Below are 57,671 nucleotides of genomic sequence, written 5' to 3' on the forward strand. Positions count from 1 at the left end.
CGGGTACGAGAGCCCGCCTGCCTCCCAGCCTCTGGCGTAGACGGAACGAGCGGTGAAGCCGGGCATCGTGTTGATCTCCAGTACGTACAGGCGGCCCGTGTGCTCCTCGTAGAGGAAGTCGACCCGTGCCAGGCCGTAACCGCCGATCGCCCGGTAGGCGTGCAGGGACAGCGCCCGCACCTCGTCGGCGATCGCTTCGGGCAGCGGGGCGGGCACGGTGGCGAGCTCGTGGTCGCTGAGGTATTTGCCCTCGTAGTCGAGCCAGTCGCCGCGGACGTTGAGCTCGACGGCGACCGAGGCAGCCGGGGTGTCGTGGTCGCCGAGCACTCCGCAGGTCAGCTCGCGGGCGATGACGCCCTGCTCGACGACGACCACCCGGTCGTGGCGGAAGGCCGTCTCGACGCCCGTGTGCAGTTCCGCCATGGAGGTGACGCGGGAGATGCCGATGGAGGAGCCCATGTTGGCCGGTTTGACGTACAGCGGCCAGTCGAGGGACTTCACGAGGCCCGCGCGGTCGGTCGTGGTGTGCCAGTCGTGCTCGGTGAACCAGACGTGCGGGGTCATCGGGATGCCTTCTGCCCGGAACGCCCGCCGCATCGCGGTCTTGTCCATCGCCACGGCCGAGGCCAGGACGCCGCAACCCACGTACGGCAGGCCCAGCGCCTCCAGGTGTCCCTGAACGACACCGTCCTCGCCGAACGGGCCGTGCAGCACGGGGAAGACGATGTCGATCTCGCTGTCCACCACGCCTCTGCGCAGCTCCAGCGACCACCTGCCCTGCCGGTCGATGACGACGAGGACGGGGTCGTACCGCTCCCTCGGCAGTGCGTCGAGCACCGCCTGCGCGGACTGGAGCGACACCTCGTGCTCGGCAGATGGCCCGCCTGCCAGCACGGCCACGCGCAGGCGTTCAGTCATGATCACCCGGGAAGTGTCGGCGGTCCGGCTGATCGGTTGCCAGCGCATTCACTGCTCAATTTCTGGTCATTCCACGAGCAGTACTCGGGCAGTTTTTGGTCTGCGAAACGAACAGCGTCCCCGCCTAACCTGCCGGCCATGCGCACTATCGGGCTCATCGGCGGGTTGAGCTGGGAATCGACGGTCATCTACTACCAGATCATCAACCAGCGGGTGCGTGAGCGCCTCGGCGGCAGCCATTCCGCCAACAGCCTGATCTGGTCGGTCGACTACACGACCGTCGAGGACCTCATCTTCGCGGGCCGGTGGGGCGAGGTGGGCGAGCTGCTCGCGGGCGCTGGCGCCCGGCTGGAGGCCATGGGCGCCGAACTGCTCCTCGTCTGCAGCAACACCTTCAGCCGGGTGAACGACGAGGTGGAGCGGGCGGCGAGCGTGCCGGTGCTGCACATCGCCGACGCCGTGGGCGCCGAGGTCAGCGCCAGGGGGATGCGCAAGGTGGGTCTGCTGGGCACCCGCTTCACCATGGAGGAGTCCTTCTACTCCGACCGGCTGGCCGGGCACGGCTTCGAGGTGGTGGTCCCCGGGCGCGACGAGCGCGAGCTGGTCCACCGGGTGATCTTCGACGAGCTGGTGCGCGGGGTGCTGTCGCCATCGTCCAGGGACGCGTTCGTGCGGACGATCGCGGGCCTGGCCGCCCGGGGCGCCGAGGCCGTCATACTCGGCTGCACGGAGATCGAGCTGCTGATCACCGACAAGGACACCGCCATCCCGTTGCTGCCGAGCGCGCGGCTGCACGCGGAAGCGGCAGCCGCCTTCGCCCTGGTCCGCTGACCGCCTCAGGTCGACCCGTGCACCTCGCGGCGCCACAGGTCGTCGGCTATGCGTTCGACGCCGGCGATCAGGTGACGGCGGTAGGTGCTGAAGGACAGACCGAGACGCTCGGCGGCGGCCTCCTGGGTGGGGGCGCCGCGCAGGTAGGTGACGTCGAGGGCGCGATGCGGCTTGCCGGCCCGCGGATCCCGGCCCAGGTCGCGGATGCCGTCCTCGAGCAGCTCGCGCAGGGCGTCGGCGGGGTCGGCCCGGCCGGCGAGCAGCCTGCTGCGGGTGAGGGGGTTGGCGGCCAGCTCCCCGGATTTCGACAGGTGACGCAGCGCCTTGCGGACGGCGTCGGTGAACTCCTCCTGCGACAGCACCACCAGCTCCGGTTCGTGCCTCTCCGGGGCCTCCTGCGCGCCTGCCGACAACAGCCGGTCGAGCCAGACCCGCGCAGGCACCGTCCGCCAGTCGTGGGCGGGCAGGAACCGACCGCCTGCGGGGTCGTCACCGCGGCCGGCCATGAACGACCAGGCCAGGCGTTCCGAGCGCAGGATCCAGCCCACGGCCCGCCACCGGATCAGGGTCATCACCGGCGACCTGCCGAACTGGTGCTCGCGCACCCAGGTCCGGTAGACGGCCAGGTGTTCGCCGCGCCGCAGCGGAGCGCCGGCGCGGGCGTCGGCCCAGGCCGAGGCGACGACCGGGTCCGCATGCGCCTCCGTCTCCGACTCCAGGCGGAGCCAGGCGCCCGCGCCCGCCAGTTCGCCGTTCGCGGTGTACCGGTAGAGGCGGAACGCCTGCGGCTGCCTGGTCATCCAGTGGGAGACGGTGGCCACCTCGTCCCACTCGGTGGCCAGGCGCAGCAGGTCCTCGGCGTCCTCGGGGCGGAAGACGTCCTCGACGATCTCACCCGCACCGCGCCAGGCGTGCGGCGCCGGTGCCCGGCTTTCGTCGCGGTGCAGGTAGAACAGCGAGCCGACGGCCCAGAGCACGTCCGCGTCGGCCGCGGCGTGGATCTGCTGTGTGAGGTGGGCCTTGACGCGCCGGTGCAGGTCGGCGTACCCCCGCGGGTCGCGCCAGCGCAGGTCGGCTTCGACGATCTCGCGCACGACGTCGTGCGGGTACAACCCGAGCGGGCTCGACTCGACGAACGGCAGCCGCCGCAGCCAGGAGAACAGCGCCGCCGCGTCCTCGTCGGGCAGCACCGCCCGCAGCACCTCCTGCGTGGACCGGTACGTGTGCGCGCAGACCTCCAGTGCGTGCCGGTGCGCCGGGCTGGGCACGTCACCGACGAGCTGGTCGAGCAGGGTGGCGACCACGTCGTGGGTGGGCGCCCAGCGGGCGCCCGCGGCGCTGTCGCCGGTCGCCGCCGCGGCCCCGAGCGACAGGGCGAGCGGGTGCCCGCCTGCGAAGGCGAGCAGCGGATCACGCATTTCACCGGCCACGCCGCGGGAGTCCAGCAGTGCGCCGGCGTCCATGGGTTCCAGGTCGCCCAGCCCGATGACCTGCACCATGCCGGCCCAGCCCGGGTCGGCCCGCCACGTCATGTCCGGGGGTGTGCGCCCGGCCACCACGACCAGCGCACCGACCGGCAGCGCCGGCAGGAACCGCTCGCGAAGCCAGCTCTCCAGGTGGTGGATGCGCTCGAAGCTGTCGATCAGCAGCACCGCGCGTTCGCCGGCGAGCACCGACCCGGTCGCGGCGATGACGGCCGCCGGGGACGGGTCGAGCACCCGCGCGTCCAGCGTCAGCACGGTGCGACCGGCCTCCGCGGCCCGCTGGGCGACGCAGCTCAGCAGCGCCGACTTGCCGACGCCGCCGGGGCCGTGCACGAACAGCACCCTGCCGCCGCCACCGCACAGCGCCTCGTCGAAGGCAGCGAGCTCCTCCTTCCGTCCGACGAAGGCACGCAGCCGCGCGGCCTGGAGACGTCCTTCCCAGCGTCCCTCTTCACCTCGCGTGCAGGCCACTGCGGATCTCCGAGGTCGTCACCACGGCCGGCAGGAGCACGGCGAGCACCGGCGCGACCTCGGCGAACAGCCGGTCACGGGGCCGGAGCGGGATGGCGCGTGGTCCGTTCATGACGACCACGATCGGCGCTGAATGTGCGTGCGCCGTCCGCCGTGTGTAACGGTTTCTCGACAGAGGCGGTTGCCCTGTCAGCCAGAGGTGCGGCCGGTCGACGCGGTGGCGGACCGGCTTCGCGACGCGCGCTCACCTACGGGGATGTCGGCGCCGCGGTCCATGACCCGGGAACTCCTGCCCGAAGGAGGGTGCGCCGCCGTCGCGAGCGTCGTCAGGGTCGCGCGGCAGACCTTTCCCGTGGGGCCCAAGGGAAGTTCGGGGAGGAGCAGGAGGCGTTCCGGTAGTTTGGCCGGTTCCAGGTCGCGGCGGTAGGTGTTCTCGAGCAGCTTGGCGAGCTCGGCCTCCCGCGTGCCCCGCGCGACCACCACGGTGTCGACGAACCGGCCGTAGAAAGCGGCGCAGTACTTGGCGCACAACGGGGTGTGCCCGCCGACGACCTTCGGGGTGTTGCCCAGGCCGAACCGCTCGTTGCCCGGGTCGATCCGTTCGGGCGCGAACGCGAGGTAGAAGTCCTCGCCCGCCCGCAGCCCGCTCTCCCGTTCGAGGATCGGCAGCACGACCTCCTCGGTCGTGCCGGGGTGGCTGGTCGACTCCACCACGACGAGCGTGCCGGTTCGCAGGTGCGCACCGACGGTTCTGCTCGCCGCCCGGAGCGGACCGAGGTCAGGGGTCCGATCGGCGGTGAGCCCGGTGGGTACGCAGATCACCACGGTCTCGGCGGACGCGATCACCGACGGGGCTGTGCCCGCGGCGAACCCGAGGAGGCGCAGTTCGGCGATGTCTTCGTCGGACACGCCCGCCACGTGGGAACGCGCGGCGGCGAGCGTGTCGACGACCGAGGGGTCGACGTCCAGTCCCGCGGTGCGCAGGCCCGCCCGGCACGCCCGGAGGGCGAGCGGGATGCCCACGTACCCGAGGCCGACCACGAGCAGTTCGTGCTCGGCCGTCACCTGACGACCGAGAACGAACCGGAGCCCGGGGCGACGTGCGAGCCGAACCCCGGGGCCACGGTCAACCCGGGCGTGAGGCAGAACGGGTCACCGTAGATCAAGACGTCCTTGTCGGTCTGGTTGATGAGCACGTGCGCGTCGATGGGCAATTTCACGCAGCCATCCGGATCTTCCCATACGGCCACTTCTGTGACTTCCGTCGAGAAGACGATGACTCTCCCCGGTTCGGATTCCGCGGCGGCCGGCACAGCGGTTGCCAAACTGATTGTGGCGGCGATAACCGCGGCCCCGGCGAGGAATTTGTGTTCATGACTCCTCCTCGATTTGTCGGCGCTTCCCGATGTGAATTTAGCAACGCGGTAGCGAGGCGGCAGGAATTCTGCGTCGACTTGCCCGGAAAGTGTGGACTGTGCGGGATTCACTAGTTGTCCGCCGAGAGTGTGGCCACCCTGTGTCGTCGGCACCCGCCGTCCCCCGCACGGTCCCTAACCCAGAGTGCGACTCAAGTAGCGGAGGGTCACCGCACTCGTCGGGCCGCGGACGACAGCCCACCGAGGCTGACCGTCATCACGAGCACACCGAGCACCGCGATGACCGCGGGGGTGAGAGGCGACCGCAGCGGGCCCCCGTCGGCGAGTTCGTGCTCCGGTACCGATGCTGGTGCCGGAACCCGTGCTGGTGCCGGTGTCGCGGGTTCAGGTGCCCGGGACGCGATGTCCGGCAACGGGTTTCCCGGTGCCACCGCCACGGTCGTGGTGCGGTGGACGGCGGCCACCGCACCGGTTGGCCTGCCCGGCAACGCCGGGGTGCCCGACACGACGAGCGCGACGGTCACCGGCCCGTCCACCACCAGCCGGCACGTGTAAACGGTGGCCGCCCCTGGCGCGAGGTCGGGCAGTGGCCGACCGCACTCGGCGGGTTCGCCGGTCACGACGAGGTCGGTGAGCGTGACGTCGCCGGTGTTGCGCACGCGCACGGTCAGTGTCACCACGTCGCCCGGCGCGATCGGGCCCGGCGGTACCGTCACGTCGATGTCCAGGTCGGCGCGCACGATCCGGTACGGCACACCGGTGGTCGCGGTGACCGGGGCGCCGAGCTCGTCGAGTGCGGTGGCCGTCACGGGTGCGGTGGTCGCGGGCGTCAAGCAGTCGGTCGTGGCCGAGGAGCCCGGAATCAGGGTGGCCGCCACCTCGCCCGCGCAGCCGAGACCCGCCAGCCGCACCGAGGACAGTGCCGCGTCGCCGGAGTTGGTGACGACGACCCGGTGGGTCACGACCTCACCGGCCAGCACGACGTCGTGCGGTGTGCCGATCCGCAACGCGAGCGCCGGCCTGATGACGCGGGTGGTCGTGGTGGCCGTCGCCGTGAGCGCACCGCCTGCCGGATCCGTCGCGGCGGCGGACGCCGTCAGCGCGCCGGTGACCGCGGGGCCGGTGCAGGCGACCTCGGCGTGCTCGCCGGGGCCCAGCGGGCCGACGTCCTTCGCGCAGGCCGGGTCGAGCCCGAACGTCACCGAGGTGCCGTGCAGCGGCACGCCGCCGGTGTTGGTGACGACCGCCCGTTGGGTGATCGCCTCGCCCGCGTGGGCGACCGGGCGGTCCACGTCGGTCACCAGCGCGATGCCGGGCAGCGGGACCGACAGTGCGAGCACGTGCAGCAGGTAGTGGTCGGGTCCTGCTGTCGCGACGACGTCGACGCTCGTCACCCCTGGTCGCACGCCGGTCAGTTCGACGGTCTTCGCGTCCACGCTCATGTTGTTGCGGTGCGCGGGAGCGCGGGCGCCGGTCGCGCCGGCCACGAAGAAGTTGTCCTGGCTGCCGGTGCCCGTCGGCTCCGGCCGCGGACTCCCGTTCACCACGAGCGCGTCGCCGCCGATGCCCTGGTCGCCTTCCAGCGCGACCACGCCGAGCCTGGGCGTCCCGCCCGCGATCCGCAGGCCGGGCGGGTGCAGCAGGACGTGCGCGGGCCCGCTGCCCACACTGGCGTGTCCGGTGTGGACGACCACGCGGTGGCGGGGTGCGCCATCGTGCGACCACACCGCGGACATCGACCAGCCGCCCGCGCAGTCGTGGCCCCGGCCGGTCCACACGCCGCCGACGGTCAGCGCGACCGGTCCCGTCGTGGCCGCGAACCGGTCGGTCACGTCCGCGTGCGCGCTGTACCAGCGGTCCGACCTTGGTGGCGCCGCGCCCGCCGTGACCGGGGCGGACAGCGGAGCGGCGGCGCCGGCCACCGACAACACGACCGACGCGGGTGACCCCGGCGGCCAGGTCCCCGTGCGCGCGCACGGACCGGAGCCGTCGGGCAGCGTGCCTGCCCACGACAGCGTCGCGTGCACGATCCGCGCCCCGGCGGGGATGTCGAGCGCCGCCGAGGACGAGGTGACCGTGCGCGGGTCGTCGTCGGTATCCACCCACACCATCGGGTGGTCGTTGTTCAGCGCGCCGCTCCCGGTGTCCTCCGCGGCCCGGCACGCCGTCGCGGCCGCGGGACACGCCGTGACGGTGTTGCCAACGAGCACGAGGTCGCCCGGTACGTCGTCGTCGAACGCGACGGTCCATTCCGGAGCTTCGGGTGCGGCCGGTATCGGCGGGGCGACCAGCGTGAGCAGCGCCGCCACCGCGAGCACCCCGATCGGTCTGCGCACGGAACCTTATCCTTTCGTCGTAAGGACTTCGTACCCTCTCCGGAGCGGACTTCGCGGCACGGTCACCCGATGGAGTCAACTCGTCATCGGCCGCCTTGATGTGGCGACGAGGTGCACTAGCGTCGTTCGTGAACCGGCAGACCCGCTGACCCGAATGTGAACCGTGGCCTTCGACATCGCCGTCTTCTTCGTCCTCCCGCTCCTCCTCGTCATCGTGGTGACCGTCCTGGCCGGACGGCGCGCGCGGGCGCGGAGCGAGGAGTACGACAGCGACTCCGTCTCGTTCGTCGGCGGCGTCCTCTGCGCGATGTTCACCGTCGTGCTGGCGTTCTTCGTCGTGTTCGCGTGGCAGAACGGCGCGGACCTCGACAGCCACGCGACCGCCGAGTCCGATGCCGTGCTCGACACCTACTGGCAGATGGCGGTCGTCCCGCAGCCGGACGCCGACGCCGTCCGGACCCTGCTGAGCCAGTACGCGAGGCAGGTCGCCGACCGCGAATGGCCCGCGCTCACCGACGGACGCGACGAGCCTGAGGTCGCCGACACGATCGTCGCGCTGCGCGCCGCGGTGACCGCCCTGCCGATCGACGCGGAAGTCGTCGCGGAAGCACGGAAACAGGCGCTGCAGAACCTGCGCACGATCGACGAGCACCACCGGGCCCGCGTGGCCATGGCGACCTCCACCGACGCGTTCACGATCGCGCTGCTGGTCGGCACCGCTTTCGGCGCCGTGCTGATGATCGCCTTCCCACTGATCTTCGGGTTGAGCAGGCGCCCGGCCAACCTCGTCCTGATGGTGCTGCTGACCGTGACGCTCAGCGCCACGATGTACGTCTCGTGGCAGCTGATGCACCCCCTGGAGGGCTTCTTCGGCGCGACACCGGACGTCTTCCGCGCGGCACTGGACGAGATGACGGCGCAGTCGGGCACCTGACCGCACGACGGGATGGCGAGACCATCCCGGCAAGGCGTGTCCGCGCCGGTCACCGCCACCTGGACGGTCTTGGCGCCGCATGACACGACCGCGTTTGAGGCGCCCGTTCCGTGTAACCCGAAGTGTGTCCAAGCCCCCAGTGGCCCACGCACATCCGGTTACCGGAGGTACAGCACATGACCACCACTCTCCCTCAGCCCGCGGCGGACAGACGTGACGGACCGGAGCCGATGCTCGCCGGCGAGAAGTCCGACGGGCAGCTGGCGCTGGTGAAGCTGTTCGCGATCGTGCCGCTCCTCGCCCTGGTCGCGGCCGTGCCGTTCGCCTGGGGATGGGGCCTTGGCTGGGTGGATGTCGGCCTCGCCCTGTTCTTCTACACGTTCACCTGCCTCGGCGTGACCGTCGGCTTCCACCGGTACTTCACGCACGGCTCGTTCAAGGCCAAGAGGGGTTTGCGGGTGGCGCTGGCCGTCGTGGGCAGCATGGCGATGCAGGGACCGGTCGTGGGCTGGGTCGCCGACCACCGCCGCCACCACGCCTACGCCGACAAGGAGGGCGACCCGCACTCGCCGTGGTTGTTCGGCACCGGCCCGGTCGCGCTCGCGAAGGGTTTCTGGCACGCGCACATGGGCTGGATGTTCGAACGCGAGCAGACCAACGCCGTCCGTTTCGCGCCCGACCTGCTCGCCGACCGCGACATCCGGCGGGTCGACCGGCTCTTCCCGGTGCTCACCGTCGCCACCCTCGTCGTGCCCGCCGTGCTGGGCGGACTGATCACGATGTCCTGGTGGGGTGCGGTCACCGCGTTCTTCTGGGCCAGCCTGGTCCGGGTTGCGCTGCTGCACCACGTCACCTGGTCGGTCAACTCCATCTGCCACATGATCGGTGACCGGCCCTACGAGGCACGCGACAAGTCGGCCAACTTCTGGCCGCTGGCCATCGCCTCCATGGGCGAGTCCTGGCACAACTCCCACCACGCCGACCCGACCTGCGCCCGGCACGGCGTGCGGCGCGGCCAGCTCGACATCTCGGCACGGCTGATCTGGGTGTTCGAGAAGCTCGGCTGGGTCTACCGGGTCCGCTGGCCCAAACCCGAACGCCTCGCGGCCAAGCTCAAGGCGCCGGCACGCGACCACGCCTGACGGCCTGGGCTCCGTCCCGGCCCCGCGGCGCGTCAGTGCAGTTCGCCGGCGGTGAGGAGGCGGGTCTCGGCGCGTAGCCACGTGACTGGGTCGGCCGGGTTCGTGGACCAGGCGTCGACGGCCTCGGCACAGCGGGTCAGCCCGGTGCGCCTCAGTGCGTCGGCGATCGGGGTGGCCCGGGTGGCGATGGTGGGTGGCAGGCGGGTGAGGCCGCGGTGGGCCGCTTCGGCGAGGAGTGCCATGGCGTTCTCGATCGCGGCGGCCAGCGGGTCGGGATTCGCTTGGCCGGTGGGAGGTGGGACCGCGCCGGTCGGGGTGGCGAGGTCGGGTACGACCACCCCGTCGGCGGTGTGCACGGCATACGGCTCGATGACCAGGCCGCCGTGTGCCCGGCGGATCGCGCCACTCACCTCGACCGGGTCGCGGGCCAGCGCGTCCGCCAGCGCGTCGAGGGCGCCGGGTGCGGCCGCTCGGTGGGTCAGGCTGACCGTCGCGGCGGCGCCGTCGGAGTCCGCCACGACGGCATCGAGTCGTTGCGCGCCCGCGTCGTAGCGGACCTGGCGCACCTCCGTCACCGGCATGACGCGGACCAGTTCGGCCGCGACCCTCGGTCGCACCACCCTCGGCGGCAGGCCGGTCAACTGTGCCAGTGCCTCGGTCACCGAGGGCCGCAGCGCACGCGGCAGCTCTGTCCACGACCCGCCCAGCGGGCTGATGGTCGTGCGGGCCAGTCTGCCCGCACCGAACCGCACCACCCGGCCCGCGCTGCGCACCGCCGCCTCGCTGACCACGTTGCCCGCGGCGAGCGACTCGAGTGTCGTGCCCGCGATCCTGCGGGACGCGATCGCGCCCGTGCGCCCTGCCCAGCGGTGCCGCACGGCCAGCACCGTCTCGGTGCCGGGGTGGGCGAGGAACACCTCGGCGGTGTCCGCGTCCTCGGTGTCGTCCTCGCCGGTGGCGCGACCGACACGGCAGCCCAGCGCCACCAGGCGCACCTGCCGCAGCGGCGTCTCCGCCGGCTCGTCGGTGCCCAGCACCCGCGACGGCGCCCGCCCGGCCGCGTGGTGGCGGGCGTGCAGTTCCGCGATCAGCTCGGCGACCCGCACCGGGTCGTGCTGGGCGGACCGCGTGCCGTAGGCCGTGAGCTGTTCGACCAGTTCCGCGAGCGCCGCGGCCGGCCAGCGCAGGTTCGCGCGCTCGCACGCCGCGTGTTCCCTGCGCAGAGCCGCGACCAGGACCTCGTCGGCGGACACGACGCCGGTGCGCAGCAGCTCACCGGCCGTCGCCGCCACCCCCGCCATCGCCGCCGGGACCGGCTGCCGATCCGCCTGTCCGGTGAGGTCGACGGTCACGTCGTGGTCGTCCGGCTCGTGCGCGTCGGCGTGGCGGCACGCCCACACGGCGACGACGACCAGCGCGTCCCGGGACTCCGCGCGGGCGTCGCAGTCGACGAAACCCAGCTCGCCGGGCACCAGGAAGCGCACCGTTGCCGACGGCGTCTCCACGGTCATGGCCTGCCTGCGCACCCGGGCGGTGAGCCCACCACCCACCATGCGCCGGGCCGCTGTCATGGTGCGGGTACCGAACCGGTCGGTCAGTTCCTCGTCGGTCACCGACCCCGGCCAGCCCGCCGGGACCGCGGCGTCCGGAGTGCCCGGAGTGCCCGCGGTGTCCGGAATGGACGCGTGGTCGCGCTGGTAGGCGAGCACGGCACCGATGCGGTGCCTGCAGATCCCGGGCGCGCCGCACGTGCAGTCCGCCGTGTCCAGGCCGTGGCCGGGTGGCAGCGTCACCTTCGCGCCGTCGGCGAAACTCGCCTCGACCGTGCCGTCGCCGGCCGACGTCACCGGTGGGACGCCGTCGAGGTCGCGGGTGGCGCGTTTGACCAGGCCGCGGTTCGCGAGGCCCGCGAGGGCGTCGGTCGTGAGCGCGAGCAGGTCGGTCCTCACCGGCCGATCCTCTCCGCCACGAACTCGGCCAGGTGGCCCGGCGTCATCGCGCCGACGTGGGCGCCGACGTCGGCGAGCCGTTGCCCGAGAACGCGGTCGTAGTCGGGGTTCGCGGTGTCGTCCAGTGCGGCGAGGCACAGCACGTGGGTGCCCTGCCCGACCAGCCCGGCCACGGTGCGCACCAGCGCGCCGTCGTCCCCGCCCTCGTAGAAGTCGGACACGATGGCGACGATCGCCCGCCTCGGCGCGTCCACGAGGTCCGCGCCGTAGCGGACTGCCCGCGCGATGTCGGTGCCGCCGCCGAGCTGCACCTTCATCAGCAGCTCCACCGGGTCGGTCACGTCTGAGGTCAGGTCGACGACGTTCGTGTCGAACGCGACGAGGTGGGTGCGCAACCCCGGCACGCCCCACAGGCAGGCCGCGGTCACCGCCGAGTGGATCACCGAGTCCACCATCGAGCCCGACTGGTCGACCAGCAGCACCAGCTGCCACGGCTGGGTGTGCCGCCGCCCGCGCGAGGTGAACCGCGGCCGCTCGATCAGCAACCGTTTCTGTTCCGGCTGGTAGTGCGCGAGGTTGGCGCGCACGGTGCCGCGGAAGTCGAAGTCGCGTGCCTGCCGGAAGTTGCTCGGCGTGCGCAGCCGCGTGCCGGTCAGCCCGCGCCGCACCTCGGTCGCCAGGCGGGCCATCAGCTCCCGCACGACCTCGGCGACGATCCGGCGCGCGAGCGCCAGCACGTCGGGGTTCATCAGGTGCTTGGTGCGCAGCACCGCCCGCAGCAGGGCGGGGTTCGGTTCGACCCGCGCCAGCACGTCCGGGTCGGTGACGATCTCGTGGATGTCGTAGCGCTCGACCGCGTCCCGTTCCAGCCGTTCGACGGTTTCCGTGGGGAACAGGCGGTGCACGTCGTCGAGCCAGTCGACCGGCGTGACGGACGAGTCCTCGCTGCCACCTGCGCGCACCCCGCGGCCGGCCAGTTCGGGATCGCGGCCGTACAGCCAGGACAGGGCCGCGTCCATGTCCGCCGCGTCGCCGTCGAGCCCGGTCATGCCCGCCGCGGGTGCGCCGAGCACCAGCCGCCAGCGCTCCAGGTCCGTCATGGGTGCGCTGTCCCCGGTTCCACTGTTCACAGGTCCGCCAACCCCGCCCGCGTGAGCATCTCGTCGATCGCCTCCTCGATGGCCGCGCCGCCGGCCACCAGCACCGGGTCGGTCCGCACCCGCAGCAGTGCGCGCCCGGACCCCTCGCCGCCGCGGCGTGCCACCAGCGCGGTCGCGAACCGCTCCCGTTCGGCGGGCGGGAAGAACTCGAACGCCTGCCGCAGCGCGGGCAGCGCCACCAGGAAGTCGTGCGCGGACAACGCGCTGACCAGCTCGTCGAGCACCGACGTGAGGCCGTCGTCGGCCAGCACCTCTTCGCGGGCCACCGCGAACAGCCCGGCGAGCCAGTCACCGAGCACCGATGGCGACCGTGGCACGGCGTCGGCTGCGGCCACCGGCTCGCCGAGCGCCCAGCACAGGCCGAGCCCGGCGCCACGCAGGTCCGGTGGCACGTCCTGGTTCGCGAACAGCCGGCCGCCGACACCGACAGCCGTCGCCCTGTCGAGGTCGAGCGCGGCACCACCGTCGCGGACCGCGTCGCGGACCGCGGCGAGCGCACGCAGCCGCGCCGGTTCTGCGGGGACGTCACCGCCGCGTACGCCTTCGGCCAGCCACAGCGCGCGCGTGGTCGCGGTGGTGACGACCGCGCCCAGCAGCGGGCTGCCCGCGGTGCCGAGCAGCCGGTCGTGCCGCCACAGCCCGAGAGCGACCCGCAGCGCCGCACCGAGCGGTCCCAGCTCCCGCGCCGACCGCACCCCGGCGGCGACCCGTGTGGTCAGGTCACCGGCGAGGTCCGCGAGCCCGCACAGCGCCGCGTCGTAGAGCAGTCCGGCGAGTGCGCCCACGTCGTCGCGGCCATCGGCCAGGGCGGCGAGCGTGGCCGCGGCCGCGTCCGGCAGGGTGCCGCCGCGGGCGGCCGCCTCGATGAGCGCGGCCTCGCGGTGATCGGAGCCGGTGAGCTGCCAGCGCTCGGCCGCGGACGCGTCCCGGCCGGCCGACGGCCCGGACTTCCGTGCCACACCGGGGATGCCGAGCACCCGCAGCCGGTGCAGGACGCGGCTGCGGTACAGGTCGGTGCCGTCGGTGAGGTCGAGCCGGACGTCCCGGTCGCCGTCGAGGCCGAGCGCGGCCAGCTCCGCGGCGACCGCGCCGACCAGGGGCGGCGCCGGGGTGTCCGGGTGCAGGCGGCCCGTGCGGTCACCGGTCAGCGCGGCGACCATCTCCACCACGACCGGGTGCGCGCCCGCTGTGAGCGGGCCACGTGCCGACCACGGCAGCGGCTGCTCCAGCGCGTCCGACACGAGCGCGCTGACCAGCCCGTCCAGCACGTCGGTGCGGGCCGGGTGCGGGTGCCCGCGCAACGCGGCGAGCCCCACGCCGAGCGCCTTCGCCGAGATCAGGTCCGCTGTGGACACCGGCTGGCGGCGGGCCCGCAGCCGCGTCACCACGTCGGCGACGAGCCCGGTCGCCGCGTCCTCCTGGCCGGACTCCCAGAGCCTCTGGTAGTAGCCGGGGGAGGGCATCCCGGAGGCGTAGCCGGTGAACGCGTCGAGTCTGCGGTTGGAGTAGGGCACCAGGTAGCTGCCGACCTCGGTGTCCGCAGGCACGTCCGGCACCTCGGGCCATGCCGGGTCCGGGGCGGCGGTCGCGAGCCTGGCCAGCAGGGCGGGGCGGTGGAAACCGCCGACCACCGCGACGACCGGTCCGTCGTCCCGCGCGGCCGCCGCCGCGATCCACCGCGCCATGTACTCCTCGCGGGCGGTGTCCTCGCGTCCGGCGTCCGCTTCGCCACGCACCAGGTCGAAGTACGTGGCGAGCCGCTCCGCGAGCCCGTCGTGCGGGTGTGCCTCGACCAGGTGGTCCCACAGCACGTCGACGTTGTCCACCGCGAACGCGCGGCACAGCCGCTCCGACGCCTCGGCGTAGCGGCGTTCCGCGTCGGCGTAGACGTTCTCGGACTTCGCCCCGGTCTCGCTCGCACGCCAGCAGGGCAGGTCGATGAACCGCACGTCGGCGCCCGCCGCGTGCCCGTCGGTGAGCGCGATCCACTCGGGGGAGTAGTCGCAGAACGGGGCCCACGACAGCCGGTTGCGGGTGGCGTCGCGCACGTAGCTGAAGATCGCCACTGGCGGGGTGTGCCCGAGCAGCAGCTCGCCGATCCGGCCGGAGAAGTCGGCGGGACCCTCGATCAGCACGTGCGCTGGCCGGTGCGCGGCGATCGTCTCGCGCACCAGCCGCGCACACGCCGGGCTGTGGTGCCGGACCCCGATGACGTGGACCGGAGCCGCGTGTACCGGTGCCGCCATCAGCCGGGCAGCCGCAGCCGGGCGCCGTGCAGGTCGGCCCACGCCTGCGTGTGCTTGCGGCGGGCCGCGTCGTGCTCCAGGTAGCGGCGCAGCTTCGCGAGGTCGTCCGGGCTGTCCTTCGCGGCCGTCCCGGCGAGGCACTCGACGATGTCCTCGGCCGACCCCGCCTCGCCGCGCAGGTACCAGCCACGCAACCCGACGGCGTGCGCGACCGACACCGCCTCCGCCGTGCTGAGCACAGTGGACAGTCGTTCGCCGCCGCCGCGTCCGGTGCCCCCACGCAGCTCGCGGAACGTGGTGACCAGGACCTCGAGCACGTCCCTGCGTTGCGCGACCGGCACCCCGGAGCGGCGCAACAGCTCCGCCGACTCCGTCTCCACCAGCGCGAGCTCGGTGTCCAGGTCGGGAATCGGGAACACGGTCTCGAAGTTGAAGCGGCGCTTGAGCGCGGCGCTCATCTCGTTGACGCCCCGGTCGCGGGTGTTGGCGGTAGCGATGACGTTGAACCCGTCCTTGGCGAACACCATCGCGTCCGGCCCGGTCAGCTCCGGGATCGCCAGCACCCGGTCGGACAGCGGCGACAGCAGCGAGTCCTGCACTTCGAGCGGGCAGCGGGTGATCTCCTCGAACCGGATCACCTTGCCCTCGGACATGCCGCGCAGCAGCGGCGCGGGCACCAGTGACCGGGTCGACGGCCCTTCCGCGACGAGCATCGCGTAGTTCCACGAGTAGCGGATCTGGTCCTCGGTGGTGGCCGCGCCGCCCTGGATGGTCAGCGTCGACACCCCGCTCACCGCGGTCGCGATCAGCTCCGACAGCAGCGACTTCGCCGTGCCCGGCTCACCGACGAGCAGCAGGCCGCGGCTGGTGGCGAGGGTGACCAGCGCACGGTCCACAAGGGACGGGTCGCCGACGAACTTGTTGCGCACGCCCAGCTTGGCGTCGCCGACCACGAACCGGCGGGCCGCGTCGAGGCTCAGCGCCCAGCCGGGCGGCCGGGGCGCGGTGTCCTGTTCCCGCAGCCGGGTCAGGTCGTCGGCGAACCGGACCTCAGCGGGCGGGCGCTGCAGGTCGTCCTTCGCGGTCACTTGGCGCTCACCAGTTCGGTCAGGTCGGCCAGCAGCTCGCTCGCCGACACCGGGTCGAGCGTGCTGAACGGGGTGCGTTCCGTGCCCCACCAGCCGTCGTGGTCGGTGGACAGGAACACGCGCCGGATCTCCTGGTTCTCGCCGAGCATGGTGGGCTCGCCCGCGACGATGCCCTCCTCCAGCTCGATGACCCCGAACCAGCCGTCCGCGAGTGGCTTGACCACACCGGCCTCGACGCCACCGTCCTGTGGCGCGGTGCGTTCCCAGCCGCGTTTGGTGAGACCGAGGACGCGGCCGACGCTGACCGTGGTCTTGTCGAACCGCGCCAGCGTCAGCGCGGTGCGCTCCTCGTCGGTCAGCGCCAGGACGGGCCTGCCGAGCTGCGGGAACGGTTGCAGGATCTCGTAGTCGGCGAACACCTCCGCCCACGTGGCCAGCGCGTCGCCGAGGTGGATCGGGTGTGCGACGCCGACAGTCGTGCCCTCTGGCGGGGTGTAGGTGTCGTCGCCTGCGTCGGCGAGGGTGCGGTCCTCGGCCAGCCGGAACGCGCCGACGAGCGTGCCGTCGGTGTCGTAGACGCCCCACACGAGCCTGCGCACGACGTGCCAGAGCAGCGGGTGCCCGGAGAAGTAGGTGGCGAAGTCCTCGTGGCTCCACCGGCGCCCCGACACCATGGCCCGCTCCAGTCGCGTGATCTGGTCGCTCGCGAGGGTGCGGACGTCCTTCTTCAGCCCGGCGAAGCGCTGGTAGGCGGCGGTCGCGAGGTCCTGGTCGTCCTTCGCGCCCGGCTTGGGCAGCGCCTTGCGGCGGGTGCCGTCCTCGTCGGACACGGTCGGCCGCAGCGCCTCGTCGAAGCCGACGACGAACTTCCTCGGGCCGTAGTCGAGGACCAGCGTGCCGTCCGCTGCCAGCCCGAGGTCGGGCACGAGCCGGTCGGCGAGCTGCTCCGCTGTCAGGCCGAGGTTGGCCGCGACCAGCTCGATCTTCTCCTTGGCGCGTTGCTTGAGCCCGGCGAACTTGACCTTCTGCGCGATGCCGTTGAGGTGCATGAGGGCCACGTCGGTGCCGATCTCGGCGAGGACGTCCAGGCCGGTGACCGCGCGGGCGTGCCCGCCCTCACCCGGCCAGGCGCGGATGATCGGCGAGAGCCGCCGCACGGTCTCGTCGTCGCCCACCGCGGCCAGCGCGACGAGTGCCCAGCCGTCCTTGGACGGCATGCCCGCCTTGCGCCACGCCTCGAACACCGTCCACCCGAACTCGGCGAGCGACGCCGGATCGCACGCCTCGGCGACCTGTGCGACCCCACCGTAGGGCTCGTCGGGTTTGCCGAGCGCGAACATGGTCAGCACGTCGGCGGTCGAGGCGCGGGGGAGCGCGACCTCCTCGTCCCGCAGGCGGATCTGCGGGAGGGCGGCCGGGTCGGCCCAGGCGCCGGGGACCGGCAGTTTCCTCGGCAGCAGTTCGAGCGGGTCCGTGGCGAGGATCCGGGCCACCCCGTCCTCGGCCTCCTCACCGGCGAGCCGCTTCGTCTCGGCGACCACGTCGTCGGTGCCCTCGTGCGCGGCGAGCGCGCGCAGTGCCGTCTCCGCCACGTCGCGGGTCTTGCCCGCCTTGCCGAGCGCGGCGGGCAGCAGGTAGGGCAGTGTCGCGAGGCCGTGCCGCAGCAGCCAGGACCGCACGATCGGCCGGGCCGCCCGCCGCCGCACCAGCGCCGTCGCCATGATCGTCGCCACCTCGATGTCCAGCACCGGTACGAGCGCCTTGATGGCGTCCTGCCCGTTGCTCGTGGTCACCGCCGAGATGACCGAGGGGACGGCTTCGGCGTCGAACCGGGCCAGCAGGGCGGTACCCCACCCCTCGGCGTCGTAGATCAGCTTGGGTTGCCAGGTCTTGAGCACCGGCAGGGCCAGTTCGACCGGTGCGTGCAGCAGCACCGAGCGCATCACCCAGTCGTTCCGCGTGTACCGCTCCAGCTCGTCCACCCAGTCCGTGCCCGGCTCCGTGTGGCGGTCGAACGCGATCCGCGCCCGCAGCGCGAGGCCGTGTGCCTGTTCTCCGTCCGCCCACACGACGCGGGTCGGCGCGGGCACGGTCAGGCCGTTCAGCACCACCGGTGGCGCCGCCGTGCGCTCGCGGGTCCACGGCGGACTGGCCAGTACGGGAGGCAGCAGGTCAGCGGGTGCTTCGGGCAGCAGGACCACGCCCTCCTGGGTGGCGAGCGCGGCGTCCCTGGCCGCCTCGGGCAGCGACGGCACGATGTCGTCGAGCAGCTCGGGCCGTGCCAGCAGGTGGGCGCGCAGCAGTTCGACCGCCACCTGGTCGCCCTCGGCAGCGGCCTCGGCCAGCAGCCGGGTGGCGCGCACCGGGTAGCGCGGCACGGCCTCCTGCAGCGCGGCCCGGTACGGCGCCTTGCCGGCATGGGCGACCAGCGACCGGAACGCGTCGTCGGTCGGCATCGCGACGATCGCCGCGAGCAGGCGCTTGCGCACGTCGTTCTCGGCGTTCTCGGACCACCGCGCGAGGATCGGCGCGATCGGCGGGCCGATGGTGCGCACGAGCGTCGGCAGCGTCCTGGACTGGAACTGGATCGCGTGGCCTGCGAACGGGAGGTCGTCGAGCTGGTCCACGCGGTACACGGCGGACAGGTACAGCGAGGTCAGCACGCGGTCGAGGTGGTCGGCGTCGGCGGGCAGCTCGTCCACCCACGCGGTCTCGGTCGGTGCCAGGAACGCCGCGACGAGCCGGGTGTTGGCGTCCGTGCGGAGCGCACCGATCGTGGCGACGGCGCGCGCGTACTCGTCGTCGGCCGCCGCCGCGAGCGCCGTGCGCATCTCGCCGAGCACGTCCGGCCCTGCCCAGCGCCACGGCAGGTGCTCGCTGTCGGTCGTGTGGCGCAGGTTGATGGCGCCCGACCTGGAGTTGGTGCTCCCGAAGGTGAACGTCGCCGTCCGCATCGACGCCTCGACCGCGAACAGCAGGCCGTGGTCGGCCAGCCACTGTTGCCCGATCCGGACGACCTTGTCCCTGTCGTAGTAGCTGGTGTGCATGCCGACCATGAACAGCACGGCCGCGGCGCCCAGCGGGTCCGGCGTGCCGCCGAGGTGCGCGCGTGCGGCGGCGGCGATCCGCTCATCGGTGCCCGCCGCGTCGAGCACGAGGTCGATCCTGCTCCGGTACCTGTGCACCAGCTGGCCGGCCTCAGCATGGGCGTCCTCGGCCGGACGGTAGCGGGGTTTGCCCTGGTCACGTCGGGCGTACGCCATCCGGACCAGACCCGAGGGCGGGTCGAAGGTGTCCTCGTCGGGCCCCGTCCCCCCTGGTGCCGGTGCCGGTTTCCCCGCCGCCGGTGCCTCCGCCGCCGGTTCCCGGGCCGGGACAGCGGGCGCCGTGGCCGTGCCCGCGTCGGCGTAGCCCTTCTTGATCTTGTCGTCGGCCTGCTTGGCGAGGAACGCCGCCGCGGCCGCCGCGGACCCGAACTCCTTGCGCTTGGACTGCCCGTCGGTGCCTATCCGCCCCCAGGAAACGACCACGTCGTTGCCCTGCACCACCCCCTCCCAGAACTTCGCCGAGCCACCGCCGATGTACTCCAGACGCCGCACGTTCCACTCTCTCCTGCCGTACTTCCTCCGACCGCGGGCACACGGTAGCGGGGCGCACCGACAGATCCGGGGTGAATCGCGCCGCCCGTGAAGGTTCCGTGACCGTGTCCGGGCGTTTCGTGCTGTGGCGCGAAACGACTGTGTCGCAGGACATCGCGGCTGTTCGCGATGAGGGGCGTTCGGCCGACACGGCAGCATGGTGGTCGGCTCTATGATCGCGCGCGCGACTCGACCGGGTTCGTCGGTCGCTTACGGGGGGAGTCGGGGTGTCCATCATGGACGGCGTGGGGCGCAGGTCGTCGTCGGTGGTCCGCCTGCCATCCCGTCGACTCACCACGTGCTGTCCCACCGGCTCGAAGGGGCCCCGGTGTGGCACTGTTGCCGGCTTCGGTCTTTTGGGGCCCCTGAACCGGTGTGTGATCGGGCTTCGCCCGGTCGACGGGATGGCAGGCGGCATTCAGTGTTTAACGGTCGTCGCCTCGGAGGGTTTCGCGTGCGTCCTTCACCGCGCCGGCTGCCTTGTCCCGCAGGTCGTGTCCGGCTTCCTTGGCCTCGCCGCTGAGCTGGTCGCGCTTGCCCGCGTCTTCCATCTCCTGGTTGTCCGTCTCGCGGCCGACCCGCTCCTTGCCCTTGCCGACGAGTTGCTCGGCCTTGTCCTTCGCCTTGTCGAACGCGCCCATGGTGGGCTCCTCTCGTCCAGAACTCTGGTGGGAGGTGAATGCCCAGCCGGTGGCGACCGAAACTGAGCGCACCGTCATCTCGCGTCGCGGGTGTGGGCGGACGCGTTCGGCTCTTGAACTGGAGCGCGCTCCAGGGCCTAGCGTCGTCGCCATGGACTATCGATTTCTCGGCAGGTCGGGCCTTCAGGTGAGCGAGTTGTGCCTCGGCACGATGATGTTCGGCGAGCGGACCGACGAGGAGACGAGCCACCGGATCCTGGACACCTTCGCCGAGGCGGGCGGCAACTTCATCGACACCGCCGACGTCTACGGGCAGGGTCGTTCGGAGGAGATCCTGGGTGGTTGGCTGAAGACGCGCCGTCGCGACGACTACGTCATCGCGACGAAGACGTTCGGTGAGATGGGGCCGGGACCCAACGAGCGTGGCCTGTCACGCAAGCACATCCTCGACGCGGTGCTGGCCAGCCTCCGCAGGCTCGGCACGGACCACATCGACCTGTACCAGTTGCATGTCTGGGACGACGGCACGCCGCTCGAAGAGTCGCTTTCCACCCTCGACGGGCTGGTGCGGGCCGGCACGGTCCGCTACCTCGGGGTCAGCAACTTCACCGGTTGGCAGCTGCAGAAAGCCGTCGACGTCTCGATGCTGCGTGGCTGGGAGCCGTTGGTGTGCCTGCAGCCGCTGTACAACCTGCTCGACCGGGAGGCCGAGTGGGAGCTGTTCCCCGTCTGCCGCGCGGAAGGCCTCGGCGTCATCCCGTGGTCGCCGCTGCGGGCCGGCTGGCTGTCCGGCGCACACCGGCGTGGCGCGACCGCCCCGGCGGAGGGCACGCGCGTCAAGGCGGCGGCCGAAGCCGGGTCGATCCCGTGGAGCGGCTACGCCACCGAACGCACCTGGCGCGTGATCGACGAGGTGTCCGCGATCGCCACCGAGACCGGACGCTCCGCGGCTCAGGTGTCGTTGCGCTGGCTGCTGCAACGCGCGCCGGTCACCGCGCCGATCGTCGGCCCGCGCACCCTCGACCACGCCAGGGACAACCTCGCCATCGTCGACTGGGCCCTGACACCAGAACAGGCGGACCGCCTCACCGCGGCGAGCGAGACCGAAACGCTGCCCTACCCGTACGGTCTGCTGTCCCGCTTCGTTCGACGCTGAGCACCAGACCGCATCGGACCGTGCCCGCGGTGGCCACGTACACCCGACGGGTTCGCAATTCGGGTGAATACCTTCTCGTGCGCTGAGAGATGCGGATCGCCGTTGGAAGATCGCCTGGTGCCCGAGAAGATCGCGATAGTTGGTGTTGGTTGCCGCCTCCCCGGTGGGGTCGACGACCTCGACGGCCTGTGGTCGTTGCTTTCCGAAGGTCGCGAGGCCGTCGGCGCACCACCACCGGACAGGTTCGACGTCGAGCGGTACTGGGACGCCAACCAGATGCGGCCAGGCAAGTCCTACACCTTCCACGGTGGCTACCTGGACGACGTCGCCGGCTTCGACGCCGAGTTCTTCGGCATCAGCCCGCGCGAGGCCGTCAGCATCGATCCACAGCAGCGGCTGGTGCTGGAACTCGGCGTCGAGGCGCTCGACGACGCGGGCATCGACCCGGATTCGCTGGCGGGCACGGACGCCGCGGTGTTCGTCGGCGTGTCCGCGCCCGACTACGGCGGCCAGCACTTCGCGACGCCCGGCACGATCGGCCCGTACACCAACTCCGGCGCCGCGTTGTCCAACACCGCCAACCGGTTGTCCTACCACCTCGACGTGCACGGGCCGAGCCTGAAGGTGGACACCGCGTGCGCCTCCGCGTCGAACGCGGTGCACCTCGCGTGTGAACACCTTCGCGCGGGGCACGGGCGGATCGCGTTCGCCGCGGGGGTGAACGTGCTGCTCAACCCGCTGACCACGGTCGGGTTCGCCAAGGCGGGCTTCCTGTCCCCGACGGGGCGATGCCGTCCCTTCTCCGCCGCGGCGGACGGTTACGTGCGTGGCGAGGGCGCCGGGGTGGTGGTGCTCAAGCGGCTGGCCGACGCCATCGCCGACGGCGACCGGGTGCACGCGGTGATCGCAGGCTCGGGAACGAACAGCGACGGGCACACCACCGGGCTCGTGCTGCCGAGCGGTGACGCGCAGGAAGCGTTGCTGCGCCAGGTTTACGGCCGGTTCGAGCTCGCTCCCGACGACCTGGCCTACATCGAGGCGCACGGCACCGGGACACCCATCGGTGACCCGATCGAGTGCCAGGCGATCGGCCGGGCCCTTGGCGTACCGCGCACCGGCGAGCCGCTGCCGGTCGGATCCGTGAAAGCGAACGTGGGCCACCTCGAACCGGCGTCGGGCATGGCCGGGCTGTTCAAGGCGATTCTGGTGCTGCGCCACGGCATGGTGCCACCGACGCCGAGCGCGTCACCGCGCAGCACCGACATCGACTTCGACGGGCTCGCCATCACCCCGGTGCCCGAGGCACGCGCCACGTCGGGGCGGCTGGTGGGGGTCAACTCGTTCGGCTTCGGCGGGACGAACGTCCACATCGTGCTCGAGACACCCCCGGCCGCCGGGGCCGGAACGACGGTGGGCGGCGAGGTGCCCCTGGTGGTGTCCGCGCGAACCGAGAGCGCACTCGCCGAGGCCGTGTCCCGGATGGACGAACGGTTGACCGGCTGCACGGACTTCGCCGACGTCGCCTACTCGTCCTGGCACCGGCGCGCCCGGCACCCGTACCGGCGGGTGGTGCTCGCGTCCGACGCGGAGCAGGCCCGCGAACGGCTGGCCGAGCAGGTGCCCGCCCGTCGTGCGGCGGCACGCGGCCGGGTCGCGTTCGTCTACTCCGGGCACGGCGCGCAGTGGGCGGGTATGTCCGCCGACCTGCTGGGCACCGATCCGGTGTTCACGCGCGTCGTCACCGAGATCGACGCCCTGCTGCGGCCGAGGGTCGGGTGGACGGTCAGCGACGAACTGCTGGCGTCCGAGTCACGGCTGCACGACACGAGGGTGATCCAGCCGACGACGTTCGCGGTGCAGGCGGCGATCACCGCGGTGCTCGCCGAGTACGGCGTGGTCCCGGACGCGGTGTACGGGCACAGTTCCGGCGAGATCGCCGCCGCCCACGCCGCCGGGATCTACTCCCTGGACCAGGCCGTGGAGCTGGCGGTGGTGCGCAGCGAGACCCAGGCCCGCGCCAGGGGCCTCGGCCGGATGGCGGCGGTGAACCTCGGGTCCGACGAGGCCGGGCGGTTCCTCACCCGCTACGACGGGCGCCTGGAGATCGCGGGCGTCAACAGCGAGCAGGACGTCACCGTCGCCGGGCCCGACGAGGACCTGCGCGACCTGGCCGCCAGGCTCGCGGACCGCGACGTCTTCTGCCGCGTGCTCGACCTCGACTACCCGTTCCACAGCGCCGCGATGGACCCGCTCCTGCCGTCGTTGCGCGACGGGCTGGCCTACCTGGCCCCCAAGCCCGGGTCGATCGACTTCGTCTCGACGGTGACCGGTGAGCGCCTGGCGGGGGACCAGCTGGACGCCGAGTACTGGTGCCGCAACCTCCGCGAACCCGTCCGGTTCCACGCCGCCACCGGCCACCTGGCCGCCGACGGCTTCCGCACCTTCGTCGAGATCGGTCCGCACCCGGTGCTGCAGACGTACCTGAAGCGTGCCGCCGCCTCGGACGCCGAGGGCGCCGTCGCCGTCCTGCCGACGCTCGCCAGGTCGGTGCCGGGCCCGAGGGCGCTGCGCACCGCGGTGGAGGCCACGCTCGCCGCGGGCGCGCCGCTCGACCGGGACCGCTTCTTCCCGCACGGCGGCCGGACGGCGCGGCTGCCCGGCTACCCGTGGCAGCGGGAGCGGTTCTGGCTGGGCAGCAAGTACACGTGGAGCGGCAACACGACGCCGCCGGACCACGTGCTGCTCGGCAACCGGGTCGCGGTCTCGGACCCGACGTGGCGGTCCACAGTGGACCCGGCGCGGCTGCCGTGGCTGTCGGGGCACCGGGCGGCCGGTACCCCGATCATGCCCGCCGCCGGCTACCTGGAGATGGGCTGGGCCGCCGGGCAGCTCGTGCACGACGGCCCGGTCGAGGTGCACGAGCTGCAGATCACCAAGCCGGTCGTCCAGCCGGACGACGAGATGGCGCTGCCGGACCTGCAGGTCTCGCTGTCCGAGGAGGACGGTGTCTTCCGGGTGGCGACCCGTGCCGCGGACAGCCAGGTGTGGCAGACCCACGCACGTGGCCGGGTCCGGCGCCGCGTGGCCACCGCACCCGCCCGGCTCGACCTCGCGGCGCTCCGCGCCCGGTTCGCCGAGCACGGCACGCACGTCGACCAGCGCACGTTCTACGCCGACGGCGAGCAACTCGGCCTCGGCTACGGGCCGGACTTCGTGGTGATCGGCCAGGCGTGGGTGGACGGCATGGCGGTGCTGGCCGACTTCGACTGCGGTCACCTCGACCCCACCGGGTTCCACGCGCACCCGGCGTGGACCGACGCCGGCCTGCAGGCCGCGATCGAGCTGGGCCGGATCGTGGCGGGCCAGGTCACCCAGGAGCACGCGTACATGCCGGTGTCCATCGGTTCCGCACGCCTCTGGGGAAAACCGGCCGCGACCGGCGCCGTGTACTTCCGCGCCAGGACGGTCTCGAGCACGGCCGCGATGGCCGACATCACGCTCGTCGACGACGCAGGCGAGGTTCTGCTGGACCTGGTCGACTGCCGGTTCCTGCGCATCAAGGTCGCCGACCGGCACGCGGTCCGCCACCAGCACGTCGAACTGCGTGCCGCGCCGCGCGGCCGGGCCGCGGCCGCGGAGGTGGCGTGGACACCACCGGAGCTGGCGGTGCCGCCCGCGCCCGGCCACGACACGTTCCGGCGCAGGCGGATCGCGCTGACCGCGGCGTTCGTCACCCGGGCGTGCACGGCGCTCCTCGACGGCGCGGAGACCTTCTTCACCGACGACCTGCGGGCCGCGGGCGTGCGTCCCGAGTTCGTCCCGCTGCTCGACGTGTTGCTGGAGATCGCGGCCGAGCACGGCCACCTGGAGTGGCGCGGCGAGTTCCAGGGCCGTACCCGGTGGGCGATCCGGCCCGACGCCACCGGACCCCGGTTCGGTGAGCTGCTCGACGAGTTCCCCGACCACGTCCCCGACCTCACCCTCGCCGGCCGCACCGGCCTGCGCCTGGCCGAACTGCTGCGTGGTGAACAGGACGCGCTGGAGATCCTGCTGCCGACGCACGGCAGCGACACCCTCGCCCACTTCTACGACCTGTCGCCGACCACCCGGCCCGCGCACCGGGCGGCGGCCGAGGCCATCCGGAGCCTGGTGGCGGCGTGGCCCGCGGACCGTCCACTGCGGATCCTCGAGGTCGGCGGCGGTACCGGCGCGCTGACCGCCGCGTTGCTGCCGGTGCTGCCCGCGGACCGCACACAGTACGTCTTCACCGACGTCTCGCCTGCCTTCCTCGTGCCTGCCGAGGCGCGGTTCTCGGGCTACGACTTCGTCGAGTACCGGACGTTCGACCTGAACGAGCCGGACGTCGAGCCGGGCTCCTTCGACGTCGTCGTGGCGGCCAACGCACTGCACGTGGCGGCGGACCTCCGCGCGGCGCTGCAGGCGCTGGGCACGGCGTTGACCGATCACGGGCGCCTGCTGCTCGTGGAAGCCCACGACCTGCCGCTGCTCGTGCTGCCGTTCGGGCTGGCGCCCGGGTTCTGGTCGGTGACCGACCGGGACCTGCGCCCCGCCGGGCCGTTGCTGCCGTCGGCGCGATGGCGGGACCTGTTGCTGGCGAACGGTTTTCGTGCACCGCACGTCGTCGACGACGGTGGCATGTGCTCGCTGCTGATCGCGCGGCGCGAACCGCGGGCGGAGCCGCTGCCACCCACGCCGCTGCCGCCCGCGCCCGACGGCCGGATCGTGGTGGTGCCGGAGGACGACAACACGGCCGGGGTCGCCGCCGCGGTCGCCGGAACGCTGGCGCGACACGGGGCGGACGTGGTGCGCCGCGACCCGCGCACCGGCGTGGCGGGATGGCTCGGCGGGCCGTCGACCGACGTGGTGCTGGTCCTCGGTGAGCCGGGCGCCGGTCCGGCCGACGCACTGGCGGTCACCACGCGCCGGTTCGAGACCATCCAGGCGCTCGTGCGGGCCGCGGCCGAGGTGCCCGCGGACGCGGTGACCCGGCTGTGGCTGGTCACGGGCGCCACCGGCGCCAACCCGGGACTCGCGACGAGTCCGGTGGACGCCGCGCTGTGGGGGACCGCACGCGTCATCGCGGCCGAGGTTGGCGGGATGGGGATCCGGCGCGTCGCGCTGTCGGGCGAGGTGCCGGTCGTCGAACTGGTGCGCGAGCTGCTCGAGCCGGCCGACGAGGACGAGGTCGTGCTGACGGAGTCCGGCCGGTTCGTGCCGAGGCTTCGCGACCTGCCGCCGCCGGTCGCCGACGACCCGGCCACGCCCTACCGGCTGGTCACCCGCTCGGCGGGGCCGACGTACCGGCTCGCGTGGGAGGCCACCGACGTGCCCCGGCCGGGACCGGGTGAGCTGGTCGCCGAGGTGAAGGCCACCGGCATCAACTACCGCGACGCGTTGATCGCGGTGGGCATGCTGCCGGACTGGGTGGTGGAACTGGGGTCGACCGGTGCCCGGCTCGGCGGTGAGTGCGCGGCTGTGGTCACCGAGGTCGGCCCGGACGTCACCCGGTTCCGTCCCGGCGACGAGGTGTACGGGTTCGTCCCCGGTTCGCTCGCCTCGCACGTGCTGGTGAACGAGAACCTCGTCGGCGCCGTGCCGGAGGAGCTGGATCTCGTGTCCGCCGCGGGCATTCCCGTCGCGCTGCTCAGCGTGCACTACGGGCTGCGCAAGCTCGCACAGCTGGAAGCGGGCGAGGTGGTGCTGGTGCACGGCGCCGCGGGCGGGGTGGGGCTGGCGGCCATCCAGTGCGTCCGGGCGATCGGCGCCACGGTGATCGCCACCGCGGGCTCCGAGGAGAAGCGCGACTTCCTCAGGTTGCTCGGCGTCGAGCACGTCTTCGACTCGCGCGGCCTGAGCTTCGTCACCGACGTGCTCGAGGTGACCGGCGGCGAGGGTGTCGACGTCGTGCTCAACTCCCTCGGCGGCGAGTTCATCGGCCGCAGCCTGGAACTGCTGCGGCTCGGCGGCCGGTTCGTCGAGCTCGGCAAGCGCGACCTCTACAGCGACCGCAACGTGTCGTTGCACGCGTTCCGCAACAACATCAGCTACTTCGCCCTCGACATCGACCAGCTCGGCAAGCACCGGCTGGCCACCATCGCCGCCGAGTACGACAAGCTGCTCGAACTGACGCGGAGGGGTGTCCACCGTCCGCTGCCCCAGCGGGTGTTCACCACCGGGCAGGTCCCCGAGGCGTTCCGGAGCATCCAGCACTCCCGGCACATCGGCAAGCTGATCGTGCGGTTCGACGAGCGGCCTCCGGTCGAACGGCGGACCCGGCCGGTGCCCGCGTTCGACCCGGCCGGGACCTACCTCGTCACCGGCGGCGCGGGCGGTCTCGGCGCGGAAACCGCCCGCTGGCTGGCCGACCGCGGCGCACGACACCTCGTGCTGGTCAACCGCCGCGGCGCCGAGGTGCCCGGGGCGGCGGACGTCGTGGCCGAGCTGACCGGGCGCGGGGTGGCGGTCTCGGTACCCGCGGCCGACGTCACGGACGAGCCGGCGATGCGGTCGCTGATCGCCACGATCGACGAGGGCGACGCCCCGCTGCGCGGCGTGGTGCACGCGGCGATGGTGCTCGACGACGCGATGAGCACCGAGCTGACCGGGGAGCGGTTCCAGGCGGTGCTCGCGCCGAAGATGGCGGGCGCGATGGTGCTCGACCGTCTCACCGAGCACCACGACCTCGACCTGTTCCTGATGTTCTCGTCGGTCGCCGCGTTGTTCGGCAACGCCGGGCAGGCGCCGTACTGCGCGGGAAACCTGTTCCTCGAAGCGCTGGCGCGTGCCCGGCGCGCGCGTGGCCTGCCCGGTCAGGCCATCGCGTGGGGCACGGTGGGGGAGGTGGGCTATGTCGCCAGGGACGAGGCGGTCACGCGGACCGTGACGCGGGCCGGCATGCGGCTGCTGACCGCGCAGCAGGTCCGCACGGCGCTCGACGAACTGGTCGGCGGTCCCGGCGTCGCCATGGTGTGGAGCCACGACGGCGAGTTCCTGCGCCGGATCTACCCGCACCTCACCACCCGGCGGCTCGGCGAGCTCGTCGGCGCGGACGGCGTCGCCGACGACGAGTACGACGACCTGACCGAGCGGCTGCGGCAGGCGTCGGTCGAGGACGCGATCGTGCTCACCGCCGACGCGATCGTCGACACGCTGGCCGGAGTGCTCGCCGTCGCGCCGGACCGCATCGACCGCGGCAAACCACTGGACCAGCTCGGCGTGGACTCGTTGATGGGTGCCGAGCTGGTCGCCAAGATGCGGCGCAGGCTGGGCCGGGAGATCCCGGTGATGCGGGTGATCTCCAGCGGCGGCATCGACGACCTGGCGCGCTCGCTGGTCAACCACTTCAAGTCCGAGGAAGGGCACGCTCAGTCCACATGACACAGACGAGGACCACGGTCCGCCACTTCCCGCTCTACATCGGCGGCGAGCGGGTCGACACCGACGAGCGGACGTACGGCATGAGCGCCCGAGCCGTACTGGGACCCAGCGGTGCGGACACCGCGAACCTGTACCGCCTGCTTCGCGAAGGCACGGAAGAGGAAGTGCACGCGCACCCGCACGTGCTGTGCTCCGCGGCGTTGTCCACCCCGGAACAGGGGGATGCGGCACTGCGCGCGGCCGCGGCGGCCGCACCCCGGCTGCGCGCGATGTCGATCGACGAGCGTCTTGCCTTCGTGCAGGATCTCCACGAGGGCTTTCTGGCGCACCGCGACGAGCTGGCCCGGCTCCTGCACCTCGAGGGATGCCCACGGGTGCTGGCGAACGCCATCTTCACCGCGGTGCTGGACGTCCTCGGGCAGGACAGCCTGGACCTCGCCCGTTCGTTGCTGCGGCAGGAGATCACCACGTCGCGGCACCGGATCGTGCTGCGTCGCCAGCCCGACGGTGTGGTGTGCGTCGACCCGTCGGCGAACGCGCCGCTGTTCGCCGTGATCGCCATGCTCGTCATGCTGGCGGGGAACGCGGTGGTGATCCGGGTGCCGAGGAGTTGTGTGAGCTCGCTGAGCTATGTCCTGCACACCGTCGTCATCCCGGCGCTCGAGGCCCGCGGCGCACCCGCGGGCACACTCAACGTGCTGTGCGCAGACTACGAGAGCACGATGCGCCAGTGGCTCGACAGCCCGCTGGTCGACACCGTCTACTACTTCGGTTCCACCGAGAACGGCCTCGCCCTGGAGCGCGAATGCGTGGCACGGGGCAAGAAACCCATTCTCGAACTGTCCGGCAACGACGGTGTGCTGGTGTGGCACGACGCCGATCTCGACCACGCCACCGCGGCGTTGACGGAGTGCTTCTACGGCTCGGGTCAGACGTGTTTCAGCCCGAAGTACGTCATCGCCCATCCGGCCATCGCCGACGAACTGCTCAGCCGCGTCGCGACGGCCGCCGAGGCGCTGCGGCCCGGTGACCCCGCCGAGACGGACACCGTCCTCAGCCCGGTCCTGCGCGCGACCGCCTTCCACCGGACGCTGACCGACGCACTCCAGGCCGGGGCGACGCGGGTGTGCGGTGGCGCCCGGTTGAACGTCGACGGCGAACCCGACCCGAACGGGATGTTCATCGCACCGACCGTGCTCCGCGTCGACGGTTTCGCCGACGCGGAGCGGATCTCCGCGGTGCGCGGCGAGGCGTTCTTCCCCATGCTGTCCGTCGTCGTGCCGGCGGACGGCCCGCACCTGCTGGACAAGTGCCTGGCGTTCCTCGACGGCAACCCCTACGGCCTGCGGAACTCCCTGTGGGCGGCGGACACCGACGTGATCGACCGGTTCACCACCGAGGTCTCCAACGGCGCGCTGCTGAAGGTCAACGACTCACACATGGCGCAGGTCCCGGGACTGCCGATCGTCGGCGGCACAGGTAAGAGCGCGGGCATCCACGGCGAGGCCGCCTATCCGTTCCTGCGGGCAAGCCGCCTGCAGGCGGTGGCGGTCGCCACCACACGCACCCATCCGTGGGCGGCCATCGGCAATTCCTAGTGCTGTGTCCGCATTCGTTGGCCGGGTTGGGCAGGTCTCTGGGATGGCAGGCAGCCTCGGAGGTGGTGTGGGGCTGGCGCCCCCGCGCGCCTTTCGCGCCTTTGCGGCTAGGGCATCGTCAGGGGCTCCGCCATACCACTGAAGGACCCGGCGAACGTTGGTGGAGCCAGCACTAACCGATCGGCGAGGAGGGGAGCGGCCACGCGTTGCCCTCTCCCGACGACGTGAACACGACGTCGGTGAGGGCGAACAACGCGGTGCCGAACGCCCCGGCGAACGCGTCCAGTCCTTCCTGGGTCGGGGTGAGCGGAATTCCGCTGCCCTTGATGACGGTGGGTTTGCCGGGTGTTCCCGGCAGGACGCTGAGTCGTACCGCGGCCGGGTCGCCGGTGTACATCGGCAGCTCACCCACCCACTGGTCGTTCACCTTCAGGAACGCGAAGATCCGGTTGTCCGGCAGGGAACCACGGATGCCGGTGATCTCCATGCGTGCCGTGGGGGAGGTCAGCACGGCACCACCCAGGAGCCGTCCACTGCCCGAGCCGGGCTGTCCGGTCAGGGCGATCGTTCCGTTGGCGTACTCGGGGGTCATCCGCACCCCGACCACCCTGGCGTCCGCGCCGGTGATCGGCACGGCGGGCTCGACCGCCTGGATCTCGATCCCCTCCGACGCGAGCCGGGTGAGCGCGAGCTCGGTGGCCTGCAACTCACTCAGCCCGTCGAGGAGGGTGAACGCCGGATCAGCCGCCGAACCCGTTGCGGCTGCCGCAGCCGCGGTACCGCCCATCTGTCCGAGGAGTGGCGCAGCTACCGCGCCGCTGACAAACAACCGTCGAGTCACCGCCATGATTCTCAGTACCAGGGAAAACGGGGCGGTATCACGGGTTCTAACTCGAAAGTAGGAACAGGACCATCCTTTTGATGCCGCCCGGGTGCGTCCGGGTGCCGAGAGGACGGTCAGCCGTGGTCGGCGCGGACGATCTCATCGGCGGACGGGGCCTGGTCGGGGTCGGTGAGCCACTGGAGGGCGACGCCGACCAGGAGTGAGTAGTAGTGGGCGCCGACCGCGTGCACGTCCGCCGGATCGGAGTCGGGGCCCAGGCCGCCGAAGGCGTTGGCCAGTGCGGTCCGCGCCGTGCGCTGCGCCGCGGCGTTCATCATGCGGATCTGGTCGTCGTGCTGGAGGACCGCGACCGTCTCGAAGTTGACGAACCAGAGCTCGCGGTTCGTCTGGATCGACTCGATGATGCGCTGCCACCTGGCGACCTGCGCCGCCTCCTCCCGCGCCTCTCCGGTGTCCTCCAGCGCCTCGAACAGGAAGCGGCCCCACTCCTCGTTCAGGTCGTAGACCGCCTGCGTGAGCAGTTGGTCCTTCGAACCGAAGTGGTAGTTGATCGACGCCTGGTTGGCGCCGGAAGCCGCGACGAGATCACGCACCGTCGTCCGCGCGTAGCCGTTGCGCAGGAGGCATTCGCGAGCGGCGGTGAGGAGGTTCTCTCGATGGCCCATGGCGTGTACCGTATCATGTAAACGTTCGTTTCAAACGAACGTACATATCGATAGGAGTCGCATCATGAACGCCACACCAGTCCTGCGGATCCGTGGGCTGACCTGCCAGTACCCGGGCGATGCCGGCCCGGTCCACGCGCTGCGCGGCGTCGACCTCGACGTCGGCAGGGGGTCGTTCGTCGCGATCATGGGGCCGTCCGGCTCCGGCAAGACGACCCTGTTGCACTGCGCTGCGGGGCTGCAGCAGCCGACGTCCGGGCTCGTCGAGCTCGAGGGGCGCGACCTGACGCGGGCCGGGCAGGTGGAGCTCGCGCGGTTGCGCCGCCGCCAGGTCGGGTTCGTGTTCCAGTCGTTCAACCTCCTGTCCGCGCTGACCGCGGGGGAGAACGTCGAACTGCCGCTGCGGCTGGACGGTCGGCGCGCCGACCCGCGGCGCACCGCGGCCCTGCTCCAGGGCGTCGGTCTCGGCGAGCGCGCCGGGCACCGGCCCGACCAGCTCTCCGGCGGGCAGAAACAGCGCGTCGCCGTGGCGCGGGCGTTGATCACCGACCCCGACGTCGTCTTCGCCGACGAGCCGACCGGCGCACTGGACATCCGCAGCGCCCGCGAAGTGCTCGCGCTGCTGCGCGGCCTGGCAGACCGCGGCCAGACGATCATCATGGTCACGCACGACCCGGTCGCCGCGTCCTTCTCCGACCAGGTGCTGTTCCTCGCCGACGGCCGCATCGTCGACCGGCTGGCGCGACCGTCCGCATCCGCGGTGGCCACCAGGATGGCGACGCTGGTCGAGTCCGCGGAGCGGGCCGCCAACGAAGCTGTGGTGGGCTGAACCGTGGTGACGCTCGCTTTGCGCTCGTTCGTCCACCACCGCTCGGCCGCGCTCGCGACCGCGCTGGTCTCGTTCGTCGGCATGCTGCTGGTGACCGCCATGGCGGCGCTGCTCGGCACCGGGCTGGCCCCGACGACCACGGCGGCCGACGCGCCGTTCCTCACCCAGTTCCCGCTGATCATGGGCGGGTGGGTGGTGGCGATCGTCCTGTTCGCCATGGTCTCGACCATCGGCGTCACCCTCGCGGGGCGGCGGGGCGAGCTCGCGGGTCTCCAGCTGGTCGGTGCGACGCCGCGCCAGCTGCAGACCATGGTCGCCGTCGAGACGTTCGTGCTGTCCGCCGTCGCCGCTGTGCCGGGTACCGCCTGCGGCTATCTCCTCGGGTGGCTCGTCATGGACCGGGTGCACGCCGCTGGGCTCATCGACGCTGTCTCGGAGTTCGCACCCGGGTTCGCGCTGCCGTTGCTGGGCGCCGTGGTCGTGCTCGTCGCGAGCGTGGCGGCGGCCTGGCTCGGCAGCAGGCGGCTCACCGCGGCGAGCCCGGTCGGAGCGCCCGTCGCGACCGGGCGCACGAGCCGGGGCAGGGGACGGCGGATCGGCGCCGCGATCGCGCTCGTCGCCGGGCTCGGATCGGCGTCCTCGGTCGTCGGCCTCGACGCCGACAACGTCGCCACCACCGCCATGACCGGTCCCGCGTGCGTCCTCGTCGCGGTCGGGCTCGCGGTGCTCGCGCCGGAGCTGCTCGCGGTCGCGACCCGGGTCGTCCGGGTCGTCACGCGCACGACCGGCGGCGCCGCCGGTCACCTCGCGGCGATCAACATGACCGCCGCACCTGAGCGGGTGCGCCCGGTCGTCACGTTCCTGACGCTCTTCGTCGGTGTCGCCGCGGGCACGCTGTCCATGCAGGGAATCGAGAACGACTACACGGCGGGCGGCGGCAGCACCGATCAGGTCCTCGCGTCGATCAACTACCTCGTGGTGGTGCTCATCGCGATCTTCATGGGGATCGCCCTCACCAACACCCTCGTCGCCTCGATCCACCAGCGCCGCACGGAGTTCGCGGTGATGTCGCTCGTCGGTTCGACGCACACGCAGACCCGCGGGATGCTCGTCGGCGAGGTCGTGGCCGCGACGGTGACGAGCGTCGTGGCGGGCGGGCTCGGTGCGGTCGTCTGCGTCATCCCGTTCGCCGTGGTGAAGCTCGGTGATCCGCTGATGGCGTTGGCGCCGGTGCCTTACCTGCTCGCGATCGTGGTGGGCGCGGCACTCGCGTTGGGTGTCACCGCGTTGGTCGGTACCCGCACCATCCGCACGGCCTGACCACCGAGGTACTCCTGTTCGAGGAGAAGGCGCTGCTGCCACCACCGATGCTCTGAGGCACCTTCCCCCGGAGGTGCCTCAGAGCACGGGCACGACTGCCGTTACCTGCCTTCGATTTCCGCCATGTTCAGTCCCAGCCGGACGCTGCGCTGGAGCTTCCAGTAACGGGCGCGCTGCTCTCCCGCGCCGATCTGGTCCGCGGGCACGAACTCGGCGCCGATGTCGCGCTGGACGTTGTCGGTGCTCAGACACCGGGAGAGCGCGGACGACAGTTCCGTGTACTTGGCGTCGCCGACGTAGTCCGGCGCGCTGAACGCCGTGTCGATGACGAGGTCCGGCATGGCGTCGAAGGACCGGTAGCCGACGGCTTCGTAGATGGTCGGCACCTCCGGCAGGTACGTCGGCTGCTGGAGGCCGCCGGAGGCGAGCAGCCTGACCTCCCCGGCCCTGATACCGGACAGGAGCTCCGGTGTGAGGGTGACCAGGCCGGCCGCGTAGTCGCCGGCGACGACACCGCGGAGGATCTCCGCGTCCGAGTCGACAGGTGCGGACTCGAGACGGGTCTCCGCCAGGAAGTTCAGGAGCCACAAGGTGTAGCCCTCGACTGTCTTGTCCCCACGGTTGGCGACCGTGACCGGTGGACTGCCTGCCTGTGCCGCCGCCAGCAGGCTTTCGGCGGAGTCCACGGGGCTGTCCGCGGCGGTGAACAGGACGACGGGCGCGGAGCGCACGACACCGAGGAAGGAGAAGTCCTCGACGCGGTAGGTCCTCTCGGGAAGCAGCAACGGCGTCACCACCGTCGGGCTCACCGAGCTGATCATGAGCGTGTGCCCGTCGCGGTCCGCGTCGACGAGTGCCTGGTTGCCGAGCACACCGTTGTCGCCGGGCAGGTTCCGCACGACCACGTCGACCCGCAGCCGGTCGGCGAGGCACGGCGCGACGGCGCGGGCGACCGTGTCCGTGGGGTCCCCGGCCTCGGCGGGCACGATCAGGTCGACGTCACCGCCGGCAGACGGCCCTGATCCGTCCGAAGCCTGAACGCATCCCGCGGTCATGACGACAGCACCCATCACGAGCACAAACCGGCGAAGCCGCACCCGATTCCCCCAATGTCCAGACCGGACATCAGCCTATGGGACAGCGGCAGTCCCCCCACACAGTTCGCTGTCAAGTTTCCGGAAAACTGCGTACGGGCACCGGCCGGCGCCGCGGTTGGAGGTTGCCGTGGCGCGTCCTTGCACCAGCGCGGCCGCACCGTACTACCGAGCCACGGGTAGGGCTCACGGCAGCAGCGCCTCCCAGGTGAGCTTGCCGACGATCCCGTCGTCGGTCAGGCCCCTGCTGCGCTGGAACGCCCTGACCGCCTCCTCGGTCAGCGGGCCGAAGTCGCTGTCGGGCTCACCGGGCTGGAAGCCGCGGTAGACCAGCAGTTCCTGGAGGTAGCGGATCTCGCCGGGGTTCCCGTGTCCGAGGCGCAGGAGGTGCCTGCCGGCCGCAGGGCCACCCCAGTCGTTCTCGTCGACCTGGCGCTGGACCGCGCCGCCCGCCCCGGCCGCGTCGGCCTCGTTCGACGGGTCGACGCCACTCTGGACGGTCACGAGTCCCATCTTGTGCTCGTACCAGGTGAGCGCGGCGGTCGCCTCGGCGTTCGCCTCGTAGACCGGGTCGTCGGCGGCGAGGTTCGCGATAGTGAGGGGGAGCCAGGTCTTCTCGTGGATGCTGGGCCCGTCCATGCCGTACGCCCCCGCGAGCACCCGGGCGACCAGCCACCACTGCTCGGCGTGCCGGGCCTCGTGGTAGGGCGTGTCCATGTTGTACACCGGTTTGTAGACCGGGTCGTTCTCGTCGCCCGCCGCCCGGAACTTCACCTCGTCGATCGTCACCTCCCAGTCCCACCAACTGAAGGTGGCCCAGTTGCCCTCCGCGTCGCCGAACCGGAACGGCACGTAGGGCACGCCGGCCGCCGCCAACTGCTCGTTGGCCGCGGCCGCCACCGTCTCGAGTTGCTCGTGGGGCTCCTTGTCGCTGAGCACGACGTCCTCGTAGGTGTCGGAGACGTACTCCTCGATGCTCTCCTCGGACCGCAGGCCGTCGAGGTCGCCGAACTGCGCCGCCAGCGCCGCCCAGGTGTTCACCCCGCAGACGCCGCGTTCGTCGCCGACCATGTGCTGTTCCTGGAAGTTGGCCAGCGCGGCGGCGGTGACGGGGCCGAAGTCCCCGTCGGGAGGATCGGTGAGGTAGTTCAGGTCGCGCAACATCCGCTGGAGCAGGCGCACATCGCTGTTGTCGTTGTCGCCCTCCGCAAGGGTGGGGCGGGTCATGGCAGCAGCGCCTCCCACGTGAGCCGGCCGACCAGTCCGTCGTCCTCGAGGCCCTGGCTCGCCTGGAACGCCTTCACCGCGGCCTCGGTCTTCGGGCCGAAGTCGCCGTCCACCGCGCCCGGCGTGACGCCGCGGTAGATCAGCAGTTCCTGGAGGTAGCGGATCTCGCTCGCGTCCTGGTCGTCACGGCGCAGGATCCGCCGTCCCGTCGCCGGCCCGCCCTCGACGTACTCCTTCACCTGCCGCTTGACGCTGCCGCCCGTGGCGCCCGCGTCGGCCTCCCGGGGCGGGTCGACGCCCGCCGGGACGGGGGAGACGCCGAAGTTCTGCTCGTACCAGGCGATCGCCGCCATCGTCTTGGTGTTCGACTGCAGGATCGGGTCGGCGACGGCCAGATTGGCGATGTCGAGGTTCAGCCCGGTGCGGGCGTTGATGGCGGCCCCGTCCATGTCGTACAGCCCGGCGAGCAGGCGCGCGATCGTCCACCACTGCTCGCTGTGGCGCGACTCGTGGTAGATGGTGTCCATGTTCTCGACGGCCTCGCCGCTGTCCTGCGCCTTGACGTACAGGTCGCGGTTGACGGTGACGGCCCACGGCCGCCAGTCGAAGACGGCCCAGTTCGTCCCGGCGTCGCCGAAGGCGATCGGCACGTAGGGCACCCCGGCGGCGGTGAGCTGCTCGTTGGCGGCGACGGCCAGCGCGTCGAGCTGCTCCTGGGGATCCATCGAACTGTGCGCCGTGCCGTAGGTGTCGTCGACGTAGTCGGCGATGCTCTCCTCGGACCGCAGCCCGTCGAGGTCCCCGAACTGCGTCTCCAGCGCGGCCCACGTGTTCACCCCGCACACGCCCTCGGGATCACCGATCATGTGGTCCTTCTGGTACGCGATGAGCGCGGCCTCGGTGATGGGGCCGAAGTCCCCGTCGATGTTGCCGACGGGGTAGTGCATGTCGCGCAACATCTGCTGCAGCAGCCGGACGTCGTTGTTGTCGAAGTCGCCCTGCTGGACAGTCGGTCGGGTCATGGCCACGCCCTTCGTCGATTTCGTCAACGGTGACCTGCGTGCCCGGTCCGTGTCCGTCCCGAAAGGGCAGCCTTCCGGGACGGCGCGGCCCCCACTTCCGGGCCGGTTCGCCGCGGAGCGCGTTGACCAGCAGAGTTGTGGCATCTCGTGGCCGGGGCCCCAACCGCGGCACCTGGCACGGCGGGACCCGGAGCTCCGGCTCAGCTCACCGCGTGGAGATCTTGTGGACGGTGGTGTCGTCGGGGTTCATCCGTCGCCCGTCCGAGGACAGCACTTCCAGTGGCCGCAGGCGATGCCCTCGTCTGCGGTCGACCAACTGCGAGTGTTCCTCGCCGGGGGCGAAGAAGTTCTGTTCGCCCCACTGCCGCAGTGCCACGATGACGGGGAAGAGCGACTTCCCCTTCGGAGTCAGTACGTACTCGCGGTAGGCGCTGCCGTCCGAGGCGGGGACGGATTCGAGGACACCGCCTGCGACCAGGGTGCGCAGCCGCGCGGTGAGGATGTTCTTCGCCACGCCGAGGCTGCGCTGGAACTCCCCGAAGCGCCTGCTTCCGTCGAAGGCGTCCCGCACGATCAGCAGGGACCACCAGTCGCCGATCGCGTCCACCGACCGGGCGACGGGACATTCGCTGTCGTCGAAGCGCTTCCTGGTCACCATGGCGTCCTCACTCTCTCACGATGGTTGCAACATGCTACCAAAATAGCTACCGTGTCATTGGTAGCAAGATGCAACCAGATGTGGAGGAGTGCTGATGCCCGGCGACGGTGGGACTGTGACACGGGTCGACGCCCCAAGCCGGGAGGGTTCCGGGCTCGTCCTGTCCCGTGGCGTCGTCATGCTGTTCGCCGTCGCCTGCGGGACCGCGGTGGCCAACGTCTACTTCTCCCAGCCGCTCCTGGTGACCATGGGCCACGACCTCGCCATGAGCCCGGCACTTGTCGGCGGCGTGGTCACCCTCACGCATGTCGGGTACGGGCTGGGGCTCTTCTTCCTCGTGCCGCTGGGCGACGTGGCCGACCGCAGACGGCTCATCGTGGCCCAGTTGCTGCTCCTGGTGATGGCGCTGGCCGTGGTGGCCACCGCCCACACGGCGGCGATCCTGCTCGCGGGGATGGCCGCGATGGGGCTGCTCGCGGTCGTCACGCAGACGCTGGTGGCCTTCGCGGCATCACTGGCCGCTCCCGCCGGGCGCGGACGGGTCGTGGGTCTGGTCACCAGCGGCGTGGTCATCGGCATCCTGCTCGCCCGCACCGCGTCCGGCCTCATGGCGGATCTCGCGGGCTGGCGCTCCGTCTACCTCGCCTCGGCGGCGCTCACCGCTCTGCTCGCCCTGCTCCTGTACCGCGTGCTGCCGCGCCACGGTGCCGCTCCGGCAACAACCCTGCGCTACGGACAGCTCTTGCGCTCCACCATCACCCTGTTCGCACGGGAACGACTGCTGCGGCTCCGGGCCGCGTTCGGTCTGCTGGTCTTCGCCGCCTTCAGCACGTTGTGGAGCAGCGTCGCGCTGCCGCTCAGCGAAGCCCCGCACTTCCTGTCCCACAGCGCGATCGGGGCGCTGGGGCTGATCGGTGTGGCAGGCGCCCTGGCCGCGACCGTGGCAGGCCGCCTGAACGACCGAGGACTCTCCCGGCGGACCACCGGCATCGCCATGGCACTGCTCGCGCTCTCGTGGCTGCCGTTGGCCTTCACCCGCGGTTCGCTCTGGGCCCTGGTCGTCGGGGTGGTCCTGCTCGACCTCGCCGTGCAGGCGGTCCATGTCACCAACCAGACCCTGATCCACGCACTGCACCCGGACGCGGGCAGCAGACTGATCGGCGGCTACATGGTCTTCTACTCGATCGGCAGCGCCACCGGCGCCATCGCCGCGACCTCGCTCTACACGGTGGCCGGCTGGGGCGCCGTGTGCGCGCTGGGTGCCGCGTTCAGCTGTCTCGGGCTCGTGCTGTGGGTGTTCACCCGCCACGGCGTCCCGGACCCCGCTGCCAGGGTGACCCCGCGCGACGAAGCCCGGGCGCTCTCACCGGACGTCGAGTAGCCGGCTCACCCCGCCTTGGTGTGGCGCTGCAGGTGTTGTGCGTACTCGGCGAAGTCGGTGGCCAGTTGTGCCGGGGTCCAGCCGCCGTCCCGGTGGGTCACCAAGGACTCGGCCGGGTGGGCCCAGATCGCGAAGCGGTCGCCGACGAAGCTGAAGTACTGGCCGGTGATGGCGGCCGACTCCGCGGCGCTCAGGTAGACCACGAGCGGGGTGACGTCCTCGACGGTGCCGGTGCCCTGCCTGCGGAGCTCGGTGCGGGCGCGGTACGGGCAGCGGACTGCCAGCGGCAGGGCCTACCATGCCCTGACCCCGCCCGGAGGTCCATTATGGACTTTCGGGTCGGCCCGGTGACCATTGTGCACGGAGGCGGTTACCGGTAAGACATTGGCGAGTACGGACACGCTGCGCCACGAAAGAGGTCGGTATGCGAACACGCCGGATCGGATCGGCACTATCGGTGGGGCTCCTGCTCGCCGCGGCACTCACGACCGGTATCGCCCCGGCGGGCGCCGAAAGAGCGGGCGAGCAGCCGTTGGCGGTCGGCCGGGGTGGCGCGGTCGTGTCCGACACGCTCGAGTCGACCGAGGCTGGGATCGAGGTGCTGCGCCGAGGCGGGACGGCGACCGACGCGGCGGTCGCGGTCGCGGCGACGCTCGGCGTCACGGACCCGTTCGTGGCCGGTCTCGGCGGTGGTGGCTTCTTCGTGCACTACAACGCGCGCACCCGCGAGGTCTCGACCATCGACGGCCGCGAGACCAATCCGATGGCCGGCGACGAGACGATGTTCATCGACCCGGAGACCGGTGCGCCCTATCCGTTCGGCACCGCCGTGACCAGCGGTCTGTCGGTCGGTGTGCCCGGCATGCTGGCGACGTGGGAGCGTGCGCTGCAGCGGTGGGGCACCCGCGATCTCGGCGAGTTGCTCCGGCCCGCGATCCGGGTCGCCGAGGACGGCTTCCCGCTCGATGCCGCCGTTCGCGGCCAGATCGCCTCGAACGCCGACCGGCTCGCCCAGTTCACGTCCAGTGCCGAGCTGTTCCTGCCCGGCGGTGCGGTGCCCGAGGTCGGCACGCTGATGCGCAACCCGGACCTGGCCGACACCTACCGGGAGATCGCGGCACACGGCACCGACGCCTTCTACTCCGGTCCGGTCGGCCGCGACATGGTCGCGGCGGTGCGGACGCCGCCGCTCGCGCCGGACGCCACCATCGACCCGCCCGCCGGTCTGATGACCGAAGCCGACGTCGAGGCCTACCGCGCGATCGACCGCGCCCCGACGCACGTGCGCTACCACGGCTACGACGTCTACGGCATGGCGCCGCCGTCCAGCGGCGGCATCACGGTGGGGGAGGCGCTGAACATCCTCGAGCGGTTCGACCTGTCCGACATGGACCGCGCGCAGGCCCTGCACCACTACCTGGAGGCCAGCAGGCTCGCCTTCGCCGACCGGAACCGCTACATCGGCGACGCGGACCACGTGGACGTGCCGCAGCGGCAGCTGCTCTCGGACCGCTTCGCGCGGCAGCGCGCCTGCGAGATCGACCCGGCCGCGGCGGGCGTCAGCCCGGTCGCACCGGGTGACCCGTTCGGCGGCGCTGCGTGCCGGCAGGCCGGGGTGGCCACGCCGAGCAAGCCGGAGGGCACGCACACCAACCACTTCGTGGTCAGTGACCGGTGGGGCAACGTCGTCTCCTACACCAACACGATCGAGCAGCTCGGCGGCAGCGGGATCGTCGTGCCGGGCCGCGGGTTCCTGCTCAACAACGAGCTGACCGACTTCAACTTCGCGCCAACCCAGGGCGACGCGCCCGACCCGAACCTGCCCGCGCCCGGCAAGCGGCCGCGGTCGAGCATGTCGCCGACGATCGTGCTCCACCACGGCAAGCCGTTCCTCGCGGTCGGCTCGCCGGGCGGGTCGACGATCATCACCACCGTCCTGCAGATCCTGGTCAACCGCCTCGACTTCGGGATGAGCCTCCAGGAGGCGATCGCCGCACCACGCGCCACCCAGCGCAACACGCCGACGACCCTGGCCGAGGCCGGGTTCATCGACTCGCCGACCGGCACGCGGTTGGCGGCGCTGGGGCACAGCTTCGACAGGAGTACGGGGATCGGCATCGCGGCGGGCCTGGAGTTCGGGCCTCGGGGGCTGGTCACCGCGGTCGGCGAACCGACCCGCCGCGGCGGCACCTCCGCGGCGGTCCTACTGCCCACCCGCCGCTGACGGTGACACTTCACGAAATTCGTGGGTCGTCGACGTCGGCAAGGCCGTAACGCAGGTGGCGACCTGGCCCGGAATTGCCGAGGAACTCGGTTTCGCGGCAGTACCGGGCCAGGTCGCCCGCGGTGATCATTCTTTGTTCTCGATAAGGTTCCGTCGACTGTGAAGTTTGGTGACGTCCGGCGGCGGTGGGTCCGGTGTTGTTTGCCGGGCTGAGTAACAAGTTCACATCTTCGGGTGGTGTCCCTGCCGCAGATGGACATCGTGTTGTCACGGTCTGCTTCGGCCGCCCGTCGCAGGGTTTGCACGGTGGTGGACAAAGCACCTCGCCGGATTAGTTTGAGGTGTCGTGACCGACACCGTTTCCTTTTACCTGAACGGCGAGCGGGTGACGCTGGAGAACCCGGCGCCTGATCTGCTCCTCATCGACTACCTCAGATCGCCCGACGTGGGGTTGACCGGCGCCAAGAAGGGATGCGGTCAGGGCGGCTGCGGTGCGTGCACCGTCATCCTGTCCACGCGCGACGCCGGCACGGGCGAGTTCACCCACCGCTCGATCAACTCCTGCCTGCGGCCGGTGTGCTCACTCGACGGGCTGGCGCTGACCACGATCGAGGGCACCGGCGAGACCGTGCGGCCGGCACCCGAGCACCTCGCCCACCAGCTGGCGTACTCGCGCACCGCAGCACCCGCCGTGTACGTCACCAGCCGCGAGGCGGACGCCGCGAAGGCCGCGAGCCAGAGCCGTGCCGAGGCACGCACCGCCACGGCGCGCGCACTCGACGACGTGTCGCCGGAAGGCGAGCTGACCGGCATGAACCCGGTCGCGTACCGGCTCGCTGCCAACAACGGCACCCAGTGCGGCTACTGCACCACGGGCTTCGTGATGAACATGTGCGCCCTGCTCGACCGGCAGCCGAGCCCGACCAAGCGCCAGATCGAGGACGCCTTCGACGGCAACCTGTGCCGGTGCACCGGATACCGGCCGATCCTGACCGGGCTGGAGACCTTCGCCGACGACTGGACACCGGTGGACGAGGAGCACCGGATGAAGTGCCTCACCGAGGAGGCGTTGTCGGCCATGACACCCGCCGCCGGTGCGCGGATCCCGCTGCCGCCGGACGACGGTCCCGCGCCGGGACCGCACCGGCTCGTCTCGGGCGGCCGGGTGTGGGTTCGCCCGGCGACGTTGGCCGAGCTGGGTGCGCTCCTGCGGGAGTTCGACGACATGCCGACCAGGATGGTCAACGGCAACACCTCCTACGGCGTGTACCCCGACGAGGTCCGTGCCGCCGAAGTGCTGATCGACATCCAGCTCGTCCCGGAGCTGCTCGGGCACACGGTGGGCGAACAGTGGGCCGACGTCGGTGCCGCCACCACGTACAGCGAGCTGATCGAGCTGCTCGACCGGGTCCGCTCGGACCGGGACCTGGCCGAGAACACCGCCGTCGGCGCCATGTGGCTGATGTCCCGCCGCACCGCGGGCACGATCGTGCGCAACGCGGCCACGCTCGCAGGCAACACGATGCTGGTGCTGGCGCACGTCGAGGACGGTGAGCCGTTCCCCTCCGACCTGCTCACCACGCTCGTCGCGGTCGGCGCGGAGGTCACGGTGTGGCAGGCGCTGACCGACGGCGAGCCACGCAGGCTGCCGCTGGCCGAGCTGGTCGGTGAGGTGCTCGCCGACCCGGCCTGCCTGCGCGGTCTGGTGATCCTGCGTTACCACCTGCCGCTCGTCGCGGACGATGACGAGGCGGTCTTCGCGCAGAAGGTCGCGCTGCGTGACGTGAACGCACACTCCCTGGTCAACGTCACCACCGCACTGCGCCTGGACGGCACCGTCGTCGAGGCGGCGACGGTCGTGTTCGGCGGCATCGCGCCCGTCCCGTGGCACGCCGAGGCCACCGAGGAGCGACTGCGGTCCGGGCCGCTGTCCCTCGACGACTTCCCGCTCCTCGCGGCGACGCTCCGCGACGAAGTGCGCGCCGAGCTGTCCCGCTGGCGCGACCGGATGGCTTCGGTGCCGTGGGAGGGCATCACCGACACCTACCGCGTCGACCTCGCGGTCTCCTTCCTCTACAAGGCGATCGTCAACGCGCTGGTCGCGTTCTCGCCGGAGTCGGTGCCACCCCGGGACTGGTCGGCGGGTGTGAGCACGTGGGGGCGCTGGCCACTGTCGGGCGGCCGCCAGAGCTACGTGATCCAGGACTGGAAAGCACCGGTCTCCCAGCCCTACATCAAATTGATGGCGTTCTACCAGGCGACCGGCAAGGTGACGTACACCCATGAGACCCCGGTGTCGCCTCGCGCGGTCAACGCGGCGTTCGTGCAGAGCCGGATGCCGCTCGCGGACTACCACTTCCGGCTGCCGCACTCCGAAGACCCGGTCGACCGCGCCGTGCTCGCCGAGTTCCTGACCGCGCACCGGCCGGGGTTCGTCGCGCTGGTCGGCCACGAGGAGCTGCCCGACCACGGCATCAACCTGCAGGGCATGGGCGGTGACCAGCCGCTGTTGGCCCAGCGCCGGGTCAGCTACGTCGGCCAGGCCATCGCGCTCGTGGTCGCCGAGACCGAGCAGCAGGCACACGACATCGCCGCGTACGTCACCGAACGCTGCGTCGGCTACGCCGCCGTCGACGACTGGCCACCGGAATGGCGTGACCCGGTGCTGAGCATCGAACAGGCCATCGAGCTGGGCAGCGTCTTCCCCGACTACCCGAAGTCCGCGAGCTTCAACTCGCACATCTGGCGGATCACCCGGCCCGACTCCGACCTGTCCTGGTCCGAGCTCGACGACCCGCTGGACCGCGCGGTGACCGTTCGCTCGGTGACAGTCGACGGCATCGAGTGCGTCGTGGTCGGCAACACCCAGAGCACCGGCGGCCAGGCACACTTCTACCTGGAGACGCAGGCGTGCGTGGTCGAGCCGATGGACGGCGACCGGTGGCGGGTCGTCCCCTCCACGCAGAGCCCGATGGAGATGCACCAGACCGCCGCGATGGCGCTCGGTGTCGAGTACCACCGCGTCGAGGTCGACGTGCCGCAGGTCGGCGGCGGGTACGGCGGCAAGACCGAACAGGCGCGGTTCGTGGTGGGGCCCGCGCTGGTGGCCGCGAACGCGCTGGACCGCCCGGTGCGCCTGGTGTTGCCCCGCGACGCCGACACCGCGATGATCGGCAAGCGGCACGCCGTGTACGGCCGGTACCAGGTCGCGATCGACCGGACCGGTCTGCTGCACGGACTGGACACGGCGATGTGGGCCGACGGCGGCGCCTTCTACGACTGCTCGTTCATCGTCACCAACTGCCTGCAGCTGCGGGCGGACAACGCCTACCAGGTCGCCAACTTCCGCAACCAGATCGACGTCTGCCGCACCAACAAGGCGCCGAGCACCGCGTTCCGCTCGTTCGGTGACGTCCAGGGCAAGCTGATCACCGAGAACGCGATCGACGACGCGGCGTTCGCCGCCGGTCTCGACCCGGTCGACGTGCGGGAGAAGAACCTGTACAAGCGCGGGGACGTCACTCCGTTCGGGCAGAGCCTGACCTACTGCTACATGCGTGAGGTCTGGTCGTACCTGCGGGAGAAGAGCCGCTACGACGAGCGCAGGGCGCGGGTCGCCACGTTCAACCGGGAGAACCGGTGGCGCAAGCAGGGCATCGCGATGATGCCGGTGAAGTACGGCTCCGGCTACAACCTGGTCCAGCTCGAACAGGCGGCCGTGCACGTCGCGGTGTACGCGGGTGACGGCAGCGTGGTGATCCACCAGGGCGGCGTCGAGATGGGGCAGGGCCTCACCACCCGGGTCGAGCAGGTCGCCTCCTACGTGCTGAACGTGCCGTTCGACCTGCTGCGGATCGAGCTGCCGAACACCGGGGTGGTCCCGAACCCGACCAGCACGGGCGCCTCCACCGGCACGTCCTACAGCGCCGAGGCGGTCAAGCAGGCGTGTGAACGGCTGCGCGGGCGGCTCGTCGAGTTCGGCTACCGGATGCTGGAGGAGAACGGTCCGGACTGGTGCTGTGCCAACCAGATCGACTTCTGGAACTACGGCAAGCAGGGCTGGGCCACGCCGTTGACCAACCCGGTCACCAACACCACCCGGTTGATCTGGCAGAACCTCGTCCAGGTCGCCTACCAGCAGCGCGTCGACCTGGTCGTGTCGGGCACCGTCCCCATGACCGGGGGCGAGGACCCGGTGCCCGCCCTGACCTACAAGCCGATGGCCGAGCAGCACGACATCCCGGGCGTCGAGGTCGATCGCACGGCACGGCCGGGCGGGGCGGTCGACCAGTTCTGCGATTTCACCTACTCCGCCGCGTGCGCCACGGTCGAGGTCGACATCCTCACCGGCGAAGTGAAGGTGCTCAGCGCCGACATCGCCTACGACATCGGCTGGAGCCTCAACCCCGCGCTGGACATCGGCCAGGTGGAGGGCGCGTTCGTGCAGGGCATCGGCTACGTGCTGACCGAGGACCTCGTGTTCCAGCCTGCGGGCACGCCAGGCGAAGGCCGGCTCAACACGGTCAACACCTGGCGGTACAAGCCGCCCGCGGTGACCACGATCCCACTGGAGTTCAACACCCACCTGTTCCCGCGCGACCTCGCGGCCGACGTGCCGGAGAACCCGGCGAACGTGTTGTCCGCCAAGGAGGTCGGCGAACCGCCGCTGGTCCTCGCGACCAGTGTGTTCCTCGCGGTCAAGGACGCGGTGCGGGCCTCGCGGCTCGAACGCGGTCTCGACGGTCTGTTCCGGATGGACGCGCCCGCGACGGTGCAGGAGGTCCGTCGCGCGTGTGCTGTCGACCTGTCACTGAACCAGGAGCGTGTGTCATGACGGAATCCGTGCTGCGGGAACAGACGGTCGCCGCGGCCGACGAACAGAGCCACGACATCTGGTCGCACGTGCAGCGGGGGCTGGTCTACCCGGCGCCACACGCGCTGTTCGCCACGTTCTGGGCGGACGAGAGCGGCAGGCCGCTGACCCGCGCCGTGCTGCGGCGAACGGTGGCGCGGCTACGCCTGCGCATCCACGAACAGCACGGCAGCTCCAACACCACGGCGGTCGCGGGTGTCGGGTTCCGGCGGTGGGTGCACTGGTGCGCGGAGGACGGGTCCGCGTTGCCCGCCGGGATGCGGGTGTTGTTCCCGTCCTCCGGCGAGCCGGAGGTCTCGACGGTGTTCGAGCGCTCCTCCGGCACGTTCACCGACTCCGGGGCCGACCTGTGGTTCCACATCAAGTCCGACGTGGCGAAGCACTGCCGCGCGGTGTTCGACCACCTGGCCGAACTGCTCGAACGGGAAGGGTGCGTCGACGCGCGGCGCACCGTGTACCAGGAGGCGGCCACCAAGTCGCTGCGCCCCGACGGGCGCGGCGGCAAGGTCGTCGGCAGCCGGTTCTCCGAGAACCTCAACAACCCGACGGATCCGGTGACGCTGCGCAGGCACGTGATCGTCGGCGAGGAGGACCCGGCCCACCTCGGTGGGTCGTTCGCGCTCGCGCAGCGGTTCACGATCAACTGGGAGCGGGTGCTCGACCACCCGCCCCAGGGCATCGAGGACATGGTCGGCCGCACCACCTCGGACACCTTCATCCCGTCCAAAGAGGACCGGAGTCACATCAAACGGGCCCGGGTACAGGACGAGCAGGGCGACTCGACTCCGGTGCTGCGGCTGAGCCTGCCGTTCGGGCAGTCCCGGGCGGTGACCGACGACGCGATGCGGGAGAAGGGCGCGAGCCTGCGCGACGAGGCCGGGGTGTACTTCGCGGCGTTCAGCCGCAGCACACACGTGCTGGAAACCATCATGAACCAGCAGATCGGGGGCGAGCCGGGGTACATGGCCGACCGGCTGCTCGCCAACGTGCACTCCGATCTCGGTGGCTTCTACTACGTGCCGAGCCAGGACGAGCTGGGGCTCGACCCACTGGAGATCGCCGACCTGGACGAGACCGACTGGAAGCGTTTCCCCGGGGTGGACTGGCGCAGGCTCGACCGGCACTTCAACCAGCGGTCGGCCAACGGCTACATGTACTACAACCACAAGGACTACCTGTTCCGGATGGCCACGATGACCGGCCCGGACCGGGACAAGTACCTGCCGCCGTCGCGCCGTGTGCTGGAGTTGCTGGCCACCACGTTCTCGCGCTGGCAGGACAACTGGTACTTCGACCACCGCCAGCAGGAGCCGCACCACCTCGAGCACTACCTGCGGAACAGGTTCGCCGACGGCGACCCGGACGCCGAGGTCGAACGGATCATGGCGCTGCCCGTGGCGGAACGGATGGGCTGGGCGATCAAGGTCGGTCTCGGTGAGGTGTTCGCCGGGACGGACTACGGGTTCCGGGGCAGGCGGCGCGACCAGGACGGCAACTGGGTCAACGGCGCGGACACCTACCGGATCAGCCCCCAGGAGCTGATCGTCGGCGCGATGCCGAACCTGAGCCTCGGCCAGGGCCGGTACGTCATCGACTACGCGCGGGAGGACGAGCAGCTGCCCAACTTCATCCTCGGGCTGAGCTCGTCCTCGGGCGTCGGTCACGTCGTGCCCGGCTTCCAGCGTGCGCTGGAGCTGGGCATCGGGGGACTTGCCGAGTGGGTGTCGTCGCGGCTGAACGCGTGCGGGCCGGCAGAGGAGGAGAAGGCATCGTTCCTGCGGGGTGTGCTGCTGGCGCTGGAGGGGGTGGCCGAGTACTGCCGGTCCTACGCGCGGCTCGCCAGGGAACTCGCGGACCGGCCGGGACAGACCGAGACCGACAACCTGCTCGCCATCGCGGACCGGATGGACCGGCTGGCGACCGAGCGGCCCGCCTCGATGCTCGAGGCCGCCCAGCTCGTGTTCACCCTGCACTCGTGCCTGCACCTGGTCGGCGAACCCACCGCGGTCGGCCGCCTCGACCAGCTGCTGTACCCGTTCTACCGGTCCGAGGTGGACGCGGGGACCCTCGACCGGGACCGGGCGCAGGAGATCATCGACTGTTTCTGGATCAAGCTGGGCGAGAAGGTGCAGCCAAACCGGTTGTTCCTCGATGACCACCAGCCCTGGGGCAACCTGGCCATGGGCGGGATGAGCGGCAACTACCCGCAGGGCGGGTCGAACAACCAGTGGATCCAGCAGGTCACCGTCGGCGGCACCGTCGCAGACGACAGCCCGGGTGCCGGTGCACCCGCGTACAACGACATCACCCTGCTGTGCCTGCGCGCGGCGCGACGGCTGCCGCTCAACGCCCCGTGCCTTTCGCTGCGCACCCGGCCGGACATGCCGGTGAACTACGCCGAGGAGGCGGCACTCGCGCTGCTGTCCGGTGGCGCGCACCCCATCCTGCTCAACGACGACAAGGTGATCCCCGGTCTGATGGACAGCGGGGAACGGATCGGCGCGGGGGCACAGGTCGCGGACAAGGCCGGTGCGCGCTGGCGCAGCAAGGTCGACATCGTCGCCGCCCGCGACTACGCCTGCGACGGCTGCTACGAGCCGCAGTTCACCGGGCGGAACTGGTTCACCCTCGGTGGCGTAATCACCCTCCAGGCCCTGGAGGCCGCGCTCAACCGCGGCAAGTCGTGGGCGACGGCGGGCCCCATGTACTTCCGGGGTCAGAAGGTCTCGTTCATGTCCGAGGACCCGGCGCAGATCACCACCTACGCGCGGCTGGAGGAGCTGTTCATCGGGCACCTGCGGTGGATGTACGCGCGGCAGACCGACCAGCTGCTCGGCGTGTTCGGGCAGATGAGCGCCGTGTGCCCGTCGCCGCTGCTGTCGTGTTTCATCGACGACTGCGTCGACAAGGGCATGGACTACTACGCGGGCGGCGCGCGGTACAACGTGGTCGGCCCGTGCTTCACCGCGCTCGCCAACACGATCGACTCGCTGTGGGCCATCCGCCACATGGTGTTCGACCCCCGCACGGCGGTGACCTCGCTGCCCGAGCTGGCCGAGGCACTCATTTGCGACTGGGGCGAGTCGATGACCGAACCGTTCGTGAGCACGCTGGCCGGTCCGGCCAGGATCGCGGCCAGGGCCGACCGGTTCCGGCGGCTGCGCGCGGTGGCGATGAGCCTGCCCAAGTACGGCCGGGGCGACGTCGAAGTCGACCGGTTCGGCGACGCGCTGCTGTCCCGCGTCGCGGCAGCGGCGGTGTCGGTCTACACCGACCCGGTCGAACCGACCGCACGGAAGATGGTGTCGCTCGCGCAGCGGTACGGCACGGCCGAGCACCCGTTCGGCCTGCAGATCCAGCCGGGCACCGGCACGTTCGAGAGCTACCTCGAGTTCGGCGCGATGTGCGGCGCGTCGGCCGACGGCAGGCGCAGCGGGCAGCCACTCGCGTCGGACCTCAGCCCCGCCCCGGGGTATGCCGACCAGCCGGTGGCCGGGCGGGAGGAGCCGATGCTCACGACGCTCGCCGGGTTCACCGGCGACGGCACCGCCGCCATGTGGAACGTGGCACCGACCGACTACAACATCGGCGAGGACTTCCCGGCCGACGCACTGTCCGAGGTGATCAGGGCCTTCGCCTCGGGCGTCGGCTCGAACCTGCTGACCGTCACCTGTGCCGACCGGGAGACCTTCGACGGTGCGTGCCGTGACCCGGAGCGCTACGACCTGGTGCGCGCCAGGATGGGCGGCTGGTCGGAGTTCTTCGTCGCGATGTTCCCCGCGCACCAGCAACAGCACCTGCGCCGCCCGGTCAGCGTCCCGGACGCGCCGACGCCGGAGCCGAGGACCGGCGACTGACCGAGCCGCCCGATCTCGAGCAGGACCCGGCGCGGCTCGGTGGCGAACATCAGCTGATCGGTGGAGTTCGCAGTAGCCGCGACACGATCGGGTCGTCTTGCGGCCACAACTGTAGTTGATCTTGATTCGCCGGTTGGGAACTGCTGAAGTGTGCGCTTCCCAACCAGGAAAGGCAAAGTACACATGACTCGCACTCGCATGACTGTCGCCGCGGCGGCACTGGCTTTTCTTGGGGTGCTCGCCACCCCCGCTTTCGCCAGCGCGGAGCTGTCCGGCAACGCCCCCATCGCGAGCAGTGCCGACTCGCGCGCGACCAGCGACCTTCCGCTCGTCGGCGGCCTGCTTGGTGGAAGTGGTGCCGGTGGCCTGACCGACGGCCTTCCGCTTGTCGGCGGCCTGCTTGGTGGAAGTGGTGCCGGTGGCCTGACCGACGGCCTTCCGCTCGTCGGCGGCCTGCTCGGTTAGGCGTCCGCCGAGGGCGACTGCCCGCCATCCCAGGGACGGGATGGCGGGCAGTGTCACGAAGGGTCCGACCTGGCGCGCACCGGCGTGGTTCCAGACTGGTGTGGCCAGTAGGCGGTCAACCCTGTTCCGGCAGGTGGGTCGCCAGCTCCGCTCGTGATCTGACGCCGAGCTTGGCATAGACCTTGCGCAGGTGGTATTCGACGGTCTTCGGGCTCAGGAACAGCGCTGCGGCCACCTCCCTGGTGGTCCTGCCCTCCGACAGCAGCAGCGCGACCTGAAGTTCCTGTGGGGTCAGGGTTTGCGCGCCGCTCGGTGCGCGTCGCCGGACTGTTTCGCCGGTTGCGGCCAGTTCGGTGGCGGCTCGGTCCGCCCATGGTGTGGCACCCAGTTCCTCGAACGTCGCCAGTGCGACGCGCAACTGGGGCCGGGCCGCGATCCTCCTGCGGGCCCGGCGCAGCCGGGTGCCGTAGGCCAGCCTGGTACGCGCGGTCTCGAAGTCGTCCAGTGTCCTCGCGTGGAACTCGAGGGCTCTCGTGAAATGCGTGTCGAGGTCGGCCTCCGCGCCGAGCATGCCCAGCGTGCGTTCGGCGCGAGCCAGTGCCCACGGCTGGTCCTTGGTCGCCGCGGCGGCTCGGTAGTGGTGCGCGATCGGCTCGGCTTTGGCGCGCATTCCCAGCCGTAGCAAGGCGTCCGCACGTTCCGGGGCCGGTGACAGGTCCGGGTCGGTCACTCCGAGCGTGCCGAGAAGCGCATCGAGCTCGTCGAGGTGCGTGAGGGCCTTGCGTGGGTCGCCGAGTCCCAACTCCAGCTCGCCCAACGCGAACAGCGACCAGATCCGGCCGATGTGGATCTCGCGGGCGCGGCAGATCGGCAACGCCTCCGCGACGAGCGTGCGGCACTGCGGCTCGTGGCCCAGCCGCGCCCGGAGCCACGCGAGCCCGGCGAGCGACATCGCCAGCTCCGTGTTCTGCCCGGTCTCCCGTGCCAGCCGGATCGCCTCGTCGTAGGTGGCCGCGGCACGCACCCACTGGTTGGTGGTGGCCTCGTCCCGCGCGACGTGGAACAGCAGCGACGGCAGCGAGCCGACCGCGGTGTCCGCGCGGCTCTCGTGGACGATCCGCCGCAACTCGGCACCGGTGGTCGAGTCCCGCAGGTACAGCGGCCCGGTCATCAGCCAGAACCGCCTGCGCTGGTCGTCGCGCAGCCCGCCGGATGCCGTGAGCGACTCGACCGCCGCCCGCAGCTGGTCCGCGCCTCCCCGGTTGGCCATGACCAGCGCCGCGCCGGCGGCGATCTGCCCCAGGCCGCGCGCCTTCGGCGTCGTCACCCGCGCGAGCAGGTCCTCGATCTCCCCGGCGATGCCGACCGCGGTCGCGGTGTCGCAGAGGTAGAAGCAGGCACTGATGGCGTCCGCGAGCAGCACGACCCGGTCGTCCGCGTCCGGCGTCTCGGCCGCGGCGGTCCGCAACGTGTCCCGCGACGCGGTGAGCGATCCGGTTCGTGTCGCGATCGCACCGCGCAGCTCCAGTGCCAGCAACCGGACCTCCGGCACGGTCAGCTCACCGGCCTCGTCGAGCAGCCCGGTGGCGCGGGACGCGGTGCCTGCCAGCCACGCCGACTCCGCGGCCGCGACGCAGAACCGTGCGTGCCCTTCGGTGTCCGGGCAGAGGCGGGCGGCCCGCTCGAAGGCCGCCGCGGCGATGTCGTGCGCGCTTCTGGCGTGTGCCCGCGCCGCAGCCCGGCTCAGCAGCTCGGCCACCCGGTGATCGGGTCCGATCGCGGCCTCCGCGAGGTGCCACGCGTGCCGGTCCGGCTCCTGCGGGCCGAGCGCGTCGGCGACCGCCCGGTGCACCGTCCGCCGGTGCTCCGGCGCCGCGTCGCCGTACACCGCGGCGCGGACCAGCGGGTGGCGGAACTCGACCCGGCCGTCGCCGATCCTGATCAGCCCGGCGTCCTCCGCCTCGCCCAGCGCCTCGACGCCGACGTCGAGAAGCTGGCACGCACGGCTGATCACCCGTAGGTCCGTGCCCACGACGGCGGCGACGGTCAGTGCGGCGCGCCCGTGCCTGCCGAGACTCCGCGCGCGGGCGGCGAACGCGTCCGCGAGTGCGGCCGGCACCGGCAGCGGTGCCGCGGGGGAGGCGTCCGGTGCCGCGCCCGCCAACTCGACGAGGGCGAGCGGATTCCCCGCGGTCGCGCGGTGCAACCGCGCGACCCGTTCGGGTGACACCGGGACCGCGGAGTGACTTGAGACCAGCTCGCCCGCCGCGGTCAGGTCGATGCCCGCGAGCGGCAACTGGGGGAGCTGGTCGCGGACGTCGGGCGCGTCGGACGTCCGCGAGGTGGCCAGCAGCACGATCGGGTCGGCGACGAGCCTGCGTGCCGTGAACGTCAGCGCCGCGGCCGACGGCCGGTCGAACAGCGGGAGGTCGTCGAGGAGGATCGCGAGCGGCTGGTCCTCGGCGAACCGGCAGAGCAGGCTCAACGTGGCCGCCCCGACGGCGAACCGGTCGCCGGTCGTGCCCGGCCGCAACGCGAGCGCGGCCGACAACGCCTGCGCCTGCGGCGCCGGGATCTCGTCGATCCGGTCGAGGGTGGGCCGCAGCACCTGGTGCAGAGCGCCGAACGGGATCTCCCGCTCCGGTTCGCTACCGGCCGCGCGCAGCACCCTCATCCCCGCGGCGCACGCGGCCGCGTGGTCGAGCAACGTGGTCTTGCCGATCCCGGGCTCGCCCGTGATGACGAGGACCCCGCCCTGCCCGTTCCGCGCCCCCGCGACGAGCCCTTCGATCATCCGGCGCTCGGCATCGCGCCCAATCAACACCCCCGGAGTGTAGGTACGCGCGAGACACTAGGTGGGGCACCTGATGCGGATACCTCCCTTTCGTTCGTAGTTTCCAACCCTCGCGAACGAAGAAGGGACTTGTGCGATGACGACAACCCAACCGGCGGCCCAGGCCCAGGTGGATCCCGACAAGCTCATGCGGTTCGTCTTCCGCGCCGTCGAGGAGGTCGGGGCCACGCTGAACACCGCACTCGTCGTGATGGGCGACAAGCTCGGCTACTACCGCATCATGGCGGCGGACGCGGTCACCCCCAGGGAGCTGGCCGAGCGCAGCGGCACCGCGGAGCCGTACGCACGGGAGTGGCTCGGCGCTCAGGCAGCGGGCGAGTACGTCGCCTACGATCCCGGCACGGGGCGCTACTCGCTGCCACCGGAGCAGGTGGCGGCCTTCACCGACGAGGACAGCCCCGCGTTCCTCCCGGGGATGTTCCAGATCGCGCTCGGCACGCTGCAGGGCGCCGAACGGGTGCTGGACGCGGCCCGCAACGGCGCGGGCGTCGGGTGGCACGAGCACCACGCCGACGTGCATGCCGGTTGTGAGCGGTTCTTCCGGCCGTCCTACCACGCGTACCTGGTCGACAGCTGGCTGCCCGCGCTGGACGGGGTGGTGGCGAAGCTGCGGACCGGGGCGAAGGTCGCCGATGTCGGCTGCGGGCACGGCGCGTCGACGGTTCTGATGGCGCAGACGTTCCCCGCCTCGGAATATGTCGGGTCCGACTACCACCCGGAGTCCGTCGAGATCGCCAGGAGCCGGGCGCAGGCAGCCGGTCTCGGCGCGGCGGTCCGCTTCGAGCAGGCGCAGGCGAGCGAGTTCAGCGGGAGCGGCTACGACCTCGTGACCATGTTCGACTGCCTGCACGACATGGGTGACCCGGTCGGCGCCGCCCGGCGGGTACGGGACGCGCTGGCCCCCGACGGCACCTGGATGATCGTCGAGCCGCTCGCCGGTGACCGGGTCGAGGACAACCTCAACCCGGTCGGCCGCGCCTACTACGGCTTCTCCACGCTGCTGTGCACGCCCGGATCGCTGTCCCAGGACGTCGGTCTCGCCCTGGGCACCCAGGCCGGGCCGAAGCGGCTCCGGGACGTGGCCGTCGCGGCCGGGTTCAGCCGGTTCGCCAAGGTCGCGGAGACGCCGTTCCACCAGGTTCTCGAAGTCCGGCCATGAGCACCGCCGGGGTCGCGACGCGGGCCGGGGTGCGGCTCGCGTACCAGGTCCACGAGAACCCCGGCCGGCCGACGGTGCTGCTCATGCCGACCTGGTCGATCGTCCCTTCCCGGTTCTGGAAGGCACAGGTGCCGTACCTGGCGCGGCATTTCCGGGTGGTGACGTTCGACGGCCGCGGCTCCGGCGCTTCGGACCGGCCTGCCGGCGCGGCGTCCTATTCGGACAGCGAGTACGCCGAGGACGCGATCGCGGTCCTGGACGCGACGGCGACCGACCGTGCCGTGCTGGTGGGGTTGTCGAGCGGGGTGACCTGGTCGCTGCACGTCGCGGCCGATCACCCGGACCGGGTCGCGGGCCTGGTGGCGATCGCACCGGCGTGCGGGTTCCCCGGCGTCCAGCAGGACCGGGACGAGTTCCCGTGGCATGAACGGCACGCGACCGCCGAGGGCTGGGCGAAGTACAACCGGCACCACTGGCTCGCCGGTGGGTACGACGACTTCGTCGAGTGGTTCTTCGCCAGGATGTTCCCCGAACCGCACTCCACCAAGCAGATCGAGGACTGCGTGCGGTGGGCGCACGAGATCGAGCCCGCCACGCTCGCCGACGCCACGGCGGGCAGGCTCGGTGACGACGGCGCGGTGCGCGTGCCGGTGACGGAGGTCTGTGCGCGGGTGCGGTGCCCGGTCCTGGTGATCCACGGGACGGACGACCGGATCCGCCCGCACACGATCGGTGCGCGGCTCGCCGAGCTGACCGGCGGTTCGCTGGTGCTGCTCGACGGCGCGGGGCACGGACCGGCCGGACGGCACCCGGTGGCCGTCAACCTGCTGGTCAAGCAGTTCGTCGACCGGGTCCATCCGCCGGTCGAGAAGAGCACGCGGCCGGTGTCGTCCCGCAGGCCGCCGAGGGTGCTGTACCTGAGCTCGCCGATCGGGCTCGGGCACGCCCGGCGGGACCACGCGATCGCCACCGAGCTGCGGAAGTCGCGGCCGGAGCTGCGGATCGACTGGCTGGCCCAGCACCCGGTCACCGCGATGCTCGAGGCGGCGGGGGAGCGGATCCACCCGGCGTCCGCGTGGCTCGGCAACGAGTCGTCCCATGTGGAGAGTGCGGCAGGGGAGCACGATCTCCACGTGTTCGAGGCGATCCGGGACATGGATGCCCTGCTGGTGCGGAACTTCCTGGTGTTCAACGAGGTCGTCGAGGCGGAGCGCTACGACCTCGTGATCGGCGACGAGGCCTGGGAGGTCGACTACTTCCTCCACGAGAACCCCGAGCTGAAGCGGTTCGGCTTCGCGTGGCTGACCGATTTCGTCGGCTGGCTGCCGATGCCGGACGGCGGCGCCCGGGAGGAGCGGCTGATCGCCGACTACAACGCCGAGATGATCGAGCAGCGGGCACGCCTGCGGCGGGTGCGGGACCGGTCGGTGTTCGTCGGCGATCCGGACGACGTCGTCGATCTCACGTTCGGTCCCGGCCTGCCCACGATCCGCGAGTGGACGGAGCAGAACTTCGACTTCTGCGGCTACGTCACGGGGTTCGACCCGCCGGACGACCGCGAGCGCGCGCGGCTGCGCAGACAGGCCGGTGTGGGACCGGACGAGCTGCTGTGCGTGGTCACCGCGGGTGGCTCCGGAGTCGGAAACTCCTTGCTGCGGCGGGTGCTCGCCGCGGTGCCCACGACGCGGCGGCTCGTGCCGTCGCTGCGGTTCCTCGTGGTGACCGGGCCACGTGTCGACCCGGATGGCCTGCCCCGGCACGACGGCGCGACGATCCGTGGCTACGTCCCGGACCTGCACCGGCTGCTCGCCGCGTGCGACGTCGCGGTGGTCCACGGCGGGCTGACCACGTCCATGGAGCTGACCGCGAACCGGCGGCCGTTCCTCTACGTGCCGCTGCGCCACCACTTCGAGCAGAACTTCCATGTGCGGCACCGGCTCGCCCGCTACGGCGCAGGCCGGTGCACGACCTACGACGAGCTCGGCGACCCGGACGTCCTCGCCGCCGCGATCGCGGCGGAGCTGGGACGCGAGGTCGGCTACCGGCCGGTCGAGACCGGCGGTGCCGCCCGCGCCGCCGCTCTGCTCGCCGACCTGATCTGACTGGGGAGACAAGAACATGACCGTCATCGATCTCGGCGCCTCGCCGTACGACGTCATCGTCGACAAGGACGAGCCGCAGGTCGCCCTGGACAACGCGGCCGCGATCAACCGGGCGATCGAGGAGCACCCGGTGGACACGCGGTTCGTGTTGCCCGCGGGTGACATCTTCGTCGCGCGCGACCTCGGCGCCTCGGGGGACCACCGGTTCGCGGCCATCCGCATCGCCGGGGACCGGCACGGGCTCGTGCTGTGCGGGCAGGGGCCGGGCGTGACCCGCCTCGTCCTCACGGGCTCACAGGGCGGCGGGCTGAGCCAGATCATCCAGGTGGCCGACGGGCCGACCCGGATCACGTTGTGCGACTTCGCGATCGAGCACGGGCAGAACGTGACGAACATCGACCAGACCGGTCTGCAGAACCACCAGATCGAGCTCAACGCGGTCAAGGCCGACGTAGCCGACGTCGAGATCCGCGACGTCCACTTCGGCGCGTGTGTCGGCGACGGGATCAGGCTGGCGGGCGGCGAGGGCGCCACCACGTCCACCCTCCTGCGGAACACCACCATCCAGCACATCGTCATGCGGCTCGGCAAGCACAACGAGGCGCAGGACGGCTGCCGGAGCGGGGTGTCGTTCCAGAAGGGGATCCAGGACCTGCTGCTGAGCGACTTCTACATCGAGGGCCCGAAGAACTCCTGCGGCAGAACGGGAACACCGCGGAACTGTGGTGGAA

The 57,671-nt window shown here is 71.6% G+C and carries 35 protein-coding genes (1 of these 35 cut by a window edge); 15 read left to right on the top strand and 20 right to left on the bottom strand.

The window, feature by feature from the left end; translation table 11 throughout:
- A protein-coding gene (locus FHR82_RS41940) for a D-alanine--D-alanine ligase family protein (RefSeq protein ID WP_184816321.1) crosses the window boundary here: on the bottom strand, nt 1-918 show its 5' portion. The gene continues 51 nt to the left of window position 1, outside the view; only the first 918 of its 969 coding nucleotides appear in the window; the start codon lies at nt 916-918; the stop codon falls past the left edge of the window.
- A gap of 138 nt (nt 919-1,056) precedes the next feature.
- On the opposite strand from FHR82_RS41940, the gene FHR82_RS41945 reads away from it, so the two are divergent.
- Nucleotides 1,057-1,749 carry an aspartate/glutamate racemase family protein gene (locus FHR82_RS41945; protein ID WP_184816271.1) on the top strand — a complete coding sequence of 231 codons (693 nt, stop codon included), beginning with the start codon at nt 1,057-1,059 and terminating at the stop codon, nt 1,747-1,749.
- 5 nt (nt 1,750-1,754) lie between these two features.
- Here FHR82_RS41945 and FHR82_RS41950 read toward each other — a convergent pair whose 3' ends face one another.
- The 5 genes from FHR82_RS41950 to FHR82_RS41965 form a co-directional block, all read right to left on the bottom strand.
- Entirely contained in the window at nt 1,755-3,704 is a 1,950-nt protein-coding gene (locus FHR82_RS41950; protein WP_184816272.1) for an AAA family ATPase, read from the bottom strand.
- Complete coding sequence (locus FHR82_RS46990; protein WP_260418197.1) at nt 3,685-3,816, bottom strand: hypothetical protein; 132 nt, start codon at nt 3,814-3,816, stop codon at nt 3,685-3,687. Before FHR82_RS46990 ends, FHR82_RS41950 begins: the two co-directional genes overlap by 20 nt.
- 77 nt (nt 3,817-3,893) lie before the next feature.
- Entirely contained in the window at nt 3,894-4,769 is an 876-nt protein-coding gene (locus FHR82_RS41955; protein ID WP_311771542.1) for a nucleotide sugar dehydrogenase, read from the bottom strand.
- Nucleotides 4,766-5,191, bottom strand: coding sequence for a hypothetical protein (locus FHR82_RS41960; protein ID WP_311771543.1), 426 nt, complete (start codon nt 5,189-5,191; stop codon nt 4,766-4,768). Before FHR82_RS41960 ends, FHR82_RS41955 begins: the two co-directional genes overlap by 4 nt.
- 95 nt (nt 5,192-5,286) lie before the next feature.
- Entirely contained in the window at nt 5,287-7,416 is a 2,130-nt protein-coding gene (locus tag FHR82_RS41965) for a hypothetical protein (RefSeq protein ID WP_184816273.1), read from the bottom strand.
- 163 nt (nt 7,417-7,579) lie between these two features.
- On the opposite strand from FHR82_RS41965, the gene FHR82_RS41970 reads away from it, so the two are divergent.
- A complete protein-coding gene (locus tag FHR82_RS41970; protein WP_311771544.1) occupies nt 7,580-8,350 on the top strand; it encodes a bestrophin-like domain in 771 nt (256 codons plus the stop codon).
- 176 nt (nt 8,351-8,526) lie between these two features.
- Nucleotides 8,527-9,492: an acyl-CoA desaturase gene (locus FHR82_RS41975; protein ID WP_184816274.1), complete on the top strand. Its 966-nt coding sequence runs from the start codon at nt 8,527-8,529 to the stop codon at nt 9,490-9,492.
- Between the two features lie 32 nt (nt 9,493-9,524).
- Here the strand turns inward: FHR82_RS41975 and FHR82_RS41980 are convergent, their stop codons facing one another.
- The 6 genes from FHR82_RS41980 to FHR82_RS42005 all read right to left on the bottom strand — a co-directional run bounded on the left by FHR82_RS41980 (nt 9,525) and on the right by FHR82_RS42005 (nt 20,214).
- Nucleotides 9,525-11,441: a YehQ family protein gene (locus tag FHR82_RS41980; protein WP_184816275.1), complete on the bottom strand. Its 1,917-nt coding sequence runs from the start codon at nt 11,439-11,441 to the stop codon at nt 9,525-9,527.
- Nucleotides 11,438-12,541, bottom strand: a complete 1,104-nt coding sequence (locus tag FHR82_RS41985) for a VWA domain-containing protein (RefSeq protein ID WP_184816276.1) — start codon at nt 12,539-12,541, stop codon at nt 11,438-11,440. Before FHR82_RS41985 ends, FHR82_RS41980 begins: the two co-directional genes overlap by 4 nt.
- A gap of 26 nt (nt 12,542-12,567) precedes the next feature.
- Nucleotides 12,568-14,847: a DUF5682 family protein gene (locus FHR82_RS41990; protein WP_184816277.1), complete on the bottom strand. Its 2,280-nt coding sequence runs from the start codon at nt 14,845-14,847 to the stop codon at nt 12,568-12,570.
- Nucleotides 14,847-15,935, bottom strand: a complete 1,089-nt coding sequence (locus tag FHR82_RS41995; RefSeq protein ID WP_311771545.1) for an ATP-binding protein — start codon at nt 15,933-15,935, stop codon at nt 14,847-14,849. The genes FHR82_RS41990 and FHR82_RS41995 overlap by 1 nt, the downstream gene beginning before the upstream one ends.
- Nucleotides 15,932-19,534 carry a DUF4132 domain-containing protein gene (locus tag FHR82_RS42000; RefSeq protein ID WP_184816278.1) on the bottom strand — a complete coding sequence of 1,201 codons (3,603 nt, stop codon included), beginning with the start codon at nt 19,532-19,534 and terminating at the stop codon, nt 15,932-15,934. The genes FHR82_RS41995 and FHR82_RS42000 overlap by 4 nt, the downstream gene beginning before the upstream one ends.
- A gap of 464 nt (nt 19,535-19,998) precedes the next feature.
- Nucleotides 19,999-20,214 carry a CsbD family protein gene (locus FHR82_RS42005; RefSeq protein ID WP_184816279.1) on the bottom strand — a complete coding sequence of 72 codons (216 nt, stop codon included), beginning with the start codon at nt 20,212-20,214 and terminating at the stop codon, nt 19,999-20,001.
- A gap of 151 nt (nt 20,215-20,365) precedes the next feature.
- Between FHR82_RS42005 and FHR82_RS42010 the strand changes: the two genes are divergently transcribed.
- The 3 genes from FHR82_RS42010 (at nt 20,366) to FHR82_RS42020 (ending at nt 30,366) form a co-directional block, all read left to right on the top strand.
- Nucleotides 20,366-21,370: an aldo/keto reductase gene (locus FHR82_RS42010; protein WP_184816280.1), complete on the top strand. Its 1,005-nt coding sequence runs from the start codon at nt 20,366-20,368 to the stop codon at nt 21,368-21,370.
- A gap of 117 nt (nt 21,371-21,487) precedes the next feature.
- Complete coding sequence (locus FHR82_RS42015; protein WP_184816281.1) at nt 21,488-28,768, top strand: type I polyketide synthase; 7,281 nt, start codon at nt 21,488-21,490, stop codon at nt 28,766-28,768.
- On the top strand, nt 28,765-30,366 hold the full coding sequence (locus FHR82_RS42020; protein ID WP_184816282.1) for an aldehyde dehydrogenase family protein: 1,602 nt from the start codon (nt 28,765-28,767) through the stop codon (nt 30,364-30,366). The genes FHR82_RS42015 and FHR82_RS42020 overlap by 4 nt, the downstream gene beginning before the upstream one ends.
- A gap of 172 nt (nt 30,367-30,538) precedes the next feature.
- Here FHR82_RS42020 and FHR82_RS42025 read toward each other — a convergent pair whose 3' ends face one another.
- Complete coding sequence (locus FHR82_RS42025; protein ID WP_184816283.1) at nt 30,539-31,153, bottom strand: hypothetical protein; 615 nt, start codon at nt 31,151-31,153, stop codon at nt 30,539-30,541.
- A gap of 170 nt (nt 31,154-31,323) precedes the next feature.
- Complete coding sequence (locus FHR82_RS42030; RefSeq protein ID WP_184816284.1) at nt 31,324-31,875, bottom strand: TetR/AcrR family transcriptional regulator; 552 nt, start codon at nt 31,873-31,875, stop codon at nt 31,324-31,326.
- 64 nt (nt 31,876-31,939) lie between these two features.
- Here FHR82_RS42030 and FHR82_RS42035 point away from each other — a divergent pair, with 64 nt between their 5' ends.
- Together FHR82_RS42035 and FHR82_RS42040 are read left to right on the top strand one after the other, a co-directional pair.
- Nucleotides 31,940-32,704 carry an ABC transporter ATP-binding protein gene (locus tag FHR82_RS42035; RefSeq protein WP_184816285.1) on the top strand — a complete coding sequence of 255 codons (765 nt, stop codon included), beginning with the start codon at nt 31,940-31,942 and terminating at the stop codon, nt 32,702-32,704.
- Between the two features lie 3 nt (nt 32,705-32,707).
- Nucleotides 32,708-34,024 (top strand): FtsX-like permease family protein, encoded by a 1,317-nt coding sequence (locus FHR82_RS42040; protein ID WP_184816286.1) that lies wholly within the window; start codon nt 32,708-32,710, stop codon nt 34,022-34,024.
- A gap of 101 nt (nt 34,025-34,125) precedes the next feature.
- On the opposite strand, the gene FHR82_RS42045 is transcribed toward FHR82_RS42040, so the two are convergent.
- From FHR82_RS42045 to FHR82_RS42060, 4 genes are all read right to left on the bottom strand, one after another.
- A complete protein-coding gene (locus tag FHR82_RS42045) occupies nt 34,126-35,079 on the bottom strand; it encodes a tripartite tricarboxylate transporter substrate-binding protein (protein WP_184816287.1) in 954 nt (317 codons plus the stop codon).
- A gap of 225 nt (nt 35,080-35,304) precedes the next feature.
- Nucleotides 35,305-36,345, bottom strand: coding sequence for a peptidoglycan-binding domain-containing protein (locus FHR82_RS42050; RefSeq protein WP_184816288.1), 1,041 nt, complete (start codon nt 36,343-36,345; stop codon nt 35,305-35,307).
- A complete protein-coding gene (locus FHR82_RS42055) occupies nt 36,342-37,367 on the bottom strand; it encodes a peptidoglycan-binding domain-containing protein (RefSeq protein ID WP_184816289.1) in 1,026 nt (341 codons plus the stop codon). The genes FHR82_RS42050 and FHR82_RS42055 overlap by 4 nt, the downstream gene beginning before the upstream one ends.
- Before the next feature lie 205 nt (nt 37,368-37,572).
- Nucleotides 37,573-38,025 (bottom strand): winged helix-turn-helix transcriptional regulator, encoded by a 453-nt coding sequence (locus FHR82_RS42060; protein ID WP_184816290.1) that lies wholly within the window; start codon nt 38,023-38,025, stop codon nt 37,573-37,575.
- A gap of 115 nt (nt 38,026-38,140) precedes the next feature.
- On the opposite strand from FHR82_RS42060, the gene FHR82_RS42065 reads away from it, so the two are divergent.
- A complete protein-coding gene (locus FHR82_RS42065) occupies nt 38,141-39,406 on the top strand; it encodes an MFS transporter (protein ID WP_311771546.1) in 1,266 nt (421 codons plus the stop codon).
- Between the two features lie 5 nt (nt 39,407-39,411).
- Here the strand turns inward: FHR82_RS42065 and FHR82_RS42070 are convergent, their stop codons facing one another.
- On the bottom strand, nt 39,412-39,609 hold the full coding sequence (locus FHR82_RS42070) for a hypothetical protein (protein WP_184816292.1): 198 nt from the start codon (nt 39,607-39,609) through the stop codon (nt 39,412-39,414).
- A gap of 221 nt (nt 39,610-39,830) precedes the next feature.
- Here FHR82_RS42070 and ggt point away from each other — a divergent pair, with 221 nt between their 5' ends.
- The 4 genes from ggt (at nt 39,831) to FHR82_RS42090 (ending at nt 50,825) form a co-directional block, all read left to right on the top strand.
- Nucleotides 39,831-41,630, top strand: a complete 1,800-nt coding sequence (ggt, locus tag FHR82_RS42075; RefSeq protein WP_184816293.1) for a gamma-glutamyltransferase — start codon at nt 39,831-39,833, stop codon at nt 41,628-41,630.
- A 346-nt stretch (nt 41,631-41,976) separates the two neighbouring features.
- Nucleotides 41,977-46,464 carry a molybdopterin cofactor-binding domain-containing protein gene (locus FHR82_RS42080; RefSeq protein ID WP_184816294.1) on the top strand — a complete coding sequence of 1,496 codons (4,488 nt, stop codon included), beginning with the start codon at nt 41,977-41,979 and terminating at the stop codon, nt 46,462-46,464.
- Entirely contained in the window at nt 46,461-50,360 is a 3,900-nt protein-coding gene (locus tag FHR82_RS42085; protein ID WP_184816295.1) for a Dyp-type peroxidase, read from the top strand. The genes FHR82_RS42080 and FHR82_RS42085 overlap by 4 nt, the downstream gene beginning before the upstream one ends.
- Nucleotides 50,361-50,558: 198 nt before the next feature.
- Nucleotides 50,559-50,825 (top strand): hypothetical protein, encoded by a 267-nt coding sequence (locus FHR82_RS42090; RefSeq protein ID WP_184816296.1) that lies wholly within the window; start codon nt 50,559-50,561, stop codon nt 50,823-50,825.
- 115 nt (nt 50,826-50,940) lie between these two features.
- On the opposite strand, the gene FHR82_RS42095 is transcribed toward FHR82_RS42090, so the two are convergent.
- Nucleotides 50,941-53,649 (bottom strand): helix-turn-helix transcriptional regulator, encoded by a 2,709-nt coding sequence (locus tag FHR82_RS42095; RefSeq protein ID WP_184816297.1) that lies wholly within the window; start codon nt 53,647-53,649, stop codon nt 50,941-50,943.
- Nucleotides 53,650-53,755: 106 nt separating this feature from the next.
- Here FHR82_RS42095 and FHR82_RS42100 point away from each other — a divergent pair, with 106 nt between their 5' ends.
- Nucleotides 53,756-54,838 carry a class I SAM-dependent methyltransferase gene (locus FHR82_RS42100; protein WP_184816298.1) on the top strand — a complete coding sequence of 361 codons (1,083 nt, stop codon included), beginning with the start codon at nt 53,756-53,758 and terminating at the stop codon, nt 54,836-54,838.
- On the top strand, nt 54,835-56,940 hold the full coding sequence (locus FHR82_RS42105) for an alpha/beta hydrolase (RefSeq protein ID WP_184816299.1): 2,106 nt from the start codon (nt 54,835-54,837) through the stop codon (nt 56,938-56,940). The genes FHR82_RS42100 and FHR82_RS42105 overlap by 4 nt, the downstream gene beginning before the upstream one ends.
- Nucleotides 56,941-57,671: the final 731 nt, after the last annotated feature.

The sequence above is a fragment of the Actinophytocola algeriensis genome (assembly GCF_014203735.1).
Taxonomy (GTDB): domain Bacteria; phylum Actinomycetota; class Actinomycetes; order Mycobacteriales; family Pseudonocardiaceae; genus Actinophytocola; species Actinophytocola algeriensis.

Excerpts from the sequence above, each read along its gene's own strand:
- FHR82_RS41945 (WP_184816271.1), top strand. The coding sequence starts at position 1,057 with ATGCGCACTATCGGGCTCATCGGCGGGTTGAGCTGGGAATCGACGGTC.
- FHR82_RS46990 (WP_260418197.1), bottom strand. The coding sequence starts at position 3,816 with ATGAACGGACCACGCGCCATCCCGCTCCGGCCCCGTGACCGGCTGTTC.
- FHR82_RS41975 (WP_184816274.1), top strand. The coding sequence starts at position 8,527 with ATGACCACCACTCTCCCTCAGCCCGCGGCGGACAGACGTGACGGACCG.
- FHR82_RS41985 (WP_184816276.1), bottom strand. The coding sequence starts at position 12,541 with ATGACGGACCTGGAGCGCTGGCGGCTGGTGCTCGGCGCACCCGCGGCG.
- FHR82_RS41990 (WP_184816277.1), bottom strand. The coding sequence starts at position 14,847 with ATGGCGGCACCGGTACACGCGGCTCCGGTCCACGTCATCGGGGTCCGG.
- FHR82_RS42005 (WP_184816279.1), bottom strand. The coding sequence starts at position 20,214 with ATGGGCGCGTTCGACAAGGCGAAGGACAAGGCCGAGCAACTCGTCGGC.
- FHR82_RS42010 (WP_184816280.1), top strand. The coding sequence starts at position 20,366 with ATGGACTATCGATTTCTCGGCAGGTCGGGCCTTCAGGTGAGCGAGTTG.
- FHR82_RS42020 (WP_184816282.1), top strand. The coding sequence starts at position 28,765 with ATGACACAGACGAGGACCACGGTCCGCCACTTCCCGCTCTACATCGGC.
- FHR82_RS42025 (WP_184816283.1), bottom strand. The coding sequence starts at position 31,153 with ATGGGCGGTACCGCGGCTGCGGCAGCCGCAACGGGTTCGGCGGCTGAT.
- FHR82_RS42030 (WP_184816284.1), bottom strand. The coding sequence starts at position 31,875 with ATGGGCCATCGAGAGAACCTCCTCACCGCCGCTCGCGAATGCCTCCTG.
- FHR82_RS42035 (WP_184816285.1), top strand. The coding sequence starts at position 31,940 with ATGAACGCCACACCAGTCCTGCGGATCCGTGGGCTGACCTGCCAGTAC.
- FHR82_RS42045 (WP_184816287.1), bottom strand. The coding sequence starts at position 35,079 with ATGACCGCGGGATGCGTTCAGGCTTCGGACGGATCAGGGCCGTCTGCC.
- FHR82_RS42050 (WP_184816288.1), bottom strand. The coding sequence starts at position 36,345 with ATGACCCGCCCCACCCTTGCGGAGGGCGACAACGACAACAGCGATGTG.
- FHR82_RS42055 (WP_184816289.1), bottom strand. The coding sequence starts at position 37,367 with ATGACCCGACCGACTGTCCAGCAGGGCGACTTCGACAACAACGACGTC.
- FHR82_RS42060 (WP_184816290.1), bottom strand. The coding sequence starts at position 38,025 with ATGGTGACCAGGAAGCGCTTCGACGACAGCGAATGTCCCGTCGCCCGG.
- ggt (WP_184816293.1), top strand. The coding sequence starts at position 39,831 with ATGCGAACACGCCGGATCGGATCGGCACTATCGGTGGGGCTCCTGCTC.
- FHR82_RS42085 (WP_184816295.1), top strand. The coding sequence starts at position 46,461 with ATGACGGAATCCGTGCTGCGGGAACAGACGGTCGCCGCGGCCGACGAA.
- FHR82_RS42090 (WP_184816296.1), top strand. The coding sequence starts at position 50,559 with ATGACTGTCGCCGCGGCGGCACTGGCTTTTCTTGGGGTGCTCGCCACC.
- FHR82_RS42100 (WP_184816298.1), top strand. The coding sequence starts at position 53,756 with ATGACGACAACCCAACCGGCGGCCCAGGCCCAGGTGGATCCCGACAAG.
- FHR82_RS42105 (WP_184816299.1), top strand. The coding sequence starts at position 54,835 with ATGAGCACCGCCGGGGTCGCGACGCGGGCCGGGGTGCGGCTCGCGTAC.